At 35.2% G+C, this 53,701-nt stretch carries 38 protein-coding genes and 2 pseudogenes; 16 read left to right on the forward strand and 24 right to left on the reverse strand.

From position 1 onward, the window contains the following. Nucleotides 1-462: 462 nt before the first annotated feature. Nucleotides 463-630, forward strand: a complete 168-nt coding sequence (locus tag VKJ25_RS17085; RefSeq protein WP_324237841.1) for a hypothetical protein — start codon at nt 463-465, stop codon at nt 628-630. Nucleotides 631-1,220: 590 nt separating this feature from the next. On the opposite strand, the gene VKJ25_RS17090 is transcribed toward VKJ25_RS17085, so the two are convergent. Beyond that, a complete protein-coding gene (locus tag VKJ25_RS17090; protein ID WP_324237842.1) occupies nt 1,221-1,619 on the reverse strand; it encodes a response regulator in 399 nt (132 codons plus the stop codon). A 674-nt stretch (nt 1,620-2,293) separates the two neighbouring features. Between VKJ25_RS17090 and VKJ25_RS17095 the strand changes: the two genes are divergently transcribed. After that, nucleotides 2,294-4,915 (forward strand): DNA gyrase/topoisomerase IV subunit A, encoded by a 2,622-nt coding sequence (locus tag VKJ25_RS17095; RefSeq protein ID WP_324237843.1) that lies wholly within the window; start codon nt 2,294-2,296, stop codon nt 4,913-4,915. Here the strand turns inward: VKJ25_RS17095 and VKJ25_RS17100 are convergent. From VKJ25_RS17100 to VKJ25_RS17110, 3 genes are all read right to left on the reverse strand, one after another. Further along, on the reverse strand, nt 4,808-6,058 hold the full coding sequence (locus VKJ25_RS17100) for an amidohydrolase family protein (RefSeq protein ID WP_324237844.1): 1,251 nt from the start codon (nt 6,056-6,058) through the stop codon (nt 4,808-4,810). The genes VKJ25_RS17095 and VKJ25_RS17100 overlap by 108 nt on opposite strands. A gap of 405 nt (nt 6,059-6,463) precedes the next feature. Beyond that, nucleotides 6,464-7,324 carry an alpha/beta fold hydrolase gene (locus VKJ25_RS17105; protein ID WP_324237845.1) on the reverse strand — a complete coding sequence of 287 codons (861 nt, stop codon included), beginning with the start codon at nt 7,322-7,324 and terminating at the stop codon, nt 6,464-6,466. Between the two features lie 174 nt (nt 7,325-7,498). Next, on the reverse strand, nt 7,499-8,524 hold the full coding sequence (locus tag VKJ25_RS17110) for a hypothetical protein (protein ID WP_324237846.1): 1,026 nt from the start codon (nt 8,522-8,524) through the stop codon (nt 7,499-7,501). A gap of 379 nt (nt 8,525-8,903) precedes the next feature. Here VKJ25_RS17110 and ureC point away from each other — a divergent pair, with 379 nt between their 5' ends. After that, nucleotides 8,904-10,613: an urease subunit alpha gene (ureC, locus tag VKJ25_RS17115; RefSeq protein ID WP_324237847.1), complete on the forward strand. Its 1,710-nt coding sequence runs from the start codon at nt 8,904-8,906 to the stop codon at nt 10,611-10,613. A gap of 247 nt (nt 10,614-10,860) precedes the next feature. Here the strand turns inward: ureC and VKJ25_RS17120 are convergent, their stop codons facing one another. The 4 genes and pseudogenes from VKJ25_RS17120 to VKJ25_RS17135 all read right to left on the reverse strand — a co-directional run bounded on the left by VKJ25_RS17120 (nt 10,861) and on the right by VKJ25_RS17135 (nt 13,910). Then, nucleotides 10,861-11,520, reverse strand: coding sequence for a Spy/CpxP family protein refolding chaperone (locus tag VKJ25_RS17120; RefSeq protein WP_324237848.1), 660 nt, complete (start codon nt 11,518-11,520; stop codon nt 10,861-10,863). 347 nt (nt 11,521-11,867) lie between these two features. Then, a pseudogene (locus VKJ25_RS17125) lies at nt 11,868-12,275 on the reverse strand (FAD-dependent monooxygenase); the annotation flags it as partial. A 30-nt stretch (nt 12,276-12,305) separates the two neighbouring features. Continuing rightward, the gene (locus tag VKJ25_RS17130; RefSeq protein WP_324237849.1) at nt 12,306-13,109 is read right to left on the reverse strand and encodes an FAD-dependent oxidoreductase; all 804 of its coding nucleotides are present in this window, start codon (nt 13,107-13,109) and stop codon (nt 12,306-12,308) included. A 129-nt stretch (nt 13,110-13,238) separates the two neighbouring features. Further along, nucleotides 13,239-13,910, reverse strand: a complete 672-nt coding sequence (locus tag VKJ25_RS17135; RefSeq protein WP_324237850.1) for a hypothetical protein — start codon at nt 13,908-13,910, stop codon at nt 13,239-13,241. 306 nt (nt 13,911-14,216) lie between these two features. Here VKJ25_RS17135 and VKJ25_RS17140 point away from each other — a divergent pair, with 306 nt between their 5' ends. Both VKJ25_RS17140 and VKJ25_RS17145 read left to right on the forward strand, forming a co-directional pair. Then, nucleotides 14,217-15,455 carry a sensor histidine kinase gene (locus VKJ25_RS17140; RefSeq protein WP_324237851.1) on the forward strand — a complete coding sequence of 413 codons (1,239 nt, stop codon included), beginning with the start codon at nt 14,217-14,219 and terminating at the stop codon, nt 15,453-15,455. Between the two features lie 220 nt (nt 15,456-15,675). Then, a complete protein-coding gene (locus VKJ25_RS17145) occupies nt 15,676-16,326 on the forward strand; it encodes a response regulator transcription factor (RefSeq protein ID WP_324237852.1) in 651 nt (216 codons plus the stop codon). A gap of 194 nt (nt 16,327-16,520) precedes the next feature. Here the strand turns inward: VKJ25_RS17145 and VKJ25_RS17150 are convergent, their stop codons facing one another. Continuing rightward, entirely contained in the window at nt 16,521-17,921 is a 1,401-nt protein-coding gene (locus VKJ25_RS17150) for an MFS transporter (protein WP_324237853.1), read from the reverse strand. Between the two features lie 1,219 nt (nt 17,922-19,140). Here VKJ25_RS17150 and ppsA point away from each other — a divergent pair. The 6 genes and pseudogenes from ppsA (at nt 19,141) to VKJ25_RS17185 (ending at nt 27,671) form a co-directional block, all read left to right on the forward strand. After that, nucleotides 19,141-21,570, forward strand: coding sequence for a phosphoenolpyruvate synthase (gene ppsA / locus VKJ25_RS17155; RefSeq protein ID WP_324237854.1), 2,430 nt, complete (start codon nt 19,141-19,143; stop codon nt 21,568-21,570). Nucleotides 21,571-22,046: 476 nt separating this feature from the next. Beyond that, entirely contained in the window at nt 22,047-23,546 is a 1,500-nt protein-coding gene (locus VKJ25_RS17160; RefSeq protein ID WP_324237855.1) for an NADH-quinone oxidoreductase subunit M, read from the forward strand. A gap of 546 nt (nt 23,547-24,092) precedes the next feature. After that, nucleotides 24,093-24,242 (forward strand): UPF0175 family protein, encoded by a 150-nt coding sequence (locus VKJ25_RS17165; RefSeq protein WP_324237856.1) that lies wholly within the window; start codon nt 24,093-24,095, stop codon nt 24,240-24,242. 153 nt (nt 24,243-24,395) lie between these two features. Further along, nucleotides 24,396-24,809: pseudogene (locus tag VKJ25_RS24885) on the forward strand (PIN domain-containing protein). Between the two features lie 178 nt (nt 24,810-24,987). Next, nucleotides 24,988-26,118 (forward strand): CO2 hydration protein, encoded by a 1,131-nt coding sequence (locus VKJ25_RS17180; protein WP_324237859.1) that lies wholly within the window; start codon nt 24,988-24,990, stop codon nt 26,116-26,118. 650 nt (nt 26,119-26,768) lie between these two features. Then, on the forward strand, nt 26,769-27,671 hold the full coding sequence (locus VKJ25_RS17185; protein WP_324237860.1) for a hypothetical protein: 903 nt from the start codon (nt 26,769-26,771) through the stop codon (nt 27,669-27,671). Between the two features lie 7 nt (nt 27,672-27,678). Here VKJ25_RS17185 and VKJ25_RS17190 read toward each other — a convergent pair whose 3' ends face one another. Continuing rightward, nucleotides 27,679-28,986: a hypothetical protein gene (locus VKJ25_RS17190; protein WP_324237861.1), complete on the reverse strand. Its 1,308-nt coding sequence runs from the start codon at nt 28,984-28,986 to the stop codon at nt 27,679-27,681. 694 nt (nt 28,987-29,680) lie between these two features. On the opposite strand from VKJ25_RS17190, the gene VKJ25_RS17195 reads away from it, so the two are divergent. Further along, nucleotides 29,681-31,795: an N-acetylmuramoyl-L-alanine amidase gene (locus VKJ25_RS17195; RefSeq protein ID WP_324237862.1), complete on the forward strand. Its 2,115-nt coding sequence runs from the start codon at nt 29,681-29,683 to the stop codon at nt 31,793-31,795. A 278-nt stretch (nt 31,796-32,073) separates the two neighbouring features. On the opposite strand, the gene murQ is transcribed toward VKJ25_RS17195, so the two are convergent. Both murQ and VKJ25_RS17205 read right to left on the reverse strand, forming a co-directional pair. Then, complete coding sequence (gene murQ, locus VKJ25_RS17200) at nt 32,074-32,997, reverse strand: N-acetylmuramic acid 6-phosphate etherase (protein ID WP_324237863.1); 924 nt, start codon at nt 32,995-32,997, stop codon at nt 32,074-32,076. Between the two features lie 335 nt (nt 32,998-33,332). After that, the gene (locus VKJ25_RS17205; RefSeq protein WP_324237864.1) at nt 33,333-33,695 is read right to left on the reverse strand and encodes a DUF3110 domain-containing protein; all 363 of its coding nucleotides are present in this window, start codon (nt 33,693-33,695) and stop codon (nt 33,333-33,335) included. Nucleotides 33,696-33,992: 297 nt separating this feature from the next. On the opposite strand from VKJ25_RS17205, the gene VKJ25_RS17210 reads away from it, so the two are divergent. Beyond that, nucleotides 33,993-34,529 carry a methanogen output domain 1-containing protein gene (locus VKJ25_RS17210; RefSeq protein WP_324237865.1) on the forward strand — a complete coding sequence of 179 codons (537 nt, stop codon included), beginning with the start codon at nt 33,993-33,995 and terminating at the stop codon, nt 34,527-34,529. Between the two features lie 8 nt (nt 34,530-34,537). Next, on the forward strand, nt 34,538-35,848 hold the full coding sequence (locus VKJ25_RS17215; RefSeq protein ID WP_324237866.1) for an ATP-binding protein: 1,311 nt from the start codon (nt 34,538-34,540) through the stop codon (nt 35,846-35,848). Between the two features lie 493 nt (nt 35,849-36,341). Here the strand turns inward: VKJ25_RS17215 and VKJ25_RS17220 are convergent, their stop codons facing one another. The 12 genes from VKJ25_RS17220 to VKJ25_RS17275 form a co-directional block, all read right to left on the reverse strand. Continuing rightward, nucleotides 36,342-37,160 (reverse strand): metal ABC transporter permease, encoded by an 819-nt coding sequence (locus VKJ25_RS17220; RefSeq protein WP_324237867.1) that lies wholly within the window; start codon nt 37,158-37,160, stop codon nt 36,342-36,344. Between the two features lie 456 nt (nt 37,161-37,616). Next, complete coding sequence (locus tag VKJ25_RS17225; protein ID WP_324237868.1) at nt 37,617-38,417, reverse strand: metal ABC transporter ATP-binding protein; 801 nt, start codon at nt 38,415-38,417, stop codon at nt 37,617-37,619. A gap of 448 nt (nt 38,418-38,865) precedes the next feature. After that, nucleotides 38,866-39,795 carry a metal ABC transporter solute-binding protein, Zn/Mn family gene (locus VKJ25_RS17230; RefSeq protein WP_324237869.1) on the reverse strand — a complete coding sequence of 310 codons (930 nt, stop codon included), beginning with the start codon at nt 39,793-39,795 and terminating at the stop codon, nt 38,866-38,868. Between the two features lie 201 nt (nt 39,796-39,996). Beyond that, a complete protein-coding gene (locus tag VKJ25_RS17235; protein WP_324237870.1) occupies nt 39,997-40,239 on the reverse strand; it encodes a hypothetical protein in 243 nt (80 codons plus the stop codon). 57 nt (nt 40,240-40,296) lie between these two features. Further along, the gene (locus tag VKJ25_RS17240; protein WP_324237871.1) at nt 40,297-40,590 is read right to left on the reverse strand and encodes a hypothetical protein; all 294 of its coding nucleotides are present in this window, start codon (nt 40,588-40,590) and stop codon (nt 40,297-40,299) included. Between the two features lie 151 nt (nt 40,591-40,741). After that, entirely contained in the window at nt 40,742-41,272 is a 531-nt protein-coding gene (locus VKJ25_RS17245) for a tRNA-dependent cyclodipeptide synthase (RefSeq protein ID WP_324237872.1), read from the reverse strand. A gap of 177 nt (nt 41,273-41,449) precedes the next feature. Beyond that, entirely contained in the window at nt 41,450-41,707 is a 258-nt protein-coding gene (locus VKJ25_RS17250) for a hypothetical protein (protein ID WP_324237873.1), read from the reverse strand. A 241-nt stretch (nt 41,708-41,948) separates the two neighbouring features. Beyond that, entirely contained in the window at nt 41,949-42,401 is a 453-nt protein-coding gene (locus VKJ25_RS17255; protein WP_324237874.1) for a hypothetical protein, read from the reverse strand. A 776-nt stretch (nt 42,402-43,177) separates the two neighbouring features. Then, nucleotides 43,178-44,584, reverse strand: a complete 1,407-nt coding sequence (gene fumC / locus VKJ25_RS17260; RefSeq protein WP_324237875.1) for a class II fumarate hydratase — start codon at nt 44,582-44,584, stop codon at nt 43,178-43,180. A 283-nt stretch (nt 44,585-44,867) separates the two neighbouring features. After that, nucleotides 44,868-46,055 (reverse strand): response regulator, encoded by a 1,188-nt coding sequence (locus VKJ25_RS17265; protein ID WP_324237876.1) that lies wholly within the window; start codon nt 46,053-46,055, stop codon nt 44,868-44,870. A 1,117-nt stretch (nt 46,056-47,172) separates the two neighbouring features. Next, complete coding sequence (truB, locus tag VKJ25_RS17270; RefSeq protein ID WP_324237877.1) at nt 47,173-48,078, reverse strand: tRNA pseudouridine(55) synthase TruB; 906 nt, start codon at nt 48,076-48,078, stop codon at nt 47,173-47,175. 158 nt (nt 48,079-48,236) lie between these two features. After that, complete coding sequence (locus VKJ25_RS17275; RefSeq protein WP_324237878.1) at nt 48,237-49,070, reverse strand: calcium-binding protein; 834 nt, start codon at nt 49,068-49,070, stop codon at nt 48,237-48,239. A gap of 643 nt (nt 49,071-49,713) precedes the next feature. On the opposite strand from VKJ25_RS17275, the gene VKJ25_RS17280 reads away from it, so the two are divergent. Further along, nucleotides 49,714-50,673, forward strand: coding sequence for an Npun_R2479 family HD domain-containing metalloprotein (locus VKJ25_RS17280; protein WP_324237879.1), 960 nt, complete (start codon nt 49,714-49,716; stop codon nt 50,671-50,673). Nucleotides 50,674-51,376: 703 nt separating this feature from the next. Next, nucleotides 51,377-53,584, forward strand: coding sequence for an NAD-dependent DNA ligase LigA (gene ligA, locus VKJ25_RS17285; RefSeq protein WP_324237880.1), 2,208 nt, complete (start codon nt 51,377-51,379; stop codon nt 53,582-53,584). Nucleotides 53,585-53,701 lie beyond the last annotated feature (117 nt).

The raw sequence follows: 53,701 nt of genomic DNA on the forward strand, positions 1-53,701 counted from the left end.
GGAGAAAATTTTACTCAGTATTATCAGGATTTACAGTCTAAAACTCAAGGTCTTCCCAGTACGGTTTTTGTTCTAGCAGCTCCAGGTTTTTCTTATGGTGAAGTTCTGAGCGATCGTTAATTGATTAGTGAAGAATTAGGGTTTGTGCTTCTTCAGTATTTTTGTGAAAGTAGGGAAGGGAGTAGGAAATAGAGAGTTAACAGACTTCTAATCTCTGCCAGGAGGGGAGAGCTGTTTCATTCTTGATAGACAGGGGGATAGAGGCTTTGAATTTATGACTTTTCGCGATTTTAGCCAGACCAAAAGGGAGGCTGATTCGCTGAAAAATCGGTAAATTTTGGGAAATTTTACTGTTCCACGATCTGGTAATCTCTGGTTCTTCCTAAATTGTTAAATTATGAGACTTTGAAACAGCCCTATTCCCAAAAGGGGAAGTCAAGATATATAGCAATATAAAATGATTTGTGCCAAAAAACTGTAGGGGTTTGGTCTCCCAACTCCAGTTTCAAGGGATGTGGAAACCAAACCCCGTTATATAAAATCCGGTTTAATACTCGTTATATGGTTGTGGGAGATGGGGAGATGGGGAGATGGGGAGATGGAAGTGTAGATAAAATTATGAACATATAAACTTGTAACCGGATTTTATATTACAGGACTTCCGCTTCTTAAGTCTTTTAGCTGCGGTAGGGAACACTTAACTAAGAACAAGAAACAGTTTAGACATTCTGCTACAGCCAAATTTTATGATAATTAGAGTCAAAACTATACCATTTTGAGACAAAAATAGTCATAAATGATCAGGACTTACGCCAAGGTGCTATATATAGTGTGTCGGTGCGTTACGCTATCGCTAACACACCCTACTAATAGCTCTACCATTTTGAGACAAAAATAGTCAAAAATTATATCATGTCCGTTAGCATAGTTTGTGTATAAAATCAAGGTAGAAATGGCATAAAAGCTTCAGCATAGCTGCCTTCCTTCCACCAAAGTCTAATTATTCAACCGGAGATGATATTAGGTACTTTTTCAGGAATTAATTTGATGTTTAATCAGTAAACCTTAAGTAAACCATAAAGTAGGGATGTTGTATCCAATAGACATCTCCAAAAATTAAAAATATAATCAATTATTATCCAGAAATCATCAATTACTCCCCCCCTTTTCCCTGTCTTCTGTTCCCTCCATACCTCTTTTCTAGAGATGTCTATTATTAATCAATCTTCATTTAAAAATGACTTAATGTCACTAACGAACTTTTGATGATCGACTACTGGTTTAGAAATATAACCATCAGCACCACTTTGACTCAAAAAATTTTCTCGATCGCCTGACATAGCATGAGCTGTCACTAATATAATTGGTATTTTATTTGTTTGAGGGTCAGATTTCAGAATTTGGGTAATTTTAATGCCATCAACAGCTTTGCCTTCGTAAACGCTACGAGCTAGAGAAACATCCATCAGAATTAAGTCTGCTTCCTTTGATCTAGCAATTTGCACTACTTCTTCAACATCTTCTGTATGCTTAACAGCTAAACCACCTCTTTTGGTTAAAATCTTGGAAAAAACTCTGGCATTTACTTGATCGTCTTCTACAATTAAAATAGTTTTCATGTTAATTCTCCTGCTAAATACCTGTCATATCAATTATCAGTTAACAGTACCTCTGACTGAAGCCAAAGGCTGGAAATACTGAATTGAAACTTTTTTATCCCCTTTCCAGGGGAGGTTTGAGACCTTATTTTTTGGTCAATGTAAAGAATGTTATCATAGAGTTTAGACTAAATTCTATAGGAAAAGCCAGTAATGGTTAATTTGTTTCAACTAAAATAAATTAACTACTCAAAAAAGGATTTTTCAAAAAAAAAGCAGCTATTGTCTGCCATTTTTTAATAATTCAGTGTTAATAACTAAACTTATTTACACCTACTCAAAAGCAGAAAAGTTAGTTTTTTTCTACTTTCTTTTTTTTCCTTCAAAGGAAAAGCTTTAAATTCCTGATGATTAATTATCAATTCAATTATCCATTGGTAGGTAATAAAGATAATAAGGCTTGTCTTCTTAACTAGACACACAACAAATTATTATGCAGTTTAAATGCAGAACTGCTTACATTGGTTGTGACAATTTTTATAATAGTTAATTTGAAATGAAAAAAACCTAAATAATTGGGTCTAAAATCCCACCTTTTAAGGTGAAACGTTTTTGGAGCGTTCCTCTAATCCCCGTTACCAAAACAACTTCTAACTTCTAACTTCGTTAAACCTCCTAATCTAAATACACTCCTCATGGCCAAACAATTAAAATTACTTTCTGGACAAGTCATTTCTACACCACTCCATATCGAAATGCAGCAATCATATCTTGAATATGCCATGAGTGTGATTGTTGGCCGCGCTCTACCAGATGTTAGAGATGGACAAAAACCAGTTCACCGCAGAATATTATACGCTATGCACGAACTTGGTCTCACTCCAGATAGACCATTTCGGAAATGTGCCAGGGTAGTTGGAGATGTTCTGGGAAAATATCATCCCCACGGTGACCAAGCTGTTTATGATGCTATGGTGCGGATGATTCAAAATTTTTCTACTCGTTATCCATTGCTTGATGGCCACGGTAATTTTGGCTCCATTGATAATGACCCCGCTGCGGCCATGCGTTACACAGAAAGTCGTTTGGCATCTATTGGCAATGAAGGTTTATTGACCCAAATTGGTGAAGCTACTGTTGACTTTACTAATAACTTTGATGGCTCCCAACAAGAACCGAAAGTATTACCTGCACAGTTACCATTTTTATTACTCAATGGTTCTTCCGGAATTGCCGTAGGAATGGCCACTAATATTCCCCCGCATAATTTGGGTGAGATGGTAGATGGCCTCATTGCTTTAATTGATAATCCTAATCTTTCTAATGAAAAGTTATTTCAATTAATTCCTGGACCAGATTTTCCTACTGGGGGTGAAATTGTCGGTAGAGATGGAATTATTGATGCTTATACTAAGGGTCGTGGTAGTATACCTATCAGGGGTATAGCTACTATTGAGAAAGTTCCTACCAGTCGCGGACGACGGACAAAAACGGCTATTGTGGTGACAGAGTTACCATTCCAAGTGAATAAAGCAGGTTGGATTGAAAAAACGGCAGATTTGGTTAATGCTGGGAAAATAGAAGGTATTGCGGATTTGCGGGATGAGAGCGATCGCTCTGGTATTAGGGTTGTGATTGAGTTAAAACGTGAAACTGATCCGAGTGTTGTACTGCACCATCTTTACCAACAGACTGATTTACTTTCTAAGTTTGGTGCAATTATGTTAGCTTTGGTTGATGGACAACCACGACAATTATCTTTGAGGGAGCTTTTACAAGAATTTCTGAATTTTAGGGAACAGACTCTCACTCGTCGCTACACTTATGAGTTGGAAATAGCTAGAGCGAGATGTCATATTGTGGAGGGTTTGCTGACTGCTTTGACAGAGTTGGATGGAGTGATTGATATTTTGAGAAATGCACCTGATGGTAGCACTGCTAAAGTAAGTTTTCAGGAAAGGTTGGGTTTAAGTGAAAATCAAGCTGATGCTATTTTAGCAATGCCAATGCGTAGACTAACTGGTTTGGAGAAACAAAAATTAGAAGAAGAATATGAAGAGTTAATCCAGAAAATACAAGAGTTAGAAAATTTATTGAGCGATCGCCATCAACTCCTGAAAGGGCTAAAAAAAGAACTGCGCACTCTCAAACGTAAATATAATGATCCCAGACGGACTCGAATTATTGAGCACACAGAATCAAAAATTGGAGAGAATTTTGGTTCTATTTCCCAACAGAAAAGTCAACTAAAAGTTGAGAATAAAGAAATAGTTTCAGCAACCAAAGGTAGAGGTAGAAAATCAAAAAAATTGGCTGTTGAATCACAGATTATGACTTTGGAAGCTACACCGCCACCGACAGAAAAAGTTGTCATAGAATTTACTCACCGAGGATATGTGAGGCGACTTCCAGCTAAAGGATTTGAAAAGCATAAAATTGAGAAAAAATCTGATGTTACTATCGAAAATCATGAGGATTTTACTACTAAAATAATTGAGACAACTACCGATCGAACTTTAGTATTATTAACTCGTACTGGTAAAGCATTTCCTCTGAAAGTAAATGATATTCCTGCTATTTCTAATCGTTCGACAATAAGAAATGACAATAAAGGCGCACCTTTAGTCAGTTTATTACCTCCATCAGCAACCAAAGAAATGACAGATACTCGTAAAGAAATTATTGTCGCTCAATTTGTTTTACATGAAGTAGAGGAAAATAAAGACTTAATTATGTTGACTCAAAATGGCAAAATTAAACGTTTATCTTTGTCTGATTTGAGTGAACTAACAAATCGTGGGGTGACAGTAATTAAACTGAAAGAAGATGATGAATTACGTTATGCTAATTTGGGTAAAATAGGAGAAAAAGTAGTTTTAGCAACTTCCTTTGGGCGATTATTAAAATTAGAAATAAATGATGAACAATTACCACTAATGGGTCGTGCTGCTCAAGGTTCTCAAGCAACTAGATTAAGGAAACAAGAAGAGTTAATTGGTTGTGTAACTTTGGATGGAGAAAGTAATTTATTATTAGTTTCTGAACAGAGTTATGGTAAACAAATTCCTGTTACTAATTTGCGAATAGCTAATCGTGGTGGTATTGGTCAAAATGTTTTTCAGTTTACTAAAGAAAATGATACTTTGATAGGGATGGTTGTTGGTGGTGCAAATGTTCTGGTTCAGATGTTGACAACTGATAGTAGAGTTTTAGGAATGATTGCTGATAAAGTGAAAGTTTATGGACATGACGAGCGGGGCGATCGCTTGTTGAAGTTGGGTGCGAAGGAAAAAATTATTAAGGTGGTTGGATATTAGTAAGCTGATTTGGTGGGATAACGAACTTCCCACTTTAACCCCTGGTATCACCAAAATATAGTAATCCTGATTCATTTGAGTTCCAGGTTCACAGATAGTCGTAACACCTTTGGAAATCAAATACTTTCTTAGCATATCGACTCCGTTATTGATTCGCTCTTCACTCAAAAAGTCTCCGACGATATTGCCCAAAATTACTTCGAGTCCTTTTTCAAAGAAATGTCCATTCTCCAAATCTGCTTGACTCTGGGCTAACTCGTTTGCATTGTCAATAAGACCCTGGTCTATCCCGTATTTATTTAATGCCGCCGTATTAAAAATGAACTCGTGGCAGGAACGATGCCAAATAACTATGGGGCGATAGTCTTCTGGGGGGGTCTTTTGTTCTTCCTCCTCCAGGATCCTGTGTTGGTACAAATCATCTAGTTCCTTGCGATAAAGGGGCTGCTCGCCACTATGGAAATACTGGTGATACCCCCAGGTGAAAAGTGTTTCGTCCCGCTGTGGATTATTCTCATCCATATTTTGAAGAGCTTGTACCAAACGATTTTGATAATCCTCTTCATTATGTGCGGCTTTAGACTCTTTCCCAGGCAATGTCCAGTCTTCGATAGAGATAATTTCTACCGCCATAGTCATGGCACCCAATAATGGATGAAGGTGATGCTCCACAAATCCAGGTAGGATGACTTTATTTTCAAAGGTATCATCAATACTGTATTCTTTGTTAAGTTCCTTTAATGTCCTTTGTACCTGTTCTAGAGTACCCACTGCTAAGATAGTGTCCCCTTCTACTGCTACTGCTGGCAGGATGGTGTTGCCTTCGGGAGTTTTGGATGGCTTTATTTCCGGTTGAGCTGCTTCCATCGTCATAATCTTCTGGGCTGTATAGATTATTACTTCCCCAGAGTTGGGGATGGGAGAAATATCTGGGTTTGCAGTATCAGAGAGTGTCGGAGTTCGATTGTCTACTCCTGCACCTGAAGTTTTATCTACCTGAATTTTAGATGCCTGCAAATTACTTCTCATAATAGCTTCAGAGAAGTTTTTAGTCCCCTCTAAGAATTTGCGACGGAGAATTTGGAACAGAAAGTGATTGAAAATTGGACTACAGCAACTGCAGTTTCCATAAGTGATGTACATTTTTGTTAACTAATTTGTTAATTTCAGCATTAGACACATTAATCTTGCTAATTTCAAGATAGAGTTAAATATACCAGGTCTGTTAGAGGCGATCGCTTGTGGCTTAATATTATTTTACATATCTCTATCTTCTCTCTAGTTTGTCAAATTAAGGGTCGTCTATTATAACAAGTGTTTGATATCAAACAGATTTATTGGTAGATAACAAAAACAAAAATTTTAATAAAACTGAATTTTTATATACTTAATTTAAGTTTATATGGACTAATCCAAAGCAGCCAAGAAACCGGGTTTATTGCCATGATATTTTTGTTAAAGCCAAGAAATTTAGGCACAAAAACCCGGTTTATGGGTAAGTCCTATTTATGTTAACAATAGTTCTCTAACTCCCAAGCTTTCCTTTATTTATTCTTTGTAAACCACAAACCCAATAATTGCATCTAAAAGTGCTTCTAGTTCATCAACCCGAATTAAATGACCACTATTTTCAAAGATTCTTAAATCTGCATTAGGAATAGCTGTAGCAATTTCTGCTGATAATTCTGGGGGACAAATCCAATCATGTTTTCCTGCTATTACTAAAGTAGGAGCAGTAATTTTATGTAGTTTGTCTAACACATTATAAGAGCGTAAAAAGCCACCAAAAGCAACATTAATAGCATCGGGAGATAATATAGTTTGGCTCTGACTTTTTCCTGGTATTTCTGATTTATAGGTCATAGAATACATAGGCATCATTATTTGAAAATATTCTTTTAGTTGTGCCTCATTTTTAAAGTTACCATCCCATAAAAATTGAGCGATCGCTTGTTGTTCTGGTGTTCCTTTTTCCGCTAAATTAACTTTAGCTAATTCCAAAAAACGAGAACTTCCAGCAGTAGCAATGACAATTAAAGATTGAACATTTTCGGGATAACGAACTGCATAACTAAGGGCAACCATTCCTCCGTAAGAAGTGCCAATAATTACTATTTTTTCTAGTCCTAAATATTGGCGTAATGCCTCCATATCTTCTACATTATTTTCTAGGGTATAAGTTTCTTTCGGTCCCCTTGCCGAGCGCCCTTGTCCCCGGTGGTCAAAATAAACTAATTGTAATTTTTGACTGAGACGAGAAAAGGAAGGTTTATAGGAAGTATGGTCTGCACCCGGACCACCGTGAATCACAAAAGCAATGGGTTTTTCTTCCATGACATCACTATTATAAACTAGGCCAGCACCTTCAATATCAAAATAGATTTCTGTATCTCGTATTTGCGCACGCATTTTTTTTAAGAAATTAATAAACTAATTTTGGTAGCACAAGCATCTTGCTTGTTACAGCCTAGAAGGCTGTGTTACAAATTTTGGTAGCACCAGTATCTTGGTTGTTACAGCCTAGAAGGCTGTGTTACAAATTTGTTAAAAGTTTCTTCCTTCTTCCTTCCTCCTTCTTCCCTCTTACTTCTTCCTTCTTACTTCTACTAAAGCAAATGGAATGAGACATAGAAACCACATAAAATATTGCAAAAACAATACAGAATTAAAATACAAAAATGTCATCATAATCATGGTAGAAGATAAAAAGATGTTTACCTTTTCTTTGAGGAAACTTAAGTAAATCATACCCATCAAAAATAACATGAGTAACTTGGCTCTAAAACCTATAATCCAGGTAAATTCTTGAGAAAAAATAACATCAACAGAAGGTGCATTTTCTATGTGGGAAGTTCCTAATCTTGTTGCTGAAAAAAAGATAGATTTAAAGAAACCCTCAGCATTCCAAATTATAAAGGATAATGATGTAAAAAAAGGAATGCTTAATATAATACAAATTCCCAAAATTACCTCTTTAATAGGTCTTTTTTTAGTTCCATTTTTCCACAGGTATATGAGATATAAAGGCAGCAAAAATATTCCTATTTGCTTAATTCCTAAAGAAATACTAAACATCAGTAAAGAAAGTTTTTTATTGTCTTTCAAAATAACTAAAGAAAACAACAAAAAAAAGATAGCTACAAATTCCAAATGATGAACACGGATTATATAGATACTCCAGCGACTTAATAGGATAATTATAGAAACTACAAAGCCCAATATCCATAAACCTTGCTTCTGAAATTGTCTCAGAGTTAAAGCAATTATACCAGTATGAAAGGCAAAAGAAATAGGTCGCCACAAATACAACCAATCACTAAATTCTCGAAAACCTAACTTTTGAACTAATGCAGAAAAAAGGTAAGCCAGGGGAAAATAAGTCGCATATTTATCATTGACTCTCATATCACTCATTAAAACTCTGCCATAGGGATTTTCTCCAGTAATAATTCTTTTGCCTTCCAACCAAATATAGTAGATATCTTCGTTTTCTAAATAATTAGAAGGTGTGAGCCAAAAATGAATATGTATAAACAAACTTAGAGAAACTAAAACGATCAAGAGAAACCAATATTTTTTATCCCATCCACATTTATATAAATTTGACATAATAGCTAAAAAATACCTAATATTATATAGAACTTTATTATTCCTAAATCGGTTTTGCTAAACACAATTTTATGTTGAACTTAATTTCCTGATAATAATCTAAAAAAATAATTAAATTAATACTTACAGCACTTTTGAGGATGGTATTCTAAGGGTTTAATCTGCAAATGCAAGCGAAAAGGGATTTGGAAACCAAACCCCTACAATAAAATCTGACAACCTAGTCTAGGATTGTTATAGTTTTTATTATTCCAGGACTAAAGCCATGTGAACCCAGAAACCCGGTACGAGGGTAGATTATTACTGCTCAAAACAACGATTTATCCTAGAAACCGGATTCCTCCCGTGTAAATCCTATATTCATTATTCATTATTTTCTATGCCTTATAAAATGAACCGTCGTGCCTACGCCGAAACTTATGGCCCAACAGTAGGCGATCGCATCCGTCTAGCAGATACAGAATTATTTATAGAAGTTGAACAAGACTACACCAGTTATGGCGATGAAGTAAAATTTGGAGGAGGTAAAGTCATCCGGGATGGTATGGGGCAATCTCCTATTTCCAACGCTGATGGCGCAGTCGATTTAGTTATCACCAATGCTCTGATTCTCGACTGGTGGGGTATCATTAAAGCAGACATCGGCATCAAAGAGGGAAAAATATTTAAAATTGGTAAAGCAGGCAACCCCTATATCCAAGACAACGTAGATATAATCATTGGTCCAGGTACTGAAGCGGTAGCAGGAGAAGGCATGATTTTAACTGCCGGTGGTATTGATTCTCATATCCATTTTATTTGCCCCCAACAAATAGAAACAGCGATCGCTTCTGGTATCACAACTATGCTGGGGGGTGGCACTGGTCCAGCAACAGGCACTAATGCCACCACCTGCACTCCTGGTCCCTGGAATATTCATCGGATGTTACAAAGTGCAGAAGCTTTCCCAGTAAATTTAGGTTTCCTGGGTAAAGGCAATAGTAGTCAACCCCAAGGATTAGTGGAACAAGTATTAGCTGGAGCAATGGGATTAAAACTCCATGAAGACTGGGGAACAACACCTGCTACCATTGACACTTGTTTAAATGTTGCGGATGAATATGATGTGCAAGTTGCTATCCACACAGACACCTTGAACGAAGCTGGGTTTGTAGAAACCACCCTAGCAGCTTTTAAAAACCGGGCGATTCACACTTACCACACTGAAGGCGCTGGAGGCGGTCATGCTCCTGATATTATCAAAGTATGTGGTCAAGCAAATGTGTTACCTTCTTCTACTAACCCGACTCGTCCCTATACTGTTAATACTTTGGAAGAACATTTGGATATGTTGATGGTGTGTCATCACCTAGACCGCAATATTCCTGAAGATGTGGCTTTTGCTGAATCTCGGATTCGTCGGGAAACTATTGCTGCCGAGGATATTTTACATGATTTAGGAGCATTTAGCATGATTGCTTCTGACTCTCAGGCCATGGGGCGAGTCGGAGAGGTGATTATGAGAACTTGGCAAACTGGTCATAAAATGAAAGTTCAGCGCGGACCTTTGAGTGGGGAGTCTGGAGAAAATGATAATTTACGAGCTAAACGTTATGTGGCAAAATATACGATTAATCCAGCTATAACTCATGGTATTGCTGAGTATGTGGGTTCTGTAGAAGTGGGAAAATTGGCAGATTTATGTTTGTGGCGACCTGCTATGTTTGGGGTGAAACCAGAAATTGTAATTAAGGGAGGAGTTATTGCTTATGCTCAAATGGGAGATGCAAATGCTAGTATTCCGACTCCGCAACCAGTCATAATGCAGCCAATGTTTGGTAGTTTTGGAGGAGCGATCGCTGCTACTTCTTTGACTTTTGTTTCTCAAGCTGCCCAGGAAACTGATATTGCTAGTCAACTGAAGTTAAGTAAGTCAGTAGTGGCGGTAGCAAATACTCGAAACATTGGGAAACGGGATATGAAATTAAATGATGCTTTGCTAGAAATAGAGGTTAACCCGGAAACTTATGAAGTTAGAGCGGATGGTGAGTTGTTGACTTGCGAACCTGCAACAGTTTTACCGATGGCACAGCGATATTTTCTGTTTTAAGAAGGAAGAGGGAAGAAGGAAGAAAATTGCTGTCAAAGGGGTTTGGAGACCAAACCCCTACAAGGTTAAATTGTACTAATGCTATCAGGACTAAAGCCACGGGAACCCAGACACCGGGTTTCTTTGCGTTTGGGGGGATACTTTCCGCTAACTTCCTTTGAAACTCCGTGGAAGGAAGTAATTTGATTGGTTTCAGGAGATTGCTTCCTATCGTCGCAATGACCGTTTTTAAGGGGATTTTATATTACTAATTTCTTGCTCGTATCATTTGTATTTGTTGACGAAGTTGCTCTTTTTGTTCTTGAGTTAAAATATCTGCTATTTTTGGGCGTGATGACTCGATGACTTCACGGATTTGAGTTTTTTCGTCTTCAGACACATTTAACTGCTTAATTACTTCTAGCTTTGGTTGACCTTGTGCAGTCAAAGTTTGGAACTGTTCCTGCTGTTCGGGAGTGAGAATATTTTTAATTTGAGCTTTGATTTCTCCCTTGACTGACTCCAACTGAGTTTTTTGTTCGGGAGTCATATTAAAATTTTCAACTTCGGCAACAATGATGTGCAGAAGTTGCTCTTTTTGTTCTTCAGTTAAAATATTTGCCATTCGTTGGCGTAATGACTGCATGATTTTGCGCATTTGAGTTTTTTGCTGTTCAGAGAGATTTAACTGTTGGATTGCTTCTAGTTTTGCTTCACCTTGTGAAGTCAAAGTTTGAAACTCTTCCTGCTGTTCGGCAGTGAGAACGTTTTTAAATTCAGCTTTGGTTTCTAGCCTGACTTCCTCTAACTGAGTTTTTTGTGCGGGAGTCAGATGCAAACTTTGAGGTTGGGCAAGAGCTATCAAAGGATTAGCAAAAAGAACGGTAGCAATAACTCCAAATAATATAGCCAAAAAACGACGTTTCATTGTGTTTGTTCCCAATTAATTTTTTTGATTGAGTGTTTACTTATGTTCTATCCTACGAGTTGCTATCCTCAGATAACCAGAGATAAAAGTCCTAAATTTTTCTGGGACTTTAGTCTTATTTCAGGAGTAGGGGAGTAGGGGAGTAGGGGAGTAGGAAGACAAGGAAGAGGGGGTAGACAAGGAGGACAAGGGAGACAGGGGAGACAAGGAAGAAAATCTAATGCAAAGTTTTAGATCGAACAGTCTACTACGATAACAGTAGGGACGTTGCATAGCAAAAATACTTTTCATGTCGCGCAGCGATACTTCCCTACTGTAGTTCACTAAAATGAAAATTGCTATAAAAGTTAACTATTCAAACGCACAGGTGAAATCCCAAAGGCAATCAACCGTGGCGGAATATCCCGCACTACAGGCAACCGCAAAAAAGCAGGAATAGTAAACTGCTGATTTTCATTCAGCGCACGAGCAATAATCCGTTTTTGAACTAACCCCTGAAACCACTGAATAACTCTGGTGGGAAACTCCCGTTGGCGCTGGACTTCTGCTAAATCCCACAAATGCCAACTTCCACGTTTTAGGGGCTCACTAAGAATATTTGTTGCTACAACTGCATCTTGAATAGCATAGTTAATACCCACCCCACCCACAGGCGACATGACATGAGCAGCATCGCCAATAAGTAATAAACCAGGTCGATACCACTGGGGAAGACGACTAGACTCTACAGACAAAAAAGCAATCTGAGACCAATCTTCTAGTAGATGGGAGCGATGTAGCTGCCGCTAGGCTCCGCCAACGCTAAATTCTGGGACTAACTCAACCAAAGACTTTCGTAAAAAATCTATACCAGCAGTACGCAGTTTGGCGAAAGCACCCTTAGAAATCATATAAGCTACTTGCCAGAAATCTGAGCGATCGAGCAAAACTACCATCTTACCATAACCCACACGACCTGATAAACCATCAGCTTCCTCTGGCTTCTTTGGTAAACGAAACCACATGACATCCATGGGTGGAGAAGTTTTAACGGGATTAAACCCTGCTAACTGACGCATTCGGGAGAAACGACCATCTGCTCCGACTGTTAATAATGCTCGAACTTCGTGCCAACTTCCATGACTCCGATAACGTACTCCACGCACTACGCCATCTTCTTCGATAATTTCCTGGACGTTTGCACCCATGATTAAATTAAAATTGGGATACTTTTGTGCCTCAGTGGCAATAAAATCTAAAAATTTAGCTTGTGGCAGGATAGTAATATAAGGATATGGAGTTTTTAACCGACTGAAGTTAGTGAGAGCAATGTCACCAGTGGGAGAATTTAACTTCAGTGTGCGAGCTTTGGAATGGGGTAACTCTAACAAACGGTCAGCTAAACCTATTTGTGCCATTATTTCCATGACAGAGGGATGAATAGTATCACCACGAAAGTCGCGGTCAAAGTCTTGATGTAATTCTAACAGAGTAACTTGAATACCTTGACGCGCTAACAATAATCCTAATACAACTCCTGCTGGACCAGCACCAACTATACAACAGGTTGTTTGTTGTATATCAATAATTTCATGGGTATGATTAGTCATTTTATTTGAGTATAAAGAGGGAACAGGTAACAGGCAAAAAGAATTGATAATTTATGGATGATAATTGATTTTTGGAAATGTCTAAGTAGGTAGGTTAAAAATGGATACCAGGCATGAATCTTACTGATACTAACGGTTTCCTCGTCTCATTCCTCTGTGTTTACGAAGTTGCTCTTTTTGTTCTTCAGTTAAAATATTTGCCATTTGTTGGTGTGATGACTGCATGATTTCCCGCATTTGAGTTTTTTGGTCTTCAGAGAGATTTAACTGCTGCATCAGTTTTCGTCCTCGTTGACCTTGTGCAGTCAATGTTTGGAACTTTTCCTGCTGTTCGGCAGTGAGAATATTTTCAATTTCAGCTTTGGTTTGTGCCTTGATTTCTTCCCACTGAGTTTTCTGTTCGGGAGTCAGATTCAAATTTTCAAGTCTTGCATGACCATGACCTCTCTGACGAAACTGCTCTCGTTGTTCTTCAGTTAAAAAACCTTCTATTTGTTCGTGCGATGACTCCATTATTTGACGCACTTGGGTTTTTTGTTCTTCAGAGAGATTTAACTGCCAAATTGCTCGTTCTATTCCTTTTCCTTGATTTTCTGAAGTTAAATTTTGGAACTGTTGCTGTTGTTCTGGAGTCAGAATATTTTGAATTTTAGCTTTGGTTTCGGTTCTGATTTCTTCCCACTGAGTTTCCTGTTCGGGAGTCAAATTAAAATTTTTAGGATGGGCAATAACTTTCAAAGGATTAGCCAAAATCAGGGTAGCAGCAATGCCAAATAAAAGAGCTAAAGGAGAACGTTTCATTTTTTATTTGATTAAATATTTACTTAAATCTATCCTACAAATTACCCCTTTCAAATAACTAGAGAAAAAAGTCCTAAATTTTTATAGGACTTTAGTCCTATAGTAAGCATTCAGCCCTCAGCTATTAGCTTTCAGCTATTTATTTTAGTTTTAAATAAAGAGCTTATTAATTAAGTTAAAGTTAAATCTTTAAGGTTGATATATTCTTGCTAATAGCTGTTTTCGCAGCATTATGTAGGAAATAATTACAATTTTATGGTGATGGTTTATACTAAAATTGCGCCCAAATTAATTCTCTACAAACTTATGATTACTTTCCCAAAAATAGCTAAACATCCTATTCGTTTTTTACTGTATTTAGAATGGATTTTATTGGTAATTATTGCTCTCAGTCAAATTTTTAAATTTCCTCTATATGGTCATGGTCGCCGAAGACATTTTTTTCATATATTAGAAACATCAAATCTACTCCCTTTCAATCTTTTTCTCCTGACATTATTTAGCATAATGGGAATATTTTTACCAATGAATAAATCCCGTTACTATAAAATTATTTACACTACTATCGAAATTATTTTAATAATCATTATGTCATTCTTGGGGGGTTTGCAATTATCCCCAATTTTATGTGTGATTTTGGTAATTCGGGATTGTTTTATTTTTGTCGGGAAGCAAAATATAATTATTAATATTTTTGTTTTTTCTTTATTTACAGTTATCCAAATTCAAAGATTACAAAAACTGACTAGACTGCCATTATTTGCTAGAGAGAAATTTATCCTAGTTTTATTCAGTTCAATAATTATGTTTGGATTATTAATAATTTTTCTCCAGCTATTAGTAAAAGCGGTAATGTCAGAACGAAAAAGTAGAGAAGAATTAGCAATTGCCAATGAAAAACTAAGACAATATGCTAGAAAAATAGAAAATATTGCTGCTTTAGAAGAACGAAATCGAATTGCTAGAGAAATCCATGATTCTTTAGGGCATTATTTAACAGTTTTAAATGTTAATTTAGAGGCAGCTTGGAAACTAAGAAAATCAGAACCAGAAGAATCAATAGAATTTTTGGCAGATGCTAAACAACTAGGTTCAAAAGCTTTAAATGAAGTGCGTCAGTCAGTAGCAGCTTTACGAGATAATTGCTGGCTAAATCAATCTTTAGAATCAGCGATCGCTAATTTAACAGCAGATTTTTATAAGTCTACTGGAATTTTACCGACCAGCAATATAACTATTAATTATTCTCTAAATTATGAAGTAAAAATTGCTATTTATCGTATAGTACAAGAAGCATTAACTAATATTTATAAATATGCCTCAGCTACCACAGTAGAAATTAATATTTTTGCTACTAAAAATTTACATCTAATTGTTCAAGATAATGGCAAAGGATTCAACTTAAAACAAAATACTACTGGATTTGGTTTACAGGGAATGAGAGAACGTACTTTAGCATTAGGGGGTGAATTGGAAATTTTGACTAATCCTGGCGCCGGATGTAAAATAATCGCCACTTTTCCATTAGAAGTTGTAAACTCATAATATTAAAGCAAGCATTCAGCTATTAGCATTCAGCTATCAGCTTTTGAATGTGGGAAGTAACAATTAAGGTTAGGTTATTGCCAATTTCATTTCCTAAAGTAAGCATTCAGCTATTAGCTTTTGAATCTGGGAAGTAACAATTAAGGTGTTGATAATTCTCCTCTAGTGTAATAATGAGTAAATGATAAATAGCTGATGGCTAAATGCTTACAAATAAACTATGATTAAAGTCTTATTAGTTGATGATGAAAATTTAATCCGCCGTGGATTAAAAGCTTTATTAAAGTTAGAAAATAATTTAGAAATAGTAGGAGAAGCGGACAATGGAGAAACTGCAATAAGTCAAATAGAAAATCTACAACCAGATGTAGTTTTAATGGATGTCCGAATGCCTATTATGGATGGAGTCGCAGCTACTAAAGAAATTTGTCAGCGTTTTCCAGAAATAAAAGTATTAATATTAACCACATTTGATGATGGTGAATATGTTACTCAAGCATTGAGACATGGAGCAGCAGGATACTTATTAAAAGATACACCTTCAGAAGAATTAGCTCAAGCAATTCAATCTGTATATAAAGGCTATACACAATTAGGACCAGGTATAGGTAAAAAAGTGATTTCTCAGATATCAATTCCTGTTAATAACCCTCCTCAAAATTGGCAAAATTTAACACCAAGAGAAATAGAAATTTTACAGTTAATTGCTTCTGGTGCAAATAACCGAGAAATAGCTCAAAATCTCTACATTTCTGAGAAGACTGTCAAAAATCATATTACTAATATTTTGAGGAGGTTAAATTTGCGCGATCGCACTCAAGCTGCTATTTTTGCCTATTCAATTTACAATGGTAAAGTTAGTGATTTATAAGTATAGCAATACCTAATATAGATTGTCAAATTTTATGGTAGGGGTTTGGTCTCCAAATCCCTGATAATTTGGCTTTTGAGACCAAACCCCTACAGTTTTTTTACGAATGATTTCTTACTGCTGTAGTTTGATAAAAATTATAGGAATAAGAAAAATTGCTAATTAATTATTAATTGTTAATTGTTAATTGTTAATTATTTATTTACCTTTCTTTCTCTCAACTGCAACAATATTTGATCGTGTACTTCCCGCGTAATTGGATATAAATAAGCTAACAATAATCCAACTACTAAAAATATAGTAGGTAAAGGACCGATCGCTACCCGAATGGCGAAAAGTGCTGACTCTGGTTGAGTAGGTGTAGGTTGCCCAGGAATATTTTCAATAAATCCAGCAATATCTAAAGCTATTCCCACTAAAAATAAACCAATAGCTAATCCTATTTTCTGTAAAAAAACCATAAAAGAATAAAAAATTCCTTCTCTTCTTTGCCCTGTATTTAATTCATCTAAATCAATAACATCTGGTATCATTGACCAAGGAACTAAATAAGCAGTTGAGATACCAAAACCTGCTATTACTGCCAAAAAATACATTAAACCAACTTGTCCTGGCTGGATAAAAAATAATCCAATTTGAGCAATTATCCATAAACAAACCCCCATAAAATAAACTGCTTTTTTACCTACTTTTTTACTCAGTAAACTCCAGACAAATAACATAATTAAAGCAGTACCTTGAACAGTGATCGCTACTTGGGGAAAAGTCGCTTCTGGGAGTTTCATCCAGTTAACAACAAAGTAAGGCAAAATCGAAGCTGTTAATTGAACTCCTAACCAAGAACAAAGATAAATTCCGATGACAAATAGAAACGGACCATTACTAAAAGCCACACGAATTTGTTCAACAATTGGTAAATTAGTATTATTATCTTCTTCTGGTTTTTTATTATTAGAAAGTGTCCGTTTCCGAGTACCAAAAAAACACCAATATATAGGTAAAACTGCAATTATGGCACAGACTATACCTAATACTAAATATTGTTGAATAGGATTACCTTTGAAAAGAGAAAAAATTAATTGAGCAATAACTAAAGAAAGAATACTACCACCAATAGAAAATGCAAACCTAAAACTATTTAAACTGGTACGTTCATTGTACTCTTGAGTTAGTTCAGGAGTTAGAGCAGCGTAAGGCAAATTAACAACAGTATAAGCAATATTAAATAGAACACCAATTATGACATAATACCCAAATAAAAAAGACTGATTTGTGCTAGGAACTATCCATTGTAAAAAAAACAAAATACCAAAAGGAATAGCACCAAAAACCATCCAAGGGTAACGTCTTCCCCAAGGATGAACCGTGCGATCGCTCATCACTCCAATTATTGGGTCATTAATCGCATCAGAAATTTTTCCAATCATCAAAATACTACCTGCAATACCGGCAGGTAAACCAGCAACATTAGTGAAGAAATATAGCAAAAAAAATACTTGAACATTAGCACAAATAGCTGGACCTAAGTCCCCAGCACCATAGGCTAATTTTGTCCAAAAACTTAGTTTTTGAGCTTGCATAGAAGGATTATTCATTGTTCTTGGAAACAAACCACAAATACATCATACAATTAAACTCAAAAAATGGGGAATAAAAGGAGAATAACTTATAAAAATTGCTAAGTATTTAGATGGTAAAATACAGCAAATACTTTAATACTTTTTGCTCATTCCCCATTATTGTATCACCCCATTACCCCATCACCCTGAAAGTATCAGGACTTCAGCAAAGGTACTAATATATAGATTAAAAAAACTATTGCGCAATAGTTTATATATAGATTATTGGTGCGTTACTCAGTGCGCTTTTTCGTATAGAGAATGTTCCGCAAATATGTCGCGTAGCGTTTCGCTGACATATAAAGGGGAGCTTTGCGGAACGCAAAACGCACCCTACTGGATCGACACACCTAAAACTATGCAGAGGGATTTTTTCTCCCTTACCACCTTGTCTTCCTTGTCTTCCTTGTCTACCCATAACCAAAAAGTAACGCACCATTTAAGGTGTGTCAGTCTACTACCAATAGGGTTGATGCGTAAGTCCTATAAATAATTACTTCGCAACAAAACCCCTTTTTTGAAATTATGAAATTCCTTAATTTTTTGTAATAACTACCTATAACCTATTCCTGACGTTTTTTTTTACTTTTAGTAACTAAGGTGTATACCTAAGAAAAGTTGTCGCTTTTCCGGAAAATAATTACTATAGAAATATAAGAAAAAAACTCTTTTAATAAAATTATTTTGACAAAAACCATGAAGCAGAAAAAGCGAAAAAATAGCTCATAAATATTAGGAATAAATATACAGTAGATTCCACCAGGTGTGAGGTAAAACCATCGGGGGCTTTCCGGCCTGCTACTTGTGACATTTAATTCTGAATACCTGTACTTCATATACCTGGAATAAGCTGTATTTGAGATTCCTGGGTATCAAAAAAACTTGATAAAAAAAAGGATTTACATACAACATATTTCTGACAAATGATGTACAACTTTGGATAGTAAAAGTTTTATATTGTCCGTATATTGCAAGCTAAATGTTGTACCTCATCACAGTGGAAAGTGCTGTTTGATTTACCAAAAAATGAGGTATAAAACCTCCCCTTGTTCCGGGATGAAAAAAATTTAACACGGTTGCCGATAAATCAGTATTTCAAGTCTCCAACTCAAGTCGGAGGTTCACTCCCTAGTGATAACTGATAACTGATAACTAAAATGATTCCTTCTTACTTCTTCTAGGAGAAATAAAAACCATGACAAACATATTAGCAATTCAACAAAGAACCGCTTCTGTTAAAGAAAAATCTTTAATATTATGGTTTGATGAACTTAGTATTAATGACATCCCATTAGTAGGAGGTAAAAACGCCTCCCTAGGGGAAATGCTCCAACAACTTACCCCCAAAGGTATCAATATTCCCAACGGTTTTGCTACCACTGCTTATGCTTACCGTTACTTCATCGAAACAGCAGGTCTAGAAACCAAACTGCGTCAACTATTTGCCGATCTTGATGTAGAAGATATCAAAAACTTGCAACAACGGGGCAAAAAAGCACGAGCATTAATAATGAATACACCCTTTCCAGCAGAACTGGAACAAGCGATCGCTATCAGTTATGAAGCTCTCTGTTACCTATATGATCAAGACACAGATGTAGCAGTCCGTTCCAGTGCAACTGCCGAAGATCTACCCGATGCCAGTTTTGCCGGACAACAAGAAACCTACCTGAATATTCACGGGATTAAAAGTGTTCTCAAAGCAGCTCATAAATGTTTTGCTTCCATATTCACAGACCGTGCTATCTCCTACCGTACTACCAGAAACTTCGACCATTTTGATGTTGCTCTCTCGGTTGGCATTCAAAAAATGGTGCGTTCCGATCTCGCAACATCCGGTGTCATGTTTTCCATCGACACCGAAACTGGATTTAAAAATGCTGCCTTAATCACAGCAGCTTATGGTTTAGGAGAAAACGTTGTGCAAGGTGCAGTCAACCCCGATGAATATCTAGTATTTAAACCCACACTCCGGGAAGGTTTCCGCACTATTCTTAATAAACGCCTCGGCAGCAAAGCAGTCAAAATGGTTTACGATGGCGGTAACTCTACCAAAAATGTACCCGTACCCGAACGAAAGCAACAACAGTTTGCCTTAACTGATGAGGAAATTTTACAACTTGCTCAGTGGACCGTAGTTATCGAAGATCACTATTCCCAAGTGCGGGGGAGTTATACCCCAATGGATATTGAGTGGGCAAAAGATGGTATCAATGACACTTTATACATTGTGCAAGCGCGACCAGAAACTGTGCAATCTCAAAAATCTGGGAATGTGCTGCGTACTTATCAGTTGCAGAAGCAGGGAGAAATTTTGGTTACAGGTCGTGCTGTCGGGGAAGCGATCGCTCAAGGTAAGGTTCGGGTGATTCTGGATACCGATAAAATTCACGAGTTTCAAGCAGGGGAAGTATTGGTGACAAACAAAACTGACCCCGACTGGGAACCTATTATGAAAAAAGCGAGGGCGATAGTTACTAACCAAGGTGGTCGTACTTGTCATGCTGCTATTATTGCGCGGGAGATGGGTATTCCAGCGATCGTTGGTTGTGAAAATGCGACTAAACTATTGCGCAATAGTTTTGAAGTAACTATTTCTTGTGCGGAGGGAGAAGTCGGAACAGTTTATCAAGGTTTGCTCCCGTTTGAGGTTGTGGAAACTGTGTTGGATGATATTCCCAAAACTCGCACTGGTATTTTGATGAATGTGGGCAACCCAGAAGAGGCGTTGCGGTTATCGGCAGTTCCTTGTGATGGTGTAGGTTTAGCACGGTTAGAATTTGTAATTGCTAATCATATCGGGGTGCATCCGTTAGCATTACTAAATTTTGACCAAGTGGCAGATGAGGTGGAAAAGATAAAAATTGCTGAGTTAACCAGAGGATATGAATGTAAGGCAGATTTCTTTATTGATCGCCTAGCTTATGGTATGGGAGCGATCGCTGCTGCTTTTTATCCGAAACCTGTGATTGTCCGGATGAGTGATTTTAAGAGTAATGAATACGCTAACTTATTGGGAGGAAAACAGTTTGAACCCGATGAAGAAAATCCCATGATTGGTTGGCGGGGTGCATCTCGTTATTATCATCCCAAATATCGGTCAGCTTTTGGTTTAGAATGTTTGGCGCTGAAGCGAGTCCGGGATGAAATGGGATTGGCAAATGTGATTCCGATGATTCCGTTTTGTCGCACGCCCCAGGAAGGAATTAAGGTATTGGAGGAGATGAGTAAACATGGTTTGGCAAGGGGTAAGAATAGTTTGCAGGTTTATGTGATGTGTGAGTTACCCAGTAATGTGATGTTGATGGAACAGTTTGCTCAAATATTTGATGGGTTTTCCATTGGGTCGAATGATTTGACTCAGTTGGTATTGGGTTTAGACCGAGATTCTGCATTGGTGGCAGATGTTTTTGATGAACGCAATGATGCTGTGCGTAAGATGATTCGGATGGCGATTACTGTTGCTCACGAATGGGGGCGTAAAATTGGTATTTGTGGTCAAGCGCCGAGTGATTATCCTGAGTTTGCCGAATTTTTGGTAGAGTTGGGGATTGATTCGATTAGCTTAAATCCTGATTCTGTTTTGAAGACTCGATTTGAGGTAGCTAGGTTGGAAGGATTATAGAAGCCCCTAACCATATCTATAAAATTAGGTAGGGTGATAGGGTGATGGGGGGTTATTTTTCTTCCCCCTCTTCCCCCTCTTCCTTGTCTTCCCCTTCTTTTTTTCTCTAGTGACAAATAGTACCTTTGCCTAAGTCCTGTAAAATTAAGATCACAATAGACATCTCCAAAAATAAAAAATTAAATCAATTATCGGACAGAAATCATCTATTCTTTTCCCCTACTTCCTACTCCCTCTTTTCTGGAGATGGCAATGAGAGAAAACCTTCTTTCTACCTCCTGTATCAGTGCCGTTTCTTCTGACTCCTGACTCTAAAATCTAACTTGTAAATATTTAATTCCATTAAGATTTTAACCAGAGGTAATTATCAATTATCCATTAATAAACTTCTTCCCACTTCCGGTATAGTTATATATGAATTATTAAATTATTCGGTAGATTGCCGTTAAAAGCCCTTAAAGGAAAATATCTATAAAATGCTCAATGGTCTCATATTAATTCCACTTATAGGTGCAACCATTATTAGTTTTTGGCCAAGCACCCTTTCACCAAAATTAGCCCGTCAATTAGCCCTAATAGTGGCCATAATTACTTTAATATGGTCTGTCGTCCTACTTGTCCAATTTAATCCCCAAGATTCCCATCAACAATTCGTTTTTATACTTCCCTGGATAGACTCTCTGGGTTTAAGCTACTCCCTCGGAATAGACGGTTTATCCTTACCATTAGTAGTATTAAATGCTCTACTAACGGCTATTGCCATTTACGCTACAGATAAATCAATTAACAGACCTCGTTTTTATTACTCCCTCATTCTATTATTATCACTGAGCGTATTTGGAGCCTTTCTGGCTCAAGACCTACTACTATTTTTCATCTTCTACGAACTAGAATTAATTCCCTTATACCTATTAATAGCCATCTGGGGAGGACCAAGACGAGGTTACGCATCGACAAAATTTCTGATCTATACAGCCATTTCGGGAGTTTTAGTCTTAGCTGGATTTTTGGGAGTAGTCTGGTTCAGCGGTTCGTCCAATTTTGCCTACGACCAAGCAGTTGCTAATACCCTACCTTTAGGAACTCAACTATTATTATTAGGGGCAATAGTCATCGGGTTTGGCATTAAAATTCCTTTAGTTCCTTTCCACACATGGTTGCCGGATGCTCACGTTGAAGCTTCTACACCAATTTCTGTACTTTTAGCAGGAGTTCTGTTAAAATTGGGAACTTATGGTTTGCTGAGATTTGGATTAAATATGCTTCCGGAAGCTTGGGGTTATATTTCTCCTTGGTTAGCAATATGGGCGGTAGTTAGTGTGCTGTATGCTTCATTAATTGCTATTGCCCAAAAAGACATGAAAAAAATGGTCGCCTATAGTTCAGTTGGTCACATGGGTTACATTTTATTAGCTAGTGCTGCAGGAACTCCCCTCAGTATTTTAGGTACAGTATTCCAAATGGTAAGCCACGGTCTCATTTCTGCTTTACTATTTTTATTAGTGGGAGTAGTCTACAAAAAAGCTGGTACTAGAGATATAGATGTCTTGCGTGGTTTATTAAATCCAGAACAAGGTTTACCAATGATTGGTAGTTTGATGATTTTGGGAGTAATGGCAAGTGCTGGTATTCCGGGAATGGCTGGATTTATTTCCGAATTTTTAGTATTTAGAGGCAGTTTCAATGTTTTTACAGTTCCGACGCTTCTTTGTATGATTGGAACAGGATTAACATCGGCGTATTTCTTGCTTTTAGCTAACCGAGTATTTTTTGGCAGGTTATCTCCAGTAGTTATTAATTTACCTTCTGTGCAATGGTCTGATAGAATACCAGCAATTATTTTAGCAGTTTTGATTGTGATTTTAGGACTACAACCTAATTGGGTGGTGCGTTGGACTGAAACTGAAGCTAATAGCATGAGTATTGTCTCGCAGGTTGTTGAGAGGTCAGCGATCGCCTCAATAATTGATAATTAGGGTTTTCTGATTAAATCAGGACTTAGGCAAATTAGTAGAGGGCGAATACCATTCGCCCCTACAGATTATGTATATTTTCTTGTTGCTTAAATCCTAATAAATACCGCGATATTATACAGCAGATTTCATATCAGTGAAGCAAACATAAGACAGCCTAGAAGGCTGTGTTACAAAAGATGCAGAAATATGGAAAAAATTAGCTAGTTCTTGAATTTGATTTTCTGACAGTTAAGATTTGCCATTCAATACTTCATAATAGGATAAATTAATTGCCTAAAAAAGGAACTGAATCTTGAAGAAAAAGTAGAGATTCTTCTTATAAAGCTTTCAGAAATTCGACACCACAAATATTAGGAATTAGTTCCTATTTTTATTCATAGTTTATAAACTATAGCAATACTAAATAGGTTGCGATAATAAATCAAAAAGTCAATAAAACAACTGATTTATCGGGAACCGTAACTTTTACCTATTTCCTGTTCCCTATTCCCTAGCGCGTAGCGCCATAAAAAAATGAGTGTTAATGTGAAATTTCCAGAATAATTGTTGATTGCTTGTCGTGAAGAAAAAGAAGTTTTTCAGCGACGAGTAATGGTTTTAACTTTGGGTAAACTTTATGAGGAAGGAAAAATTTCATCAGGAGTTGGTTCGGAGATTTTGGGATGCGATCGCGCTCGAGTTTTATCGTCTAATTAGCGAACCAGGTTTTGGTGTTATTAACTAGAGCTTCTGCTGAGTTTGAGGAAGAAGCAAAGACGAGTCGGGATTTAGGTGAGAAATTGTCTGGTCTATGAAAGTTGTTGTTAATGCTATCTAATTGCTTTGGCTATCTTACAACGTTTGGAACTTTTGCCCCAGTTATTTCAGGAAGTTTTTGTCCCTCCTATTGTTTTTCAAGAAGTGGCCATTCAGGGTGCTAATAGACCAGGTAGGGGGAATATTGCTAGTCAGACACAGATGATTATCCAAGCTCCCGAAGCTAATTCAACTATCGAACCTCTGCTTCTAGGATTAGATGCTGGAAAATTTCAGGTCATTTTGTGAGGCCGTGAACTCGAAGCTGATTGGGTATTAATTGATGAGCGTTTGGGAAGGCGTGTTGCTCTAAATTTAGGTTTGCCAGTGAAGGGAACTTTGGGAGTTTTGCTGGTAGCTTTTCATGCAGGTATGATTTCTAAGATAGAAGCAAAAGAATCAGTACAGGAATTAGTTAGAAATGGGCTTCGTCTTAGTTCCCAACTAATAGAAATGTTTGCATCATAGTTGGACAAATTTTAGAAGAGGCGTTCATTAATTGATATATGATTATGTTATAATAAGGCGCTACAAATTTATGATGTAGAAGTTCCTAATAATCTCGACTCAGCTATATTTTAATTTTACTAAATATGAGTCTTATTTTATAAACAGATAATAACCAACTAATTTAGGGAAAAACAGTATGACAAACACAATTTTAAAATCTCAAAAACATCCACTTTCAGAATATATTAATCGCTTAAAATCTGGTCAAGCTCTATTAAAAGATAGCCCAGAAAATGTCTTAGAAGTTGTGGGAATTTTGAAAAGTTATGGCATTGTTTTAGATGCTTATTCTAAAAATCTTAATTACATTGCCGAATATCAATTTTTAGAAATGTTTCCCTTCTTTAAATACTTTAATGGGGAAATTTCAGTAGATAAATATTTCAAGTTTATGTGGCATGACAGAATTAATTTTGAATATGCAGAATATTGCATGAAAGGAATGTTATGGCATGGAGGTGGAGGTCTAGATAAATATTTAGATTCAGACCAATTTAAACAATTAGCAAAAGCAGCAATAGATGCCAAAGCTATAGGGAATTTAGTCTTAATGCCACTTAATAAATTATTTCCAGATTTTTTACCAGATTTGGTACGTCAACAAGCTTACTATAGTGGTTTAGGTCAATTTTGGCGGGTAATGAGTGATATTTTTATGACCTTATCTGATAAATATGACCAAGGTAGAATGACATCTATTCCTCAAGTAGTAGAGCATATTTTATCAGGGTTAGTTGCAGCAGCAAATTTACCAATTACTTTTGCTGTAAATATTAAAGGTAAACATTATGAAATAATTCCTAAATCAGTAGGTTTAACATTTTTAATGGATACAGCAGTTCCTTATGTTGAAGCAATTTTTTTCCGAGGAACTCCATTTTTAGGAACAGTTTCTTATAATGCTCAAGCTCAACAAATCAACCCCGATCAAAGTCAATTTACTTATGGTGCTTTATATGCCGATCCTTTACCTATTGGTGGTGCTGGTATTCCACCTACATTATTAATGCAAGATATGCGACATTTTTTACCAGATTATCTTCTAGAAGTTTATTACAAAACTAACCGAGGTACAGATAATTTACGAGTGAAAATTTGTGAGACTTTTCAAAAGTCAATGTTCTGTGTCACAACCGCAGCAGTTTTGGGTTTAGCACCTCATCCTTTAGATACAGAAAACCCAGAGGAACAAGCAGCAAATCAAAGTTATTTAGAATATTGGATGGATAGATTTTTAACATCAAGATTACAAGTTGTGAATAGTTAGTTATTAGAACTTACGCAAATAAACCCGGTTTATAGGAGAAACCGGGTTTCTAGTTTCCCCTAGCGAAGTCCTGTTATTAGACATCTCCAAAAATTAAAAAGATCATCAATTATTATCTGGAAATAATTAATTACTCCCCCTGTTTCCTCTTTTATGGAGATGTCTATTTGATAATTTCTAACAATTATAACTACTTTAGCAATCCTATTTCAAAGGAAGAAGAAAGAAGAAGGAAAAAACCTTTAATAACAAGGAATAAATAATAGAGATAACTATCTAAAATTAATGAGAGCAGCTATCTTTTAAAAATTTATGATCGACATCTACCTTTTGTAGCATTCTTTTTTCAAAATGGTATTATGGAGAAACCGAGTTTATGAACTATTTTTTTTGGTTTTAACCAAAATATCACGGCAATAAACCCGGTTTCAGTCAAATTAACCATTATCAAAATTCTCACAAATAATTTAGAATTGCTATTCTATATTTGTCTACCATTCTATTCATAAATAATCAGAAGAATGAATAAGTTAGTCCATTACTTTGAAAGAAATGCTAAATTCATAATAGTCCTGATATTATTTCTCTTTTCAGTTGCTTTAATATTCCTTCCTAAACCACCTAAAAATCTAAATGACTGGATATTAATTTTGAATAATATTGGATTTAACCTCTTAGGTGCTGTAATCGCCTTTTTGGTTTTTCAAGTAATTGTTGAAGGAATAAATAAATTAGGTGAACAACGTGGGGTTAAAATTGATGCTCTAAACAAAGATGATTTTATTAAAAAAGTAATCAAGTCTAAGAATACGGTGAGAATTATGGAAACCTGGACTGATTTACTTAGTTCTAATCAATTTTTAACGACTTTTAGTGATGCTATAGAAGCATCAGTCAGGAACAATAATACTATATTTGAAATTTTATTACTAAATCCAGAAGATACTTATTTAGTGAAAAGACGTCAAGAAGATTTATCCAATAATGAAGATGTTGAAATAAACATTTATCGAAGCATAAGTACAATTCAAAAAATACTCCAAAACTTGGGGAATATGGGTAAAAATTTTCAAGTCAAACTGTACAGTAGAAATCCATCTCTAGCTATTTACATGAATGACGACGATCTCTTTTTAACTTTTTTTAGAGCTAATCTTAACACTTCTCAGGGAGAGCAGTTAAAGCTTCCTAGAAACTCAACTATTGGAACGTTTATTATTGAGGAGATGTTTTATGAAATATGGGAAGATACAAAGAATACGAAAGACCTTAACAATATAGTTTTTTACTGTATTAATATTAACAATAAACTCTATGATGTAAAATATATTTTTCAAGAAAATGTTTTCTATATTCAGAGTTCAGATTTAACAACTGATAGTATCAACAACAATATTTTCCAGGACACTATTATTGAGGTAGATGATCAACAATACAAATTAACACCAGAAGCAAAAAGGAAAGAAGATTTACCTCTTAGGGTTCAAGAACTTTTTGATAATAAATATCCGACAACAGAAGATATTTTCTTTGAATTAATTAAGTTGAGATAGATGAACTTCAGCTATCAAGTTCAATTTTTGAAATATTAATCATCCTTCTAAAATTATCATAGGATTTACCTGAATTAATCAGATAATTTACCTTAGATATACATTCTTGAATCTGTTCTATCAAGTCTTTTTCTTTTAGTAAAAAAGCATTATTTGCTACAAGTATAGATGCTGCATTGGCAAGAATAAAATCTCTTTTACCTTGGATTTCATAAGTATTTTCATTGGTTAAAATTCTATAAAATAAATCCCTTTCAGTTTCAATTTCTTTCTGTTCCTCTATTTGGTTTATTGGTACTCTTTTAAGCGAGATATCTTCAGGAGAAAATTCCAGTATTTTGATGCTATCTAAATCAATTTTAATCAATAGGTTATTTGGTCTTTCTTCTTGAACATCTCGATAAGCATTTGATATCTCATCTATTCCTTCGTATGAGTGAACAATTATGCCTGTACTTCCTAGTTCTAAATATATGCCAATCACATAAGGCAGCATCCCTATATGAGATATACCAGTTGTATGGTTAACTGGATTTAATAACTGTGCATTTGGAGCTATAATTTTAAATATATCTATTGAAATAGGCAAATCTAAATTTCTCACAGTTGAATGCCAATTATTTTGCTGATTCTGATAATTATATTCTAAAGTTTTTAAGTTTTCTTCCCATAATTCTATTCTGGCTTGCTTAAGATTATTGGAGTAAGGAAAACCAAGCTCGCTTAAAGTAATATATGCAAAATTATACTTTTCTAAACTTTCATTTATAGCCTTGATATCTATCCCTTTTTCATTATACCCAAATGCTTTAATTGCTTGATAGCTTCCATGCAAAGAAGTAACATTACCTGTACCAGTTTTACAAATTCTGATTAAAGGTGAAACTATAATTGAAGCCATAGTTGTTGCATGAATTGTTTTGATTAAATCTCCTCCACTTCCAAAAGCATGATCGTGTAGTAACAACTTGAGATTATTATTGTTTTTATGAATATGACTTAAGGTCTTATTTCTAACATAATTAGTCAAAAAGTTTACTTGTCTGAAGCCAACCTTACCATTGCCTGGTGCTATTTCCAAAAGAGTATTTTTTATGCTTTCTACTTCTTCATTTGGATTGATACATTTCTCAAAATAATTAATCAGCTTTTTGTCACTTATCGGACTAATTATTGCTTCATTTTCTAAGAATTTCCTAAAAACATCTGCTATTGAACCAAGTTTATTTATGACTTCATTATTTTTAAGGTTTAATTGCTGAGAATAAAGTAAACGAAAATCTTCTTTTTTTATTGTAATAGTCCGAGGTGTCATATCAACAAATTAAGTTTAAAGTATTTGATGAAATCTTTATTAAGAGCCACTACAGTGGGAGCATCTTCCTCCAGCACTAGATATTTCTTGTTTCCTGTATACCATTAAGTATGAAAGTATAATTAACAGAACTTGCCCAAAATATTAAATCACCAAAAAATTAGGGTATGTGCTTCCCCTTTTAAGGAGATGAAAAAAATATTTAACTTCAGCATTTTCAACCTCCGAGTTTAGTCGGAGGTTCCCTCTCTACTGATAACTGATAACTGAAATAACACACTACTTGTAAAAGTTAACAGTCGTTAACCCCTGCTAGATATGCTTGTTTTAGGTCAGTCCTGGTTAATTTTATATACAGCTATTTCAGACTAATGATGTACAAGTTTAAAAAGTGAAATTATTGTAGCATAGGCATCTTGCCTGTTAGCTGTGTACCTAATAGCAACGGGAAATACTCTAATTATTTAGGGACGGACAAAAAATTATTTAAATATATCTGGAATAACTAACCACCATTTAGAAAAATATGTGATAATATGTGCCTCTAGTTATACTCATCATTATAAAAGTGGCCATTAGGATGTATAAATATAATGGTTATAGGTTAGTAATATTCTATTCACCAATAACCACACAGGGTACATAGATATATCTGTCTTAATTTAGAGGATTCAATTAAAGTGTTAGGGTTGATATGAAAAATATATATTCAGAAAATCGTTTGTTCTTTCTCAAAGGTACCCAAATGGGAAAAAATCTTATGTTGCGTTGGTTACTACCCAGTATACTCAGCGTTTTTGTCTTAGGAGTTCCTTCTGAAGCAACAACTCTAGAATCTTGGCGCTTTGAACAGGATCGGAACCAATTGTCCTTTACCACACAAGGTGGTGTTCAGCCAAAAGCCCAATTAGTTAATAACCCAACTCGATTAATTATAGACTTGCCAGGAACAACTTTAGGTGGTGTCCAGACTTCCCAAGTTGTCGGTGGGGCAATTAAAGCAATTAGAGTAGGACAATTTAATCCGGAAACAGCTCGAATAGTAGTAGAACTAAATAATGGTTATACTATTGACCCAAAAGAAGTAGAATTTCAGGGGATTTCTTCTAGCAGATGGAATGTACAAATACCAACACCTAAACTAATTACTTCCACTACAAATATTGATATTGCACCTCAGTCTTCTCCCTCACCATCTCAAAATTCCCAACCTTTACGTCGTCCACCATCTCAAAATTCCCAATCTTCAATTCTACTGCCTCCACGTTCACCCTCTCCTCCTCGCAGAATAGAAAGGTCAATCAATCAAAATAGACCAAAACCTAATAATACTCTTTCCTCCAATTCAACTGCTACTAATGGGACATCTACTCTTGTACAAGATATCGAAGTAACAAAAGAGGGAATAGTTCTCAAAACAAGTGGTAAATTACCAGAAATTGAGCTGAAGCAGAGCAAAGACCGCAACTGGATGACCATTGATGTTCTTAATGCTACTTTAACTATCAAAAATTTCCAGCAAAATCAAAAGTTTGATGAGTTTGGATTAACAATTACTCGACTAACTCAACATTCAACTTCACCAGCAGTAGTTCGTTTAACAATAAAGTTCCCAGATAAAAAGACTAAATGGCAAGCTCGTGCTTATATGGGAGGAATAGCATTATGGCCTGAAGGAGAAGCACCACCGACAATTAATCAAGGTACTGGTTTTGCTCTAATTAACTCTCTGGAATTAAAAAATGGTAATGAATTAGTTATTACTGGAGATAAACCCCTAAATTATACCACTGGTTGGGATTCTGAAACAGATGCTTATGGAATTACTATATACAATGCTAAGGTAGATAGGCGATTTAGATTACCACCCCAAGAAGTTGGCAGTCCTTTAGTCTGGACAAAAATACGTCAGGAAGGTCCAGAAACAGTTTCAATTCTGGTTAAACCTGCTACTAACGTTAAAATTGCAGAAGTAACTCAGATTACTCCAGAAAAGTTATCTCTGGCAATGGGTTGGGGTAGTATCGGGAATGCACCTCCGGGTTGGAAGCCAAATCCTAGACCAGAATCTTCTAATACGAGACCTTCACCATTTCCCAGGAGAGAAAATTCACCGCCTCAAAATTCTCGTGGAAACACTACTACAACGAGAAGATGGCCTTTCCCTCCCCCTCGTCGCAATACTCAACAGCCTAATACTAATAATAGTAGTTCTAATTCTCGTTTTGCCTTGCCTAATCAACTACCTCGACGTAATGGACGATTATTGATAGTGATAGACCCCGGACATGGGGGACCGACTGATTTGGGTGGGGTTGGTTTTAATGGTATACGGGAAAAGGATATTGTGTTGCCTATTTCATTAGAGGTAGCTAAAATTCTGGAGCAGAATAATATACAGGTGCTTCTGACTCGGGAGACAGACCGGGATTTGGATTTGCCACCACGAGCAGAATTTGCTAATCGGGTAGGAGCAGATTTATTTGTGAGTATTCATGCTAATGCTATTAGTATGAGTCGTCCTGATGTAAATGGTTTAGAGACTTTTTATTATGAAAGTGGACTTGTTTTAGCACAGTATATTCAGAATAGTATGTTGCAAGCTTTTCCGACTATGAATAATCGTGGTGTGAAGCAAGCCCGTTTTTATGTATTAAGAAAGACTGAGATGACTGCTGCTTTGGTAGAGGTCGGTTTTGTTACTGGTAATTATGATTGGAGGATACTTGCAGATCCTGCTCAACGTAGTCGGATGGCGCAGGCGATCGCTCGTGGCATATTAGAATATGTTAAAGCTTATTCTCGATAATTTAGGGAGTAGGGAGTAGGGAGTAGGGAGTTCAGTAGTAGACTGACACACCTAGAATGGTGCATGAGGGTAGGGGCTGGTTTGAGCAGAAATTTTCATGGCGAATCTAAGATTTAGATAAACCTGCCCCCGTTATATCAAATTCGCTGGTTTTGGAAAATAAGGTTCTACCATCAGAAAAGAGCTAAAACTCTTAGTTTGTAGAGGGTACGGTTCCCGAAAAATTGGAGACCAAACCCCTACGGTCTTAAATTCTACCGATACTACCAGATTTGATGTTACTCAGTCAAAGAACCTACTTTTTTCAAAGCTGCTCTGAGATTACCTTGGCATTCAGATAAGATATGATCTCCTTCTTCTTTTTCTAAGTTGCTCCAGTGCATAAAAAGTGCTAGTTTAACTGAATCACCACTTTTATTTAATAATTCTCCTGCTTCATCCCGACTTAACTCTGTTAAATCCCCAATAATTCGTAAAGCTCTATCCCTTAACTTACTATTTTTTACGGCTACGTCAATCATACGATTGCCATAGACTTTGCCTAACCTTACCATTACTCCGGTTGATAAGACATTCAATGCCATTTTGGTCACGGTTCCGGCCTTTAAACGGGTTGAACCTGCCAATAATTCTGGGCCAACCAATAACCGAATATCTACATCTACCTTGACTTCAAACTGTTCTACAGGGACACAAGTAATAAAAATAGTTTTTGCTCCCCGTTGCTTTCCTGCATCCAAAGCACCATGAACATAAGGAGTTGTACCACCAGCAGTAATGCCAACTACCACATCTAGATTTGTGATGTGACGGGAAGCGATCGCTTGACCACCATCTTCCCAACTATCCTCTAGATCTTCGGAACTGCGGACTAAAGCAGCAGCACCTCCTGCTATAATTCCTTGTACTAATTCTGGAGGCGTACAAAATGTGGGTGGACATTCAGCCGCGTCCAATACTCCCAAACGACCACTTGTACCAGCTCCCACATAGAACAATCTACCACCTTGGTTTAAAGCTTCGGCAATTATATCCACTGCTTGAGCTAATTGTAAACGGGATGAGGCGATCGCTTCTAAAGTCCGGTTATCTTCTTGATTAAACAAGTCTACTAATTCTAAAGAGGTTAATTGATCGAGATTATGGCTATTAGGATTAACCTGTTCAGTTAACAAATGACCTCTTTCTTGTAAATTTTTCATAACTTTATCTTGACAAATTATGTAAATAATATGACGCTATGGGCTAGGGAACAGGGAACAGGGAACAGGGAACAGTCAAAGAGTTTTTCGTATAGGGAAATGCTCCGGAAACAGGATTTATAAATGTCCGCGCCCTTTGGTTCAACTGCTATGTTACCTAAAAAGTAAAAAAAAGATATTATCTCTATGTAAAAGTAAAAAGCATCCATAAAATAAATAAGCTTCAGTATTTTTAGCCTATAGCTTAGAGAGTTGGTTACTGTTTAGTTAAGGGACTGGAAAAATGTAGTTATCACCCAGAAAACCCACTGATAACTGAGCGGATGCCTTTTGAGTTACAAAAGACCTTCCAATTGACGCTTAATTTTATCTAGCTCCGTTTCCTTATTTTCAGAAGCTTGGTCTGCATCTTCTTGCCAATCAGTTTCTTCTACATTATGCTCTGGAGGAATCTCCAACTTACCTGCTGGTACAACTTGCCAATCATAATCTACATTCCTACAAAATTCCATAACTTCTTCCTGGTCGATTTCTTCAACTGTGGGAGTAGGAAAATCTTGAGCTTCTAACAATACACCAAAGCGAGTCGCATCATCTTCTGATTGAAACATTAATACCTTATTGCGATCGCCGATTTGAATCGTATGTATTCCCTCATTTTCAGTTCTAGCATTAAACAGTAAAACAAATACTCGCATAACTTTTCTCAACTTCAAATAGAAATAGACTATAATTTTGTGTCTATATACAGAATATTTATGACTAATGATGTACAAGTTAAATAGTAAAATTATTGCAGTAATCACAGGTATTTTACTTCTTAGCTATGTACTTCACGGGCAACAGAAATTGCTATATAATTTATAGACACAAAAAGAATAAATACACAATATACAAAAACCTGTTAAATGAGACAATTCCTGAAAACAAGCTTGTACATAGTATAGTATTAATGATACAATAATATGTAAAAATTAAGAAAGTTTTTTTTAGTTATGAGTTTATCTCAAGAAGTTCAAAACTCTATTTCTCAGCTTGATATTTCTTTGGAAAGAGATGTGTTTATGCGAACTTTAATTCGGGAACTATCCGGAACATTACAAGAAATTGTCGGATTAGAAGAAGCTTCAGGTTTTATTAGTGTTGTAGGTCAAGTTATGGGAGACCAAATCAACAACTCTTATAAGTCTGCACTACAAGTATCTAATCTATCTAGGGAACAAGTTGCTCAAGTATTAGTAGACCTGAAAAAAAGAATACAAGGTGATTTTTATATCATTGAAGAGGATGATGAAAAGATTGTTTTAGGGAATCGAGTTTGTCCCTTTGGTGAAAAAGTAATAGGTCGTCCTTCTATGTGTATGATGACTTCTAATGTATTTGGTTCTATTACAGCTAGTAATTTAGGATATTCTAAGGTTGAACTGCAAGAAACAATTGCCCAAGGTGCTTCGGGATGTCGGGTTGTGGTTTATTTGAAACTAACGGAAGATGCTGAAGAAGCAGATGGAAGAGAATACTTTAAGTCATAAATTACAACATGATTCCTGAACAATTTATTGAACTAGCTAGAGTTTTACCTGAACCATCTTTACTTCTTACGCAAGCAGGAGAAATTTTAGCTTTAAATAAGCCAGTTTCTTTGTTATTTGGCTGGAAAATTAGTGAACTTAAAGGAGAACTACTATGTAAGTTTGTAACTGAATCTGAGGAAGCTTTGATGAAATATTTACAAGCTTGTTCAAAGAGTCGAAAAATGGTTTTTGGTTCTTTAACAATTTGTACATCTGATGGAGAGAGTATTATTTGTCGTTCTCAAGGAGCAGTTATTCAACCAGCTTTGGGTGGATTACCTGCTCAAATTTTTTTACGTTTAGAAAAAAGGAATATAGCTAACCAAAATTTTTTGGGACTCAATGAAAAAATTGATGAGTTAAAGACAGAAGTTGAGCATCGTCGTCAAGCAGAAATTAAATTAAATCAACGCTTATCTGAACTAAAAAAAGCTCAAATGCAATTAATCCACCAAGAGAAACTTTCTAGTTTAGGGCAAATTGCAGCGGGAGTAGCTCACGAAATTAATAATCCAGTAACTTTTATTCATGGGAATTTGATTCCAGCTCAAGAATATGCGAAAGATTTATTTAGATTAATTAAATTATATCAACAATATTATCCCAATCCAGTTCCAGAAATTCAAGCAGAAATTGAGGAGATTGATTTAGATTTTTTAATTCCAGATATGATTAAATTACTGCAATCAATGAGTGTCGGAACAACACGAATCCGTCAAATTGTGGAATCAATGCGCAGTTTTTCCCGTCTAGATGAGGCAAAAATTAAGAAAGTAGATATTCATCAAGGTTTAGATAGTACATTAATGATTCTTCAGCATCGTTTAAAAGCTACACCTAATTTTCCAGAGATAAAGGTTATTAAAAGTTACGGAAAATTGCCTCAAGTAGAATGTCATTCTGGGCAACTTAATCAAGTTTTTATGAACATTCTTACCAATGCAATTGATGCTTTACATGAACGTTATGAAGTAGGAAATATTGTAGAACCTGAAGTTAATTTATCTGAGATTAAAGTTAAAACTGAAATATTAGATAGTGATTGGGTTGCTATTCAGATTTCCGATAATGGTTTGGGGATAAGTGAGCAAGTATTTACGAAAATATTTGACCCTTTTTTTACTACTAAAAAAACCGGAAAAGGAGCAGGATTAGGTTTATCAATTAGTCATAAAATTATTACAGAAATACATGGTGGAAAACTATTATGTGATTCAAAATTAGGAGAGGGAACAAGATTTTTAATTAAAATTCCAGTTAAACTAAAAATTTCTTAAGCATTTAGCAGTCAGCATTCAGCTATTAGCTTTTTGTGATTAACTTCTGTAGCACAACCTTCCAGGTTGTTACAGCCTAGAAGGCTGTGTTACAGATATATGAATACTTTTATATTTAATCAGCAACCCCTAATTAGGGCTGGCGTATGGAAACATGAAAGCATTATTGACAGACAAACTTTTTAGCAATTTTATGTCTGGAAAAAGTATCAGCTTTTAGGTCAAAGAGGTGAAAAAGTTAACAGAAAAAGTTTTGTTCTTGAGAAAAATGATGAATCAAAGACCACGGAAACACTTGAACAACTGTTCCCTGTTCCCTGTTCCCTAGAAAAATTAAGAGATAATTTTTCTAGCTAATTCCTTTATAACTGCTATTCTTCCTGGATTCTGGATTCTGGCTCCTCCCCGCTACTAAAAGACTTTTACGTTTCCCGATGAATCAGCAAACCCTAATTATTAATTATTAATTATTAATTATTAATTATTAATTAATTTAATACCTTCCTTGACCAGAAAATACTACTATTAAAAACCCCAATAATTGCACCAAAACAATACTAGGACCTGAAGGCAAATTAAAAGTTCCAGATAATATCATTCCTATCACTCCACTCATAGCACCAATAATTGCAGAAACTCCTAAAAATGACAAAAACTCATTACAAATTAACTTAGCTGTAGCTGCTGGAATTACTAAAAAAGCATTCACTAATAAAATACCAACTGCTCTAATAGTAAGAGCGATCGCTAATGACAAAATAATCATAAATATATATTGATATCTCTGTACAGGAATCCCTTGAATTTGTGCTAATTCGGAATTAAAAGTTAACAATATTTGTTTTGGTAAAGTTAATCCTAACCAACTTAAAGAGACAACCAATAAAATTAGGATAAAAACTAAATCTAAATTACTAATTGCCAGAATATCACCAAACAATATAGACAATAAATTACCACGATATCCAGGTACTAAATTAAATCCAATTGTTCCTAATGCAACTGAACCTGCAATTACAATACTTAAAATCGTATCTCCACCTAAATTAGTTTTTTCAATTAAATAATTTATCCCTAATCCAAATAATACCAAAAATCCAATTAAAGCTATCATTATAGGCAACTGCAATAAAGCACCTATAACTACAGCTAAAAAAGCAGTATGACCTAAAGCATTTCCAAACAAAGATAACTGGCGTAAAATTACAAATCCACCGAGAATACCTCCTAAAATTCCTAACAGGATACCGCCCATAATTGCCCGTTGCATAAAAGGCAGACTAAATAAATCTATTAATTCTGAAAAATTCATGTTAATAAAAAGAAAGATTGTATATAGCATTTCCCATCTTTTGTGAGATACACTGCTGCAGATCCCCCCCTAACCCCCTTGATAAGGGGGGGACTTCCAGTTCCCCTTAAAAAGGCATTGCTCATTCTTTGTCGGAGCGAGAATATTTACAACCCTATATTTTTCGAGTCTTGTACTCCCCACCCTCCTCATCCTCCCCACCCTCCTTTTCTTTTTTCTCTCGTGACAATAAATTAGCCCTGCCTTAAAAAGGGGGATTTAGGGGGATCGTTGATGTACCTCAATAGACATCTCCAAAAATAAAAAACAGAATCAATTATTATCCATAAATCATCAATTACTCCCCCCTATTCCCTGTTCCCTATTCCCTGTTCCCTCTTTTTCGGAGAGGTCTAATAAAGCTTTTATCTCAGACTAAAATAAATAGCTCACCGCTCTTTGCTAACTCCTTAATGGTTACACATTCTTTTTGCAAGAATGAAAATATCTAGTAAAACCTTCTCCATAAATTTTAATCAAATTATTCTCATTCAAAGTAATACTAGGTTGACCATGACATAATATACGACGATTAATGCAAATAACTTGGTCACAATAACGACTAACTATATCTAAATCATGGGAAACCTGAAGAATAGAAAAGCCATTTTCTGTCTGTAAATTTCCTAATAATTCGGCAAATTCTACTTCTCCAGTTGGGTCTACCCCAGCCAATACTTCATCTAATATTAATAACTGTCGAGGTTGCACTAAACAATATGCTAATAAAACCCGTTTTAACTCCCCTCCACTTAAACTTCCTATTCTTTGTTTTCGGTGATTTTGTAAGTTAACTTGTAGTAAAGCTTTTTCCACGGACATAAGTTTTTCTCGTGACTTCATCAAACCACTTTGAGGTAAACCCAAACTAACTAATTCAGCTACAGTTAATGGAAAACTGCGGTCAAAAAGTAACTTCTGGGGAATATAACCAACTTTATGCCAATACTTTCCTAAATATTTTATCTGTCTACCAAGAATTTCTATATAACCAGACTCATAAGGAATTAAACCTAATATTGCTTGAATTAAGGTACTTTTTCCGGCTCCATTAGGTCCGATTATTGCTGTGTTACTGCCAGGAAAAATTTTAAATGAGACAGATTCTACTGCTTGATATTTTCCTCTTACTATTGTCAAGTTTTCTACATTAACTACAGGGAATTTTTTTTTAATTTCTACTACTTTCACGGACAAACTTCCTCCATACTTTTTCAATTATTTCTCATTTTAATTAAATATTGTTTTGGGTCTAATAGCTCGGTGTTTCTCAAATTTAATCAGGACTTATATAGAACCCATTTGAGAACTCTAAAATTAGGTGGGGAGATCGGAAGAGAGTGAATATGGGGCGATTTTTCTACTTTTTTCCTTATTCTCTTTCTCTGACTCCTGACTCCTGAGGACTGTTTGCGGAGCATGACAAACGGAACTCTTGTCTCCTTTATCAAAAATCCTCACTGCGTGCAAAGATACCAAATGACTTCTTGCCGATTGAAAAGTTGTCATTGCGACGATAGGAAGCAATCTCAGGAAAACCCCTAAGATTGATTCCTTCCACTCCGTTCCATTCGCAATGACTTGGGTATAGCAATTCCTCCAATTTTATATTACCCAGGTGAACCCAGAAACCGGGTTTCCTTGCGTAAGTGTTGATAATATTACTTTACTGGCAAATTTCTTCTAAGGTTTTTAAATTATTTCTCATCGCAGTAAAATAATGTTCTGGGTCTAGGGAACCACTATTTATTGGGTCTAATTTTTTTATTTTTAACCCATTATCTTTAGCAATTTGCTGCATTCTATTATCATCAAATCCAATTTCCGCGAGTAAATTTTTGACTTGATATTTTTTAGCTGTATTTATTACTCTTTGAATATCTTGAGGCGTAATACTATCCTGTGGCAATTCTACTATTGCTGTTTGTTGTAAATTATAGCGTTTTGCCAGATAGGGATAGGCATCGTGAAAGGCAATAAATTTACATCCTTGGAAAGGAGCTAAACGAGTTTGAAATTCTTGGTCAAGTTTCTGTAATTTTTGTAGATAAATATTAGCATTTGATTGATAATTAGCTGTATTATTAGGATTAGCTTTAACTAAACCATCCCGAATATTTTTGACTTGTTGTTGTGCTAAAAATGGGTCTAACCAAACATGAGGATTTCTCTCTTTGTGACCGTGGTTATGTTCATGTTTATGGTCGTGATATTCATCTTCTTCTATAGGTTTAATATTTTGACTAGCATCAATTTCTTGTAGTTGAGAGTTACCAGTAGCATCGACTAATTTCTCTAAAAATTCTTCTAACCCCAACCCATTTTTGACTAATACATCTGCTTGTGCAATAGTACGAGCATTTTCCGGTGTTGCTTGATATTCGTGGGGATCGGTTCCGGGAGGAATTAAAAGTTCTACTTTTCCAGTTTCTCTGGTGATTCCTTTGGTAAACATATATATAGGCAAGAAAGTGGCGACTATTTTAGTTTCATTTCTATTTTGAGCAAGGCTGCTAATATTTCCCAGAGAAGCAGTTGTGATAAGCGCTGCTACTCCTAGTAATGAACCACCCATCCATTGAAGTTTACTCAACATATTATTTCCTAATTTTGAGAATGATTATCATTCTAGTCTAGAAAATAATAAAAAACAACCCCCTGGTAAGGGAATTTGGGAAATGTGGGAGCTGTGGGAAGTTTGGGGAGGGTGGCAGGAAAGTCCGTTTTTATTAATAGGCCAGGACTTAAGCTTATCGACCAAGAGAAATAAATTTTTTCCTTTTATAAGATTGCTATATCAATCAGGATAATAATATTCCCACCAATTACCATATATTTTGACTATTTCATCTGATCGGTGATTGTGTATATATAAACAATTTTCTTTACCAAGAGGCACATAAGCAATACCAAATTGATCAAAAATAAAAGTATCAGTTGTAAAGAAAGTACATTTTTCGTCTTGGTAAATGGACTCAACATAAAACCATCCAATTCTGGTATTGTATTGACATAAATTAGGATTATTTACACAATTCATTAAAGCAGATTCAGATAATTTTAATCTAATTGTATCTGTATAAGCTGCTAATAAAATTTATAAAACAATTAATAATGGTACTCCTATGGCTTTAATTAAAGTTTTTACCAGAGAATATTTCAGCTTATTTTTTTTGAGAAAATATATTAATATTCTCACAAGTTCTATGAGCCAATAAATGCCGATAATCAAACCAAAAATCAGAGCAATTATCAGAGCAATTAAATATACTGAAAATTCCAGGAAAGACCTAAAAATTAATATAATTTGCCAGCCTTGAGCTAGAGGTACAATTAAACAAAGAAAAAGTACAATTATTTCCCAATAATTTTTGATTAGTTTAAACTTCAAATTGTATCTACCTCCCTATTCCATAAAAATATAGCATTTCCCAAGAAGCGTGAAATACAGATAATTATAATTAATATTACCAGGGCGGGCATCTTGCCCGCGTGGGTGTACCTGACGCCTGGTGAAATCCGCTATACTTTTTCAGTAAATCCTAAATATCTATATCTATAACAATGTAACCTTGATTATTTAATACAATATTATCCTTTCTTTCAAAAACAGTTTGAATAAACAACGGACAATTTCGGTAACAAAAAACTACTTCTTTTTTACCTAAAATACTGACGCTATTAAAATACAAAGGTAATTCTGCTAATAGATATTTAACCGCAATTTCTAACCGATAATTACTAATATCTGTTTGAGTTTCTACTACCTGCCTAGAAGTTTCAAGACAGTTGTTTCTAAATTCAATATCATTAGCATATTTATCTTCATAAAATTTTAGTGTTGAGAGATAATTTATGTTTTTATTCAAATACTGGGAATCTATAATTAGTGCTTCAGCTTCATTCATTGACAAGTCTAATCCTACTAATGCTCTCAAACATTTATTTTTCAAATAATTAGCTTGCCTTTTAGCTTTTTTTGTAGCTTTAACTTGATCATATTCTAAAGCCATTAGTGTATAAACATAAGCTTCGTCCGGAATAACAAGATTAAAACTCTTAAAATTATTCATCGCCCACTTTGATCAAATAGCTATATTTTTTTCAGAAAAAAAGCTATTAAATTGACTAATACCTAAAACTGAATATTCTCCTCTTTCGTATAATATTTAGCAATTACTCCTAATCAGATATACCTTACTTATTGGTTATGATTCTGTCATATTAAGATACATTTTTTTCTCTTTTCCCTATTCCCTATTCCCTAATTTAGCAATATAATAATTATTGAAAATATCTTCTAGAATTTGTTTAATATCCACATTTATAAACCCTGCCTCATTTAACATTTTCACTGCTTTTTGTTCTCCCCATATTGCACCAAGTCCTACCCCATTTTGTCCCAAGAAAACGGTCATGCAATGCATACAAAATGTTGTGTATAACCACGGCGCTAAAGGATGATCCAGGTTTTTATGTAGATTACTTGATACTCCCAAGTCAACCATCAAGAAAGTTCCATCAGGTTTCAGAGAATCAGCTATGTTTATTAGTTACTTTGTGTAAGTCCTCCTAGTAATAGACTACAATAATTTTGAAAATAGAAACTGATTTTGTAGTAAATGCCCCACCATACCAATATCTATAGCAATATAAAATCGTTAGACATCTTCAGAAAAGAGGAAATCGGCGGAAAGAATAGATGATTTGTGTCTGATAATTGATTTAATTTTTTATTTCTGGAGATGCCTAATCAGGATAATAATATTCCCACCAATTACCATATATTTTTACTATTCTATCTGATTGGTGATTGCGTATATATAAACAATTTTCTTTACCAAGAGGCACATAAGCAATACCAAATTCATCAAAAATCCAGGTATCAGTTGTAAAGAAAGTACATCCTTCATACTGCCTAATAAACTCAACATAAAACCATCCAATTCTGGTATTGTCTTGGCAGAAATTAGAAGCATTTACACAATTAATTAAAGCAGATTCAGATAATTTTAATCTAATTATATCTGTATAAGTTACTAATAAAATGTATAAAAGAAACAATACTGGTACTCCTATAGTTTTGATTAAAGTTTTTATCTGAGAATATTTCAGTTTGTTTTTTTTGACAAAATGTATGAATATTCTCACAACTTCTATGAGCCAATAAATGCCGATAATAAAACAAAAAATCGGAGGCATTATCAGAGAAATTAAAAATAATGAAAATTCAAGGAAAGACCTAGAAATTAATATGATTTGCCAGGCTTCAGCTAGAGTTACAATTAAACAAAGAAAAAGTACAATTATTTCCCAATAATTTTTGATTAGTTTAAACTTCAAAGGAAAACCTCCTAATTATCATACACTTTTTTATCAAATAAGCCGAAGGGTAGGTCATATTTTTAGAGAGTAGTTGACTGTTTCACCCAAAATAGTGCATGGGGTAAGGGCGGGTTTTAGCTAGAATTTTCATGCTTATTCTAAGATTTATAGGACTTACGCATTAACTCTATTGGCACTGGAATGTTTCATCTAAAATGGTGCAATAGGTAGGGGCGGGTTTCTCAGGAAATTTTCATGCTTACTCTAGGATTTACATAAACCCGCCCCTGAGAGGCGGCTCAGATGATATGGGGCGGGTTTATCTGATCAACCCATGAAAACTCCTTAACTCACTTGTAAAACCTGCCCCTACGGTGTCTTCTCTAATACACAGTTTTAGCTGAAACATTTCAGTAGGGTGTGTACGCGACATGTAAAGCGCACTTCCTAACGCACCAGCACTCCAGTAAGTCCTGATTTATATAAACCCGCCCCTCGAACGGTAACTTATATCATTAGGGGGCGGGTTGATCTGAGAAACCCATTAAAACTCCTTAACTTAACGGTGATTTTTCGGGAACCGTAACCCGCCCCTACGGAGTCTAATTCCCTAATGCAAACAATTAGTTGTTTTATTTCATTATTGAACTGTACTAACTCCCTGGATGAGTCATATTTTTCGGAACCACAATTTCCTCAAATTCCTCTGCCGAAATATAATCCAATTCCAAACAAGCTTCTTTCAAAGTTAAATCTTTCTCATGGGCAAAATGGGCAACTTCGGCAGCTTTATCATACCCAATTTTCGGAGTCAAAGCTGTTACTAACATCAAAGATTGTTCCAAATAAAAATCAATTTTTTTCTGATTTGCCTTCAAATCAACTAATAGAAAATCAGTAAAATTATTACAACTATCAGCAATTAAATTAATCGACTGCATCAAATTAAAAATCATCATCGGTTTATAAGTATTTAACTCAAAACTTCCCTGAGCGCCAGCAAAAGCGATCGCTGCATCATACCCCATCACCTGAGTCGCTACCATTGTCATTGCTTCACACTGAGTAGGATTAATTTTTCCTGGCATAATAGAAGAACCTGGTTCATTTGCAGGCAAAATTAACTCCCCAAAACCGCATCGCGGTCCGCTTCCCAACCACCGAATATCATTAGCAATTTTCAGTAACGAACCAGCTAATGTTTTCAAAGCACCACTCGCCATGACTACCCCATCGTGAGCAGCTAAAGCAGCAAATTTATTCGGTGCTGACACAAAAGGCAACCCAGTTATTTCGCTAATATATTTGGCAGCAAGTTCAGCAAAACCATTCATTGTATTTAACCCTGTTCCTACCGCAGTACCACCAATAGCTAATTCATATAAATCTAATAATGTATGAGTAATACGATGTAAATTTGCATCCAGTTGCGCCACATATCCGGAAAATTCTTGCCTCAAAGTCAGAGGAACTGCATCTTGTAGGTGAGTGCGCCCTATTTTGACAATTTCCGAAAATTCTTCTGACTTTTCTTGCAGTGCATCCCGCATTTTTTTCACTTTTGGCAGCAACTTTTCATGTAATGCTACCGCTGCAGCAATGTGCATAGCAGTAGGGAATGTATCGTTAGATGACTGAGACATATTAACGTGATCGTTAGGATGTATTGGGTTTTTGCTTCCCATTTCTCCACCATAAATTTCGATCGCCCGGTTAGCAATGACTTCGTTGACATTCATATTGCATTGAGTACCACTTCCTGTCATCCAAACTCGTAGAGGGAAATTTCCATCTAGTTTTCCGGCAATAATTTCTTCTGCTGCTTGAACAATTAATTTTGCTTTATCTTCTGGAAGTTTACCGAGTTCCTGGTTAGTTTGGGCGACTGCTTTCTTGAGGATAGCAAATGCTCTAATAACTTCTGGTGGAATATAATCTTGTCCAATAGAGAAATAGATGAGCGATCGCTGAGTTTGAGCGCCCCAATAACGGTGTGCTGGTACTTCAATATTTCCCATACTATCACTTTCGGTTCGCATTGTTGTTTTTGGTTTTGTCATTGGTATAGCAATCCTATTTTATTTATGTATAAAAATTTTACCGCTTTTAGGGAACAGGGAACAGGTAGAAGTTTCAGATTTTTTATTTACTTTTTAATTTGTCGCAACCTATTGAGAATTGCTATATTTTATTTATCAGTTTATTTTCATAACTTACCCAAAAGGAACCCAGAAAATGAGTTTCTTTGCGTAAGTCCTTGGATAATTAATCATTAATAATTACCTCTTATTAAAACCGATAGAATTGAATCAAGTACGGAAATCTTATTTTATTATTATTTATTTATCGTGCCAAAACTAATGATTCTAATGTAATGTAATTTTTATTATAGTCATGGTTTTTTAATTTTAAGTATTTTTCTACTATGTTTAAAATTCTTTTGCCGTTTGCTGGTTTTCTTAAAAAATCGGTTGCACCCGCCATTTGCGCCCTAACCCGATTTATCCAACTATCTTGGGCCGTATAAATAATAATAGGAATTTTTTTATAAGCAGAACTTGTCCGCAAAAAATTACAGAGTGCCAAACCATCAACATTAGGCATATCTAAATCCATAAATATTAATTCAGGTGGTTTTTTAGCCATTAATCCTATTGCCTCCATTGGGTCAGTAATTTTATCAATTTTATATCCTTTAGGCATCAAAACTTGCTCTAAATAATTACCTGTTGCTGGTATTGAATCTATACAAGTTATAGGTATTTTAGAGCGATGTATAGCAGAATAAATTAAGCGTAATTGCTCTAAAGGAGATGGTAAATCTGGTAATACCTTAATCTCTATTAAACCTTTTTTAATAAAATGATATAAAGTACGAGTTGTTAAGGCTAAACATTGCTTCTTTTTCACTGCAATATCCCACAAAGTATTTTGACCATCAAGCTGATTACTAAGAGTTTCAAAAGTTGCTGCACAAAGACGAGTTTCTAGTTTTATAGACTGTTTAACTATGGGAGCTTGTTCTGGCAAAATATTACTAATACCCATTTTTTTCCACCGTGACCACAGCTCTTCTACTGCCTCTACAACTTGCTTTAATTCTAATAGAGATAATCCCAAATTAGCAACAATTTCTAATTTTTTATTGTAATGCCAATCTAAATTTAATACTGGTTGATTTGCTAAAGAAAATAAGATTTCATAGCTGCTAGTACGAATAATTGATTTCCCTTCTTCTAAAGTAATTTGCTCTTCAATAATACCCTGTTTCAAAAGTTGATATTCCCATAATTCTTCATGAGATATTAAACTAGCATTAAATTTTAAATTTTGACAACATTGATTAACTGCACGATACCATCTTCTAGTTTGATGTAGTCCCCCTGTAGCATACAACATTTTTCCTCGATAAAAGTAAATCTGCCATTGTTGTTTACTATTATCTATAATAAGTTCACCTGTTGCTTTTTTTTGGCCAAGCACAGCCAAGGCGTTCCATATTTTACTACACCCGATATTAGTTACTTGCATTTTTTCTTAAGTTAACTATATTTCTTTCTAGTATATAGTTTTCCCTATTATTTCCCTAAAATTATAGTTCTATAGCAATCCTATTTGAATCCTGTGCAAAATTCAAAAACTTTTAGGGAACACTTAACTGGGAACAGCTAATAGGTAAGAGTTTCAGTTTTTTTATTTACTTTTTGATTTGTCGCAACCTATTTAGAATTACTATATAGATAAGACTTGACTTTATGAGTTGGATAAATGCTATGGTATTAATTATTCTTATGTTTAGTTTTCCTCCATTTGCCTTACTCCCTTACTACCTTACTCCCCTCATACCTAATACCAAGGGTGATAAATATTTGTTAAAAATTGTATAAGTAAGAAGAAAGAAATCTTTAACAAACAGGAATAAACGATAGGTAAGCATTCACCTTTCAAATTTTTAATGAATAAAGCAAGTATTCATTTAACTTATACTACATTTTTTACTAATTATTGAAAATCTCTCAATTGTTTTTTCCTTCTTTAAACTGTTAACGCAGTTCCTCTGTAGGAAGCTACCTAATAGCTAAATACTGAATGCTGAATGCTGAATGCTGAATGCTGAATGCTGAATGCTGAATGCTGACAATGATAGAGATCATTATCTAAAATTAATTGGAGTAGCTATTTTTAAGTATTTTCGCTTAACATCTAACTTTTTGTTTAAGCATTCAGCTATCAGTAATAAGCACTAATAGTAATCTGTTTCTAAGGCGATGCTTTATCAACATCTTTTTTCCCTTTTGAAGTTCCACTAAAAACAATAGCTGACTATTTACCGAATAATTAATAGTTAATAATTAATAATTAAAAGTTGATAGTCAATAATTATTCATTCAACAATTCACGTCTGGAAGCCTCCCCTTGGATAGGGGATAAATCAAAAATTTTCCTTTGATTCAATCCCCTTCTTTGAAGAAGAGGTAATTATTAATTGTTCATTGTTCATTATTAATTGCTGAAAACTCTAGTTAATTAGTAAGTAGGTAGACATTAAAATTTATCGTTATATGAAGGCAGAAGGCAGAAGGCAGAAGGAAAGAGGTTTAAGAGATACTTTACTTTTTATTACATACTTCCTTTTTTTCATGCCAACTTACTTAACTACAACTTGAGCTGCTAATAATAAACTTTCCTCACATTTAATTAATTTCCCAATACCTAAAAATTCACCTTCTAAATTGTATACTCGAAAATTATCTTCAGTTTTTTCAGCTTCTATTTCCCATCCTTTTTGATAGGGTAAACGTTGACCTTGACACCATCTTTTTCCATCTTCAGCAACTAAAAATATCCCTGGTAAATGTGCTAATGCTATATCCATAGATAAAAGACTAAATTTATTTTCCTGTAGTTGATTTTCCACTTCAGCAAAAGTGAGACTATTTTCCCTAGAAAAACCACTACTTTTGGTTCTAGTTAAAGCAGCTAAAGTTCCACCAATATTTAAAATTGCACCTAGATCGCGGGCGATCGCTCGAATATAAGTACCACTACCACAAGCGATCGCCAAATCTACCTCCGGAAAATCTCCTGGTCTCCAGTCAAGAATTTCTATATTAAACACTTCTACCACCCGAGTGGGAACATCAACTGTTTTTCCCTGACGTGCTAAATCATAAAGTCGTTTTCCTTGTACTTGTATGGCACTATAACTCGGTGGTACTTGCTCAATTTTACCTAAGAAATTTGGCAGCACTGCTTCAATATCTGATAACATTAATTTTGGTGCTGGCGCAGATTGAATAATTTCTCCCTCTAAATCATCAGTAGTAGTGATTGTACCAAATCTAACTGTACCATGATAAGCTTTGTCTGAGGGTAAAAATTGTAATAACCTGGTTGCTTTTCCCACTGCAATAGGTAACACACCAGTTGCAGCAGGGTCGAGAGTGCCTCCATGTCCGACACGTTTGAGACGTAGCAACTTTCGTACTTTTGCTACACAGTCATGGGAAGTCAGACCAGATGGTTTATTGAGATTGAGAAAACCTTGTATCATAAGTTAGAAGGAAGAAGGAAAGATCAATTATTATATAATAATACTCAATAGATTGTGATATCAAGTCCGGCAGTATCGGCAGAATTAATACTGTAGGGGTTTGGTCTCCCAACCCTCTACCAAATAGGAGTTTGAGCTAATCTGGAGCTGTCTATTTATTAAATAATTGTGAAGTCGAGATCATTTTCGACGACTCCAATGACTATTGCTAGAAAATCTTCATCGTTATTTGTCAACCCACTATTACTATCTATGAAAATGACTGTTCCACTTTCCCCACCTACAACCGTTGTTTTAAATCGCAGATCGTTACGACGCAAACCATCAACTAATCCTATTCGATCATTTTCAGCAGTATTATAATCACTAATAATATCTGCTTCTGATACACTCAGACCACCTGTATTTGAAGAAATAATAAATAAATCTGTTCCGGTTCCTCCTATTAAAGTGTCAGAATCGCGATCACCTGATAGAGTATCATCACCTTCACCTCCATCTAGACAGTCATCACCTTTACCTCCATATAGACAATCATTTCCTAAATTACCAAAAAGACAATCATTTCCTAAATTACCATAAAGTGTGTCATCATCATCATTACCAAATAGAGAGTCATTATTTTTACCACCCCACAATGTATCCTCACCATCATCACCTAAAAGTGAATCTTGGTCTTGCCCACCAAATAGGGAATCACCACTGGTTCCTCCCAGAAGTGTATCATTACCCCCACCACCAAAAATTATGTCTTTGCCACCTCTACCTTCTATAGAATCTCTACCTGCAAACCCCACAATTGAATCTGCTCTCGCTGTACCAAGAGTCTCATCATTATTTTCTGTTAACAAAATTTTATTGAATGAACCTCCTGAACTTCCTTTTCCTGTGGTACTTGTGCTGCCACTACTTCCTGCTTCACTATTGGGAGGTGGCGTGAAAAGAACAACTGTAGTACCGTTAAAAAGACCATCTTCTGTTGCAGTTATCATGACACTTTTAGGAATGACTTCTATTTGTGACTATACTAATATATAGCAATTTGCAAAGTTATAAGGTATATTTGTTTTTCTTTTTTTCTATTCGTCTTAAACCTAAAATTTTGTAATTTATGACAACGTTTTCCGTTGTCGCCATCCAATTTTGTCTAAATTTTTATAATAGTTAATTTGATCCGAATATGATATAATCAATTGCCTATGATTCCTAAACTGCTAAAACAAGGTAGAACCTAATTTTTCTGTTGGTTGATTGGATGCAGTATATACTCTGTAATTTATCAAAATAATTGGCCAACCCATAAATTTTTCTTAGTTTTCAATTAAACTTTGGGATCGGCCACAAGTTATAAAATAGTTTACCTTTCACAAAGGCTATCCATATCTAAAATTACAAAAATATGGGAAAAAGTTGTAAAAAAGTATACATAGCAAACCACCCCTAAAATTAGAGACTTTAGACTAAATAGGCAATATAAAAGTTAAACTAAGAAAGTAATTTGTTGCTATTTTTGAGACTGGCAACTAATTTAAAGAAGTCAATCCTGATATATTGATTATTAATGGCTAACTGCTACGGCTCAAGCTATCAGAGTAATACTAAATATACTTTAAGTGCAAGGAAATAATAATAATAATGTTTAATCCAACAGAAATATTAATAGATGCTTTTGTCAAAGAGCTACAAGCAGGATACCATCGTACTTATGGTAATTTTAAACCAGATTACCCAGAAATTATTGCCTGGGTAGGAAATATGGCTCTGGAAAATATTGCTAATTGTGATGCACTATATCACAATGTTGAACACACAATGTTGGTTACTCTTGTCGGTCAAGAAATTTTACGGGGTAAGCATATTCGTGAAGGTGGAGTTTCTCCTGAAGATTGGTTACATTATATTATTTCCTTATTGTGTCACGATATTGGTTATACCAAAGGGGTCTGCCGAAAAGACCAAGAATTATTAGGTAGGTATGCTAGTGGAATAGGTGGTGAGATGGTTTCTTTGCCAGATGGTGCTACTGCGGCTAGTTTGACAGCTTATCATGTTGACCGGGGTAAGTTAGTAATAGATGAACGTTTTGGTGGTCATAAATTAATTGACGCGGATCAAATTAAACGTAATATTGAATTAACTCGTTTTCCGGTTCCAGCAGCGGAAACTCATCAGGATAGAAATAATTTTTCTGGGTTATCAAGAGCAGCAGATTTAATTGGGCAATTAAGTGACCCTAATTATTTGTTGAAAATTAATGCTTTGTTTTATGAATTTGAAGAGGTTGGTACTAATAGAGTTTTAGGTTATAAAACTCCTATGGACCTCCGACGCAGCTACGCAAAGTTTTATTGGAATGGAGTTTATCCTTATATTCCTGCTGCTCTTAGTTATTTGGAATTAACTCAAAGTGGAAAACAAATTATTGCTAATCTCTATGCAAATGTATTTCAGGTAGAACACGCACCTAAAGTAAAAGTTAATGGTACAGGATTAGGACATATTAATGAGAAAGTTGGCAAGAATGGAGATTTGAAAACAAAGGAACCAGTTGTTGCACAAAAGAAATTTAGTGAATTTAGTGATTTGAATTTATAAGAAATAGGGAACAGGAAATAAGTAATTAATAATTTTATAGATAAAAATTGATTTATTTTTGATTTTTGGAGATGTCTATCCCTTAAAAATTTATGCTTTATAAATATTTTTATTAAAATAGCAATCCTATATTTATTCTTGTCAAAAATATTACTTATTTTCGGGAATAGGTATGGAGGCAATGGGCAATGGGTAAAAGTTTCAGAATTTATTTATAGCTTTTGGTTGATTACAACCTCTTTAGGATTGCTATATCAAATTTTATTATTTTAGGTATGGAGGGAATAGGGAATAGGAAACAGGTAAGAGTTACGATTCCCGAAAAATCAGTTTTTTATCTACTTTTTGATTTTTCGCAACCTATTTAAGATTGCTATATTAAAGTTGGAAGAATAAATATATTTAAAAATAGACTTTTTTCTGATTAGTAACTAACTTGTCATTCATTGGTTGGTATTGTCTAAAATGTAAGGATTTCCTGCGGAATGCTGCGCAAACAGCTATTAGCTTTTGAACGTAATGACTTACTAAAGTTATCTGATAACCTTTTTGTTTTGGCGCAAAAAGCAGAAGCAAACATATTTAACTTCTAAGAAAGCAATTCCTCATTCGGTGCAATAATGATCTAATAACTCATAGTTGATAGCTGTTAGCTGACCGCTGAATGTTTACTCTAAAAATTGAGGGAAGGAAATAATAAATTGTGGCCAAATTAACACCAGAAATTGTAGAATATACTGTAAAATTAAGGGAAAAACTTCAAGAAGCTGGTTATGCTTACTATGTTCTTGATAACCCAGTTATTGAAGATGCTGTTTATGACCTTCTACTTCGAGAATTACAGGATTTAGAAACTAAATATCCTCAATTAATTGTTCCAGATAGTCCGACTCAAAGAGTAGGAGAAAAACCAGCAACTAAATTTGTATCAGTTAAACATAATATTCCTCTTTATAGTCTGGAAAATGCTTTTAATATTGAAGAGTTAAAAATTTGGCAAGAACGTTGTAAAAGTAAAAATTCAAAAGTAAAAATTCAAAAGTATGATCCTAGTGAAAGTAAAAAGTTAGAGGTTGAAAGTAAAAATTCAACATTTAAAAGTGAAAATTACGAGTTGAGTGAAGGTCAAAAGTTAAAAGTAAAAATTCAAAATAATGATTCTAAAAATGAGTTAGATTCTGATGAAATAGACTTGGCAACTTTGGATTATGTTTGTGAATTAAAAATTGATGGTTCTGCTTTAGCTTTAACTTATGAAAATGGTTTATTAGTAAGAGGTGCTACTCGCGGTGATGGAATAATTGGGGAAAATATTACTCAAAATGTCAAGACAATTAATACCATTCCCTTAAGACTAAAAATTGATAATCCACCTCCAATAGTAGAAGTTCGCGGTGAAGCTTTTTTATCAATAAGTGTATTTGAAAATATTAACGCTGAAAGAGAAAAAAATGGAGAAACTTTATTTGCAAATCCCCGTAATGCAGCAGCAGGTACTTTAAGACAATTAGACTCAAAAATAGTCGCTCAAAGACGATTAGATTTTTTTGCTTATACACTTCATTTTTTGACAGAAAATAATTCAGAAATTTCTCAATTTTCTACTCAGTGGGAATGTTTAAATTTACTCCAAAATTTAGGTTTTAAAGTTAATCATAAACGTCAACTTTGTTCCTCTTTAGATGAAGTTACAACTTATGTTCAATACTGGGATAAAGAACGAAAAAATCTACCCTATTTAACTGATGGAATAGTAGTAAAAATTAACTCTTTACCACTACAAAAAAAATTGGGATTTACTCAAAAATTTCCTCGGTGGGCGATCGCTCTCAAATACCCCGCTGAAGAAATTCCCACTATTGTCCAATCAGTTACCTTTCAAGTAGGCCGTACTGGAGCATTAACCCCTGTGGCCGAATTAAAACCAGTCCAGTTAGCCGGGACAACTGTACAAAGGGCATCTCTACATAATTGCGATCGCTTATCAGAATTGGACTTACATATTGGGGACACAGTTATAGTCCGTAAAGCAGGGGAGATTATACCAGAAGTTGTCAGAGTTTTACCAGAATTACGGCCAACGACGGCCACAAAATTCCAAATGCCTATTCATTGTCCAGAATGCAGTGAACCTGTGGTCAAACCTAGGGATGAGGCGGTAACTCGATGTATTAATATCTCATGTCCAGCTATTTTGCGGGGTTCTTTGGTACATTGGGCGTCTAGGGGCGCTTTGGACATTAATGGTTTGGGAGAAAAGTTGGTGCAGCAGTTGGTTAATAGTGGTTTGGTTAAGTCGGTGGCAGATTTATATAATTTGACTGTGAAAGATTTGACTACTTTGGAACGAATGGGAGAAAAGTCGGCGAGTAAGTTGGTGGAGGCGATCGCTACTTCTAGAAGTCAACCTTGGCAGCGGGTGCTTTATGGTTTGGGTATTCGTCATGTCGGTAGTGTTAATGCAGAGTTATTGAGTCAGAAGTTTCGGAGTGTGGCAGAGTTAAGTAAAGCAAAGGCAAGTGATATTGAAGCAGTTTATGGTATTGGTTCGGAAACTGCTCAGTCTGTGGAACAGTGGTTTGAAGTACCAGCAAATCAGAGTTTGGTAGGACGTTTGGAAACTGCTGGGGTAAGAATGGAAGTTGGAGATTATACAAGTAATGTAGTAAAAGTGCAAGGTGGTTTGTTAACTGGGAAAATTTTTGTATTGACAGGAACTTTGCCAAGTTTAAAGCGAGATGAGGCAAAAAGTTTGATTGAAAATGCTGGTGGGAAGGTAACAAGTTCGGTGAGTTCTAAGACTGATTTTATTGTGGTAGGAGAAGATGCGGGTTCTAAGTTAGAAAAGGCAGAAAAGTTGGGAGTAAAACAGTTGAATGAGGAGGAGTTATTGGAGATGTTGGAAGAATAATTTAGCTAGTTATAGTAATCCTAAGTAGGGGCAGGTTTTAGTCATAATTTTCATGTTTATTTTCAGATTTAGATAAATTTGTCTCCCATGAGTAGGGGCAGGTTTTAGTCATAATTT

The sequence above is a fragment of the Okeania sp. genome, assembly GCF_035285525.1.
GTDB lineage: Bacteria > Cyanobacteriota > Cyanobacteriia > Cyanobacteriales > Microcoleaceae > Trichodesmium.

Bases quoted from the DNA above. Each gene is read 5' to 3' on its own strand.
- VKJ25_RS17250 (WP_324237873.1), bottom strand. From the start codon at position 41,707: ATGGTTGACTTGGGAGTATCAAGTAATCTACATAAAAACCTGGATCAT.
- VKJ25_RS17090 (WP_324237842.1), bottom strand. From the start codon at position 1,619: ATGAAAACTATTTTAATTGTAGAAGACGATCAAGTAAATGCCAGAGTT.
- VKJ25_RS17180 (WP_324237859.1), top strand. From the start codon at position 24,988: ATGACAAACACAATTTTAAAATCTCAAAAACATCCACTTTCAGAATAT.
- ppsA (WP_324237854.1), top strand. From the start codon at position 19,141: ATGACAAACATATTAGCAATTCAACAAAGAACCGCTTCTGTTAAAGAA.
- VKJ25_RS17160 (WP_324237855.1), top strand. From the start codon at position 22,047: ATGCTCAATGGTCTCATATTAATTCCACTTATAGGTGCAACCATTATT.
- VKJ25_RS17130 (WP_324237849.1), bottom strand. From the start codon at position 13,109: ATGACTAATCATACCCATGAAATTATTGATATACAACAAACAACCTGT.
- VKJ25_RS17120 (WP_324237848.1), bottom strand. From the start codon at position 11,520: ATGAAACGTCGTTTTTTGGCTATATTATTTGGAGTTATTGCTACCGTT.
- VKJ25_RS17245 (WP_324237872.1), bottom strand. From the start codon at position 41,272: ATGAATAATTTTAAGAGTTTTAATCTTGTTATTCCGGACGAAGCTTAT.
- VKJ25_RS17190 (WP_324237861.1), bottom strand. From the start codon at position 28,986: ATGACACCTCGGACTATTACAATAAAAAAAGAAGATTTTCGTTTACTT.
- VKJ25_RS17105 (WP_324237845.1), bottom strand. From the start codon at position 7,324: ATGCGTGCGCAAATACGAGATACAGAAATCTATTTTGATATTGAAGGT.
- VKJ25_RS17110 (WP_324237846.1), bottom strand. From the start codon at position 8,524: ATGTCAAATTTATATAAATGTGGATGGGATAAAAAATATTGGTTTCTC.
- VKJ25_RS17145 (WP_324237852.1), top strand. From the start codon at position 15,676: ATGATTAAAGTCTTATTAGTTGATGATGAAAATTTAATCCGCCGTGGA.
- VKJ25_RS17215 (WP_324237866.1), top strand. From the start codon at position 34,538: ATGATTCCTGAACAATTTATTGAACTAGCTAGAGTTTTACCTGAACCA.
- VKJ25_RS17140 (WP_324237851.1), top strand. From the start codon at position 14,217: ATGATTACTTTCCCAAAAATAGCTAAACATCCTATTCGTTTTTTACTG.
- VKJ25_RS17220 (WP_324237867.1), bottom strand. From the start codon at position 37,160: ATGAATTTTTCAGAATTAATAGATTTATTTAGTCTGCCTTTTATGCAA.
- VKJ25_RS17150 (WP_324237853.1), bottom strand. From the start codon at position 17,921: ATGAATAATCCTTCTATGCAAGCTCAAAAACTAAGTTTTTGGACAAAA.
- VKJ25_RS17210 (WP_324237865.1), top strand. From the start codon at position 33,993: ATGAGTTTATCTCAAGAAGTTCAAAACTCTATTTCTCAGCTTGATATT.
- fumC (WP_324237875.1), bottom strand. From the start codon at position 44,584: ATGACAAAACCAAAAACAACAATGCGAACCGAAAGTGATAGTATGGGA.
- truB (WP_324237877.1), bottom strand. From the start codon at position 48,078: ATGATACAAGGTTTTCTCAATCTCAATAAACCATCTGGTCTGACTTCC.
- VKJ25_RS17255 (WP_324237874.1), bottom strand. From the start codon at position 42,401: ATGCCTCCGATTTTTTGTTTTATTATCGGCATTTATTGGCTCATAGAA.
- VKJ25_RS17100 (WP_324237844.1), bottom strand. From the start codon at position 6,058: ATGTACATCACTTATGGAAACTGCAGTTGCTGTAGTCCAATTTTCAAT.
- VKJ25_RS17095 (WP_324237843.1), top strand. From the start codon at position 2,294: ATGGCCAAACAATTAAAATTACTTTCTGGACAAGTCATTTCTACACCA.
- VKJ25_RS17265 (WP_324237876.1), bottom strand. From the start codon at position 46,055: ATGCAAGTAACTAATATCGGGTGTAGTAAAATATGGAACGCCTTGGCT.
- VKJ25_RS17230 (WP_324237869.1), bottom strand. From the start codon at position 39,795: ATGTTGAGTAAACTTCAATGGATGGGTGGTTCATTACTAGGAGTAGCA.
- VKJ25_RS17235 (WP_324237870.1), bottom strand. From the start codon at position 40,239: ATGAATTGTGTAAATAATCCTAATTTATGTCAATACAATACCAGAATT.
- murQ (WP_324237863.1), bottom strand. From the start codon at position 32,997: ATGAAAAATTTACAAGAAAGAGGTCATTTGTTAACTGAACAGGTTAAT.
- ureC (WP_324237847.1), top strand. From the start codon at position 8,904: ATGCCTTATAAAATGAACCGTCGTGCCTACGCCGAAACTTATGGCCCA.
- VKJ25_RS17280 (WP_324237879.1), top strand. From the start codon at position 49,714: ATGTTTAATCCAACAGAAATATTAATAGATGCTTTTGTCAAAGAGCTA.
- VKJ25_RS17275 (WP_324237878.1), bottom strand. From the start codon at position 49,070: ATGATAACTGCAACAGAAGATGGTCTTTTTAACGGTACTACAGTTGTT.
- VKJ25_RS17205 (WP_324237864.1), bottom strand. From the start codon at position 33,695: ATGCGAGTATTTGTTTTACTGTTTAATGCTAGAACTGAAAATGAGGGA.
- VKJ25_RS17195 (WP_324237862.1), top strand. From the start codon at position 29,681: ATGAAAAATATATATTCAGAAAATCGTTTGTTCTTTCTCAAAGGTACC.
- VKJ25_RS17135 (WP_324237850.1), bottom strand. From the start codon at position 13,910: ATGAAACGTTCTCCTTTAGCTCTTTTATTTGGCATTGCTGCTACCCTG.